The sequence below is a fragment of the Methylobacterium litchii genome (assembly GCF_038442315.1).
GTDB lineage: Bacteria > Pseudomonadota > Alphaproteobacteria > Rhizobiales > Beijerinckiaceae > Methylobacterium > Methylobacterium litchii.
The window spans coordinates 1-57,671 of record NZ_JBBXMY010000010.1 but is presented as its reverse complement, the minus strand read 5'-3'; the positions used below and the strand labels follow the sequence as shown (position 1 = coordinate 57,671).

Genomic DNA, 57,671 nt, shown 5'->3' with positions numbered 1-57,671 from the left:
GGGCAGGCGCTCGTAGGACATGCGCACCGGCAGGCCGCGCGGGTTCTTGCCGATCCAGACGCCCTTCGCGCCCACGCGCTCCGCGAAGCCCGCGATCGTCTGGCCGTAGACCGGCGGGTCGCCCTCGGTCCGGGCGATGACCCGCCCCTGGCGGTCCGCGAGGCTCGCGAGCTGCTGGGGGCCGAGGCCGCTGCGCCGCAGGACTTCGGCGAAGACCGTGGCGTCCACCTCCGCCTCCAGGACGAAGCGCACCGCGTCCCCGTGCATCACCGGCACGGACAGCACGACGTAGCCGCCGCTGCCCCGCCGGATCAGGTCCGAGAACGAGGCCTCGCTGCGCCCGGCCTTCAGGCCCAGGCCGGTACCACCGTCCGGCTTTGCGCCGGTTCGGAACAGCACGTGCCCCGCGCCGTCGCGGAGGGCGACCTCGATCCGCTCCGGGGCGAAGAGTTGGCGGATCTGGTCGCGCAGGCGGGCGAAGTCGTTCGTGTCGAGGGCGGGGGAGGTGCCGAGCGCCTTGAGCAGCGCGAGGTGACCCGAAAGATACTGATCGACCTCGTCCGCCGCCCGCGCGACCTGCGCGGCGACGGACCCCGTGAGGCGGTCCTGCTCGGACGAGACCCAGGCGCGGCCGAGGAGGCCGCAGAGCAGGACGGAGGGCACGATGAACGCGGCGAACAGGCCGAGCGTGAACCGCACCGAATGGCGGCGCGTGCTCGCCGGATCGGTGGCGGGGACGGGCGTCACCGCCGCCGGGAGCCTCCGGCGCAGGATGTCGGTTCGCGACAGGAGACCCCTGCCGTTACGATCGGCCGTGATCATAATTTGACACGCTCGTCGAAGTTCTCGGAGGTGAAGGGCGTGATGAACTGGACGGCGATGCCGTTATCGAGCAGCCGCACCACCGTGGCGAAGCGCTCGCCGACGCGGACGCGGGCGCCGACGAAGGGGCCGTCCCGGGTGCCGAGGCGGATTGCCGCGCCCGACATCGAGATGTTGAGAACCGTGCCGGCCAGGACGATCTGCTCGCCGAGCCGCACCTCGACATCCTTGTGCAGGGGGACGATCCGGGGCGCGCGGCGCAGCTCCGTCGCCTCGTTGCGGGTCTTCGCCCACCATTCGAGTTGCGCCGTGATCCGGTCCCGGCGCGTCGGTTTGATCTGGAATGCGACGACGAACCCGGTCGATGTCGTAGCAATGGCCCGTCCCGGTAGAATTCCGACCTGATCGAAATAGCAAACGACGACTTGGCCCGTGCTGATCGTCGAGGCGACAGTCAGTTCGGCGGATTGAATGCTGACGTTGCGGGCGATGCAGGAATATTCATCGCCGTTCGACAGCAGGACCCGGCCGGTCAGGACGTCCTCGGCCTGGGCCGAGCGCGCAATCTCAAGTTTTCGACGTTCGAGTGTTGCTGCTTCTAGTTTAGGCATCGCGTCGGTTCAAGTCGTTTCGGGGAGTGAGGTCCCCTTGATTGCCTGACACTGCAGAGACAGCCGCATCTGATCCGAGGAACAATTCGGCTCTCACTGCTTCCGCGATACTATGGGAGTGCTCGTTAAAAAATGCCTATAGCGCAAATCTAGTCGGAGTAATGGAAGTTTTTATACAATCTCTTTGAAGTATGGCCGTACCAGTAGGTCGACCGATGACTTTGGTTTTTGAATGCCAAATTCAGAGGGCCCCGGCGAGGGGCCCCCGCCCTCAATAGGTCGCGCGGCCGCCCGAGACGTCGAACACCGCCCCCGTGGAGAACGAGGCTTCCTCGCTCGCGAGCCAGCAGATCAGCGCGCAGACTTCGTCGATCCCGCCGAACCGGCCGAGTGGGATCTTCGAGAGCATGAAATCGATGTGCTCCTGCGTCATTTGGTCGAAGATCGCCGTGCGCACCGCCGCCGGAGTGACGCAGTTCACGCGGATCTCGGTCTTGGCGAGTTCCTTGCCGAGCGACTTGGTGAGGCCGATCACGGCCGCCTTCGAGGCCGAATAGGCGGAGGCGTTGGGGTTGCCCTCCTTGCCGGCGATGGAGGCAACGTTGACGATCCGCCCGTAGCCGTTCCGCTCCAGGGCGGGCACGGCCGCCTGATTGCAGTAGAACAGACCGTTCAGGTTCACGTCGATGACCCGGCGCCATGCCTCCGCCGGGTAATCCTTGACGGTGGTGTTCGGCCCGGTGATGCCGGCACTGCAGACCAGCACGTCGAGGCCGCCCAGCGCCGCGAGGCTCCCCGCCATGGCCCGCGCCACCGCGTCGGGATCGGCGATGTCGAGGGCCTGCACGTCGGCGGCCCCGGTCGCCTCCTTCGCCGTGGCCAGGGCCTCGGCGTTGAGGTCCCACAGGCTCACCTGCGCCCCCTCCGCATGCAGGCGCGCGGCGACGGCGAGGCCGATGCCGGAGGCGCCTCCGGTGACGACGGCCCGGCGGCCCTGGAAGCGGTTCGCGAAGGTCATGGTTCAGCCCTCCCGCCGCTGCCAGGCGAGCACGTCCTGGCGCTGCTGCCCGAGTTTCTCGATGCCGAGGGTCATCACGTCGCCGGGCTTCAGGAAGACCGGGTTGGGCTTGATGCCCATGCCGACGCCGGGGGGCGTGCCGGTGGTGATCACGTCGCCCGGCATCAGCGTCATGAAGCGGCTGACGTAGCTGACGATGTGCGCGCAGGTGAAGATCATCGTCCGGGTGTTCCCGGTCTGCATCCGCTGGCCGTTAAGGTCGAGCCAGATGTCGAGCGCCTGCGGGTCGCCCACCTCGTCGGCGGTGACGAGCCAGGGGCCGACCGGCCCGAACGTGTCGCAGCCCTTGCCCTTGTCCCAAGTACCGCCGCGCTCGATCTGATATTCGCGCTCGCTCACGTCGTTGACGAGGCAATAGCCGGCAACATGTTCCAGCGCCTCCGCCTCGGAGACGTAAGCCGCGCGCCGGCCGATGACGATGCCGAGTTCGACCTCCCAATCGCCCTTCACCGCATCCTTGGGCAGCATCACCGGGTCGTTCGGCCCGTTGAGGGACGAGATCGCCTTGGTGAAGATCACCGGCTCTGAGGGAATCGGCAGGTTCGATTCGGCGGCGTGGTCGGCGTAGTTCAGGCCGATGGCGATGAACTTGCCGATGCCCGCCACTGGCACGCCGAGGCGCGGCTCGCCCGCGACCACGGGAAGGCTCTCCGGCGCCAGGGCGGCGAGCTTGGCGAGCCCGTCCGGCCCGAGGCTGCGCCCGTCGATGTCGGCGACATGGCCCGAGAGGTCGCGGATGCGACCCTCGCCGTCGAGCAGGCCGGGCTTCTCCTGGCCCACCGGGCCGTAGCGCAGAAGCTTCATGGTGCGTCTCTCCCTCGCCCTTGCTAAATCCCATATTGTGGGATAGAGTTTTCCTATATGGGACGTTAACGGCGGGAGAGGAGCGGCGTCAATGTCCAAGCCCGTATCGGGCAGCCAGACCCTGCTGCGCGGGCTCGACGTGCTGGACGCGGTGGCGGCGGGGGCGAGCGACCTGCCGTCCCTGTCGGCGGCGCTCGGCACGACGCGCTCGACTACGCACCGTCTGGCGGCGGCCCTGGTGGAGCGGCGCTTCCTCACCTTCGTCCCGCGCGAGGGCTACCGGCTCGGGCCGAAGCTGATGGAGCTCGGCTTCCGCGCGCAGGCGACGATGGCGGTGGCGCAGGTGGCCCGGCCGCATCTGGAGCGCCTGTCGGAGACCTGCGAGGACACGATCCATCTCGGCGTCCTCGACGGCGAGTGGGCGCTCTACCTCGACAAGATCCCCGGGCGGCGGCGGGTCGAGATCAGCTCGCGGGTGGGCGAGCGCCAGCCGGTCTGGTCCACGGGGCTGGGGAAGGCGCTGATCCTCGACCTCGGCGAGGCGCGCTGGCGCGACTTCTACCGGGTCGGCGAGGCGCGCGGCGCGCATCCGCCGCGCGACCTCGAGACGTGGCTGACGCGGATGCGCGACTACGCGGAACGGGGCATCGCCTTCGACCACGAGGAGAACGAGCCGGAGGTGCGCTGCGTCGCGGCGCCGATCCGCGACGCCTCGGGCGCCATCGTCGCCGGGCTCAGCGTGTCGAGCACGGCGCAATACATGGATGCCGGGCGGATGGAGCACCTGACCGGCGAAGTGCGTGCCACCGCCCGGACGATCAGCCGGGCGCTCGGCTGGTCCGGGTAGGGATCTAGCGCCCGGCGGGCTCGTGGATCGGGCAGCCGTTGAAGCGCTCGCGGAACTGCGCGGAGTGCTTGTAGGGCGCGTTGCGGGCGCGGTTGATGTTGCCGAGGGGCCGGTGGGCGTCGAGCCCGGTCCAGATGCTGAAGCGCATCTCTTCGTCCACCGCCTGGACCCGCGCCGGGTCCCAGCTGTCCTGCGGGCCGACGGTGATCGTGGCGACCGTCTGGAACGGCGCCTCCTCCTCGTCCCACTGCACGGTCGGATCCTCGACCGGCTGGCGCTCCAGGTCGCGGCAGAGCTGCACGCGGAACTCCCAGACGCCCTGGATGCCGCGCATCTCGGATTGCACCGTCTCGCGGATGGCGTTCGGGCGGCCGGAGGCGTCGATCTCGGTGCCGGTGAGGGCGGTGAGCGCCGGGGCGACGGGGCGCACCGAGAACTTGGCGATGTAGTCGCCGTAGCGGAACGGCGTGACGCTGTAATAGGTCTCGCCGAGGGGATCGACGTTGGGCGCGCCGCCGAGGGAGGCCAAGGTCGTGCTTTCGACGCCCACCGCCTGCAGCGCCTTGTTGACCCCGCGCAGCACGGTGGAGCCGAACACCTTCAGGCCCTCGGCCCGGTCGGTGGTGGCGGCAAGCAGCTTCAGGCTGCCGAGGAACTTGTCGGCGCTCGGCGCCTGGAAGACCGGCCCGTTGACCATGATGAAGTTCTGCGTGGTCCCCTCCGCGTCCGGCAGGCGGGCGCCGGGCGCATCGAGCACCTTCAGGGCGAGGCCGCGCGGCAGGGAGACCGAATCCGGCAGGATGTCGCCCGCATTGGTGGACATCCGCAGGTAGACCCTGTGCTCGCCGGGGGTGGCGAACAGGCCCTGCGCGAGTTCCGGCGGCAGGCCGGCCTCGACGCGCATCGTCCCTTCAAGGATGCCGTGCGACTTGGCATGGACCGAGCGGACGGCATGGCCGGAATCGTCGGCGACCCGCTGGAGGATCGTGTCGAAGGTCTGGCACAGACCCTCGATGGTCTTGTCTTCGTCGGGCTTCACCGTCTCGACGTCCGGGCTATAGCGAACGGGTGCTTGCAAGGTGCGTCTCCAGCATATGCGCGGAGAGAGAACGACTTGAGGAACGGCCCCGTTCCGGGTTGTGCGGCATTCAATCGCCCGTGTGCTGTTTGCCGGGAACGGGGCCGCATCGGCGGGTTTATCGGCGAAAGCGACCCGTCCGTCCCCGTGAGGTCCCATGAGCTACCTGCGCTACGCACCCGACATCGAGACGCCCGCCCCGGACGAGCAAGACTCCATCGACGGCATCATCCAGGGGATGACGCAGCAATCGCAGGTCGTGGAAAAGCGCGAGCATCATGCGGTGCGGGCGAGCCACGCCAAGAGCACGGCCTGCGTCACGGGGGAGCTGATCGTTCCCGAGGGCCTGCCGGCCGAGCTGGCGCAGGGCCTGTTCGCCAAGCCCGGCCGGCATCCGGTGGCGGTGCGCTTCGCGCAGGGGCCGGGGGAAACCCTGGGCGACCGGGTCTCGACCCATCGCGGCCTGTCGCTCAAGGTGTTCGACGTGCCCGGCGAGAAGCTGCCGGGCCATGCCGCCGAGACGCAGGATTTCGTGCTGGCCACCGGCACGACCTTCCCCTCCGGCACGGCGGCGGGGTTCCTGCGCGACGGCACGGTGATCGGCAAGGCGACCGGCCTGCCCGAGGGGGTGAAGAGCGCGGTGGCCGCCACCGCCCGCAACCTCAACCGGGTGCTGCACGCCTTCGGCACGGAGAGCGCGCGGGCCGGCTTCTTCGGCTACCCGTTCAGCCACCCGATTGCCGACAGCTATTTCAGTCAGGCGCCGATGCGCTTCGGCGATTACGTCGCCAAGCTCGGGGTGGTGCCGGTGGGCGAGGCGCAGCGCGTCCTCTCGGACTGGCGCCTCGATCCGCACGCGGACGAGGACGGCTTCCGCCATGCCGCCACGGCGTTCTTCCGCGAGCACGAGGCGGTGTTCGAACTCAAGGCGCAGCTCTGGGCGGATGCGGAGCGCCAGCCCATCGAGGATTCCTCCGTCGACTGGCCGGTGGAGATCAGCCCGTACCGCACCGTCGCGACGATCCGCCTGCCGCGCCAGGACGCCTATTCCGCCGAGCGCGTCCGTTACTTCGATGAGGTGATGACCTTCCGGCCGGCACACAGCCTCGCCCTGCACCAACCCCTCGGGTCGATCATGCGGGCGCGGCTTCAGGTCTACCGGGCGCTCAGCGATTTCCGGCACCGGGAGAACGGCATCCAGGCCGAGGACACGGCCGCCATCGACCGCATCCCAGCCTGAGGCGCCTACCGGTAATCCGTGGGCACGAGGCCGTAGCGGGCGATCTTGTCGTAGAGCGTCTTGCGCGGGGCGCCCAGCGCCTCGGCGGCAAGGCGCACGTCGCCGCCCGCGACGATCAGCTCGTCGCGGATCAGGTCGCGCTCGAACCGCTCGACGCGCTCGGCCAGCGTCGGGGTCGGCGCGGCCTCGGCCGCCTTGTCCTCCGGCGCGAAGCCCAGCGCGCAGCGCTCCGCGAAATGCCCGAGCTCGCGCACGTTGCCGGGCCAGGGGTGGCGCTGGAGATGGTCGCGCACCGCCCGCGTCACCGGGGGCGGCTCGCGGCCGAAGCGGGTCGCGGCCTTCGCCAGGAAGTGCTGGAACAGCAGCATCACGTCTTCCCGCCGGTCGCGCAAAGGCGGGATGGCGATCGTGATGACGTTCAGCCGGTGGTAGAGGTCATCGCGAAACGTGCCCTGGGCGGCCTCCAGGCCGAGATCGACCTTGGTCGCGGCCACGACCCGCATGTCGATGGGGCGGATTTCGTTGGTGCCCAGCGGTTCCACCGTCCGCTCCTGCAGCACCCGCAGGAACTTCACCTGAAGCGGCAGCGGCATGCTCTCGATCTCGTCGAGGAACAGCGTGCCGCCCTGCGCGTGCTCGATCCGTCCGATCCGGCGCTTGAGGGCCCCGGTGAAGGCGCCGGCCTCGTGGCCGAAGAGTTCGCTCTCCACCACGCTGTCGGGTAGGGCGCCGCAATTCATGGCGACGAAGTTGCGCTCGGCCCGGCGGCTCCAGCGGTGCAGGGCGCTCGCCACCACCTCCTTGCCGGAGCCGGTCTCCCCCAGGACCAGCACGTCCACATCCGCCGCCGCCACGTCGCGCACGAGGCGGCGCAGGCGCACGATCTCCGGCGAGAGGCCGAGGAAGGCGGGGTCCTCGTCGAGGGCCGCGTCGAGGCTCGCCCGCAGGCGGCGGTTCTCCACTACGAGCCGCCGCCGTTCCAGCGCCCGGCGCACCGAGGCGACGAGGGCGTCGGCCGGGTAGGGCTTGGCGAGGAAATCCACCGCCCCGCCCCGCAGGGCCGCCACCGCCATGGAGATGTCGCCGTGGCCGGTGATGAGGATCACCGGCAGGTCGGGGTCGATCCGGTGCAGCCGTTCGAGGAGGGCGCGCCCGTCCGCCCCGGGCAGGCGCACATCGCTCACCACCACGCCCGGCGCCTCCGCGAGGATCGCGGCGAGCGCCGATTCGGCATCCCCGAAGGTCTCGACGGCGAACCCGTCGAGTTCCAGGCTCTGCCGGTTGGCGCGGCGCACATCCTCCTCGTCGTCGATGAAGACGACGCGCTCCGCTCCGTCCCCGCTCATGCGCTCGCCTCCGTTTCCTCGGCGCGGCTCTCGGCCGGCGCCGCGCGCACCAGTTCCACCCGGAACACCGTCCCGCCGCCGGGGGCGTCTCGCACGCTCAGCGCGCCGCCGCACTCCTCGACGATGCCGCGGCTGATGGCGAGGCCGAGCCCCAGCCCATCCGCCTTGGTGGTGAAGAACGGCTCGAAGATCTGCCCCCGCGCCGCCTCCGGGATGCCCGGCCCGTCGTCGCGGACCTCGATGCCGACGCGCTCGCCCTCCGCCGCGACCGACACCGCGACCCGCCGGGACGGCCGCGCCGCCACGGCGTCGAGGGCGTTCTGCAGGAGATTCACGAGCACCTGTTCCAAGCGGGATGCGTCTCCGATCACCGCGAGGTCGGGCACGGCCTCGACGGTGAGCGGCGTGCCGTCGGCCTCGGCCCGCGCCGCCGCCACCTCGAGGGCGCCGCGCAGGAGCGCGTCCACCGGCACCGGCTCGCGGCGGCCGGAGGCGCGGCGGGCGAAGCCCTTCAATTGGCGGGTCAGGCCGCCGATCCGGTCGGTGAGCCGCCCGATCGCCGCGACGTTCTCCACCGCGTCCTGCACGCGGCCGCGCTCCATCAGCTTGCCGGTGTTGTCGGCATAGGAGCGGATCGCGGCAAGCGGCTGGTTGATCTCGTGCGCCATGCTCGCGGCGAACTGGCCCAGCGCGGCGAGGCGCCCCGCCTGGGCGAGTTCGCGGCCCAGCCGCTCGCGCTCGGCCATCTCCTCGCGCAGGCGCCCGTTGGCGGCGCTGAGGGCGCGGGTCCGCTCGGCCACCCGCGCCTCCAACTCGGCCCCCCGCGCCGCCGCCTCGGCGAGGCGGGTGCGGGTGCGGGCGCGGCGGGCGAGCCAGACGGTGAGGCCGAACCCGGCGAGGCCCGTCGCCAGCACGGCGATCAGTTGCGCCTGCGCCCGTTCCCGCGCCACCGCCTTCGGGATCGGCGTGAGGCTGTGGATGCGCCAGGGCGTGTCGCCCACGGGGGCATCGCGCAGCAGGGCGAGCGCGGCGGGCTGCGCCCCCCGGCCGACCCGCACGAGGCCGTCCTGCGCCGGGAAGAGCGGCAGGAGGCTCAGCGGCGCGTCGCCGAAATCCTGCGCCGCGCGGATCTCGGCCTCCGCCTCGGCGTCGAGGGGGCGCAGGCTGCGCAGGCGCCAGGCCGTGTCGCTCGCCATCAGCACGATCCCGCGCGGATCGGTGACGAACACCGCCTCGGACGCCGCGCGCCACGCGGCCTCCACCCCGTCGAACTCGATCTTCACCACCACCACGCCGAGCCGGTCCCCGACGCGCCGCGAGAGGTAGAAGCCCGCCCGCCCGCTCACCGTGCCCAGCGCGAATTGCGAGCCGGAGCCGTGGGCCATGGCATCGCGGAAATACGGGCGGAACGCATAGTTGCGGCCCACGAAGCCCCGCTCCTCGGTGGCGTTGCTCGCCGCGACCGTCAGGCCATCGGGGCGGATCACGTAGATCACCGCCGCCCCCGTCGCCGCCGCGATGGTCGCGAGGCGGGCGCTCACCCGCTCCGCGACGCCGGGGGCCGCGCCCTCGCGCAGGGCGTCGGCAATCTCGGGATCGGAGGCAAGGGCGAGGGGCAGGGCGGTCTGGCGCTGCATCTCCGCGTGCAGCGCCCCGGATTGGAGCGTCAGCGTCGCGCGGGCCTGCCGGGCGAGGTCGGCGAGGGCCGAGCGCTCGGCCGCCCGGCCCGCGAGCCACGCCGCCAGGACCATCGCCACGAAGCCGAGGACGAGGGCGAGGACACGCCCCGTTCCGGTGTTCGGCGCGGCACTCACGGGAAAGTTCCCGGTGCGAAACCCCGGAAAGGTTTCGGGCCGCGCGTGCGGGATCCCGGAACGGGGGTTTCCGGCATCTCGGCCATTCGTCCAGAAAACGCTGCCATCACAATGGTTTACAAATTCCTTCTGCCCGTCCGGCGACTGGCACAGCGGTTGCCATTCCCCGGATGTAACGCAGTCCTGCCATCCACGCATGACTGCCGCCCCTGGGGCCAAAAGCAAGTGCGACGGACGCCGCGGCATTCGGCCGGGGCCCACCGGAGCGTCCCGATTCTCGTTCTGGAGGAAATGCCTCGATGGTTGCCGTCCCGTCCCCGCTCACCGCGCCGCATCCGCCGGCCAAGCCGAAACCGTTCTACCGCACGCTGTACTTCCAGGTGCTGGTGGCCGTCGCGCTCGGCATCCTCACCGGCCATTTCTACCCACAGCTCGGCGCGGACCTGAAGCCGCTCGGCGACGCCTTCATCAAGCTCGTGAAGATGATCATCGCCCCGGTGATCTTCCTCACCGTGGTCTCCGGCATCGCCGGCATGACGAATCTGGAGAAGGTCGGCCGGGTCGGCGGCAAGGCGCTGATCTACTTCATCACCTTCTCGACGCTCGCCCTCATCGTCGGCCTGATCGTCGCGAACGTGCTGCAGCCGGGCAACGGCCTGCACATCGATCCGAAGTCCCTCGATCCGAAGACGATCGCCACCTACGCCGGCAAGGCGAAGGAGCAGAGCATCGTCGAGTTCCTGATGAACATCATCCCCACGACGGCGGTCGGCGCCTTCGCGGGCGGCGAGATCCTTCAGGTGCTGTTCTTCTCGATCCTGTTCGGCTTCGGGCTGGCCTTCCTGGGCGAGCGCGGCAAGCCGGTGCTCGACATCATCAAGGTGCTGTCGGAAGCCATCTTCGGCGTCGTCAACATCATCATGAAGGTCGCTCCGCTGGGCGCCTTCGGCGCGATGGCCTTCACCATCGGCAAGTACGGCATCTCCTCGCTCGCCAACCTCGCCTACCTCGTCGGCGCCTTCTACCTCACCTCCGCGATCTTCGTGTTCCTCGTCCTCGGCGCGGTCGCCCGGTACAACGGCTTCTCGATCATCCGCCTCATCCGCTACATCAAGGAAGAGCTGCTCCTCGTCCTCGGCACGTCCTCGTCCGAGTCGGCGCTGCCCTCCCTGCTGGAGAAGATGGAGCGGGCCGGCTGCTCGAAGCCCGTCGTCGGCCTCGTGGTCCCGACTGGCTACTCGTTCAACCTCGACGGCACCAACATCTACATGACGATGGCCGCCCTGTTCATCGCCCAGGCGACGGACACCCCGCTGTCGCTGGGCGAGCAGGCGCTGCTCCTCCTCGTGGCGATGCTCTCCTCGAAGGGCGCGGCCGGCGTCACCGGCTCGGGCTTCATCACGCTCGCCGCGACGCTCGCGGTGGTGCCCTCGGTGCCGGTGGTCGGCATGGCGCTCATCCTCGGCATCGACCGATTCATGTCCGAGTGCCGCGCGCTGACGAACTTCATCGGCAACGCGGTCGCCTGCATCGTCGTCGCCCGCTGGGAGGGCGAGGTCGACGAGGCCAAGCTCGCCGCGACGCTGGGCAACAAGCCGGTTCCGGCCACCGCCTCGGTCATGCACGCGGCGGAGTAAACCCCACCCGCCAGGACCCGCGTGACCCGATCCGCCCCGGCCCCCGCCGGGGCGGATTTCGTTCGGGCTCAGGCCACGTCGATCAGGTTGATGAGGCCGAGGAGGCCCGGAATCGTCGCCATGGCGGCCTGCGCCTCGCTCTTCTGGGACGGCCCCGCCACCGTGCCGGTGAGCGTGATCCAGCCCTCCCGCGCCTTCACGCGGATCGCGTCCGGCGGCAGCGTCATGGTCCAGCGGAGGATCAGGTCGGCCCGGCGGGCGAGGTCTTCGTCGCGGGGGCGCTGCGCGGCCGGGAGGCGCACCGCCACCTGAACCACCACGCCGCGCACGCCGCAGACCCTGCGGGCGGCGGCCTCGGCGGCCTCCCGCGCGGCGTAGCGCGCCACGTGGCCGGTGAGGGTGACGATGCCGTCATCCACGGCGACGCCGACCTGGGGGGCGTCGATGCGCGGGTCGGACGCGAGCGCGTCGATCACCGCCTGCCTGACGGCGCGGTCGGTCATGGATCCACTCCCTGCGGGGCCAAAGCCCAGGCTTGCCCGGCTGCGGGAGGGAGCGCCTTGATCCAGCGCAAAACGCGCTGGCGATGTTCAGGAGACCAGCAGAGCCGCCGATTCCATCATCCGCCGCACCACCGCCTCGCGGCGGGCCTGGGCGAGGACGAGCCGGGCCGCCTTGCGCGCGTTCGCCGCCCGCTGCGCGGCGCCGGGGCAGCCGTCCCGCAGGGCGCGGACGGCCAGCTTGCGAAACCAGTTCGCGTTGGCGCGGGCGATCGCGCGGCGTTCGGCAAAGCCGTTCGCCCTGGACGGCGCTGCCTCAGCGAGGCTCGACATGACGGTGACTCCCCATACGCTTCCCGTGCGGTGCTTGCCTGCCGCCGTCCGACTCACGGGAATACGCTATACGAACCATCTACCCCATGATCTTGCGGATTCAAAGCAGCAAAATCGAACTCAGTAATCAGCATGTACGCATAGGTTCAGCATTGGGTTCCGTGAGCGCGCACGGCCACGACTTGGTTGACGGGCATGGTGAACGAGACTTCACCGGATTAACGCCGAAACGGCGGTATTCATCCCTGCGGCATAAGGTTTCTGCCCCGTCCCCGCCTTGCGGGAACCTCGGAATCACTTGCGTCACGCTGAGGTATGACGGGGCTTCGGCCGAAGGAGAGGGCGCGGCAAACCCCGGCCTCACCTCTGCGTTGTCGAGCGTGAGCGTGTCCGATAGCCTCGCCGGTCCCATCAGAAGGAGAACGCCATGCACGTCACCATCGACCAGGCCCTCACGGCCATCCGGGCCGCCGAGGCGAAGGCGAAGGACCTCGGGACGCAGATGTGCATCGCTGTGGTGGATTCGGGCGGCAACCTGAAGGCCTTCCACCGGATGGACGATGCCTGGGTCGGCTCCATCGACATCGCGCAGAAGAAGGCCAAGACCTCGGTCTTCTTCGGCATGATGACCGGCCAGATCGGACAGCTCTCGCAGCCCGGCGGCCCGCTCTACGGCATCGAGCATTCGAACGACGGGCTCATCACCTTCCCCGGCGGTATCCCGATCGTCGATTCGGAGGGCGTGATGTCCGGGGCGATCGGCGTCAGCGGCTCGACCGTCGAGAACGACCACGCCGTCGCGGAGGCCGGCGCCCGCTCCATCGGGCAGACCGAACTGCCGGCCCATCCCTGGCGCACCTGACCGGGATTCGGTCCCCCCTCCTCGTGATCCTGGGGGAGGGGGGCGCCGTCCTCGAAAAGCCTTACCGCGCGGGCCTGATGCGCGGCAGGAACGCCGCCAGCAGGCCGATGGCCGGCAGGAAGGCGCAGAGGCGATAGACGAAATCGATGCTCGTGTGGTCGGCGACCTCGCCCAGCACCGCCGCCCCGAGCCCGCCCATCCCGAAGGACAGGCCAAAGAACAGGCCGCCCACCAGCCCGACGCGGCCGGGCAGCAATTCCTGCGCGTAGACGAGGATCGCGGGCATGGCCGAGGCCAGGATCATCCCGATCGGCACCGTCAGGGCCACGGTCGCCCAGAACCCGGCATAGGGCAGGGCCAGGGTGAAGGGCAGGACGCCGAGGATCGAGCCCCAGATCACCGCCTTGCGGCCGATCCGGTCGCCCACCGGGCCACCGACCAGGGTGCCCGTCGCCACCGAGCCGAGGAACACGAACAGGCAGAGCTGCGAGGTCTGCACCGAGACGTGGAAGCGGTCGATTAGGTAGAACGTGTAGTACGAGTTGAAGCTCGCCATGTAGAAGAATTTGGAGAAGATCAGCACGATCAGGATCCCGATCGTCCCGACGATCTTGCCCCGGCCGAGGGTCTGCAGGGCCGCGCCGGCCTTGGCGCCGCGCTTGCCCGCCGCGAGCCGCGCCCGGTACCAGCGCCCGACCCAGGCCAGCACGCCGATGCCGGCCAGGGCCGCGAGGGAAAACCAGATCACGCTGTGCTGGCCGTTCGGCACCACGATGAAGGCGGCGAGCAGCGGCCCGAGGGCCTGCCCCGTGTTGCCGCCGACCTGGAACACCGATTGCGCCAGCCCGTAGCGCCCGCCGGAGGCCGCCCGCGCCATGCGCGAGGATTCGGGGTGGAACACCGACGAGCCCATGCCGACGAGCCCGGCGGCGACCAGCAGCGCGCCGTAGGACCACGCGCTCGCGAGCAGCACGATACCCAGCAGCGAGCAGGCCATCCCCACCGTGAGGGAGAACGGGCTCGGGCGCTTGTCGGTGTAGTAGCCGACCACCGGCTGGAGCAGCGACGAGGTCAGCTGGAAGGTGAGGGTGATGAGCCCGATCTGCCCGAAATCCAGCGCGAAGCTGTTTTTCAGGAGCGGGTACATCGCCGGCACGAGGGATTGAATCAGGTCGTTCAGCAGGTGCGAGAGGCTGAGCGCGGCGAGGATGCCGTAGGTCGTCGTCTCGGCGCGGACCGGGCTTGGCGGCGACACCGCCGGCGAGGCTCCGTCGATCGCCGCCACCGGCCCCGCAGCCGCCAGCGCGTCCTCGACCCTGTGCGCGTCCATCTCGCGAACGTCCTTCTTGCGTCCAACCCCCGTGCGCGCGGTTTATGCGCCGGTTGTTTCCGCCCCGATACACCCGACGGCGCAGGGCGGGTTTGCTCTCCATTCCTGTTGCGGCGCACACAATCCTTGCCGCACCGCCGTTCAAATTTTTCAAAGCGGACACCAAATATTTTGCCGCTCTACAATCGAACATCTGCCGCACTGGCATATTGTATCGTTTATTTACTGCTTTAGAACCTTGGCCCTTAGCATTCAGGTTGCATAGGAGCCTGCCTTACATGGCCATGCCCGCCGCAGATCCAGCGCAGGGTTCTTCTGCCCTCGCCCCCGCCGGGGTGCGCGCGCCCGCCCTCGGGCGCTGGGGCCAGCTCGCCCTCGGCGTCCTGTGCATGTCGATGATCGCGAACATGCAGTACGGCTGGACGCTGTTCGTGAACCCGATCAACGACAAGTACCAGTGGGGCAAGGCGGCGATCCAGGTCGCGTTCACGGTCTTCGTCGTCACCGAGACCTGGCTGGTGCCGATCGAAGGCTGGTTCGTGGATCGCTACGGCCCGCGGATCGTGACGCTGATCGGCGGCGCCTTCTGCGCCATCGGCTGGACGATGAACGCCTATGCCGATTCCCTCGCGATGCTCTACGCCGCGGCGGCGGTGGGCGGCATCGGCGCGGGCGCGGTCTACGGCACCTGCGTCGGCAATGCCCTCAAGTGGTTCCCCGACCGGCGCGGGCTGGCCGCCGGCCTCACCGCCGCCGGGTTCGGCGCGGGCTCGGCGCTGACCGTCGTGCCGATCGCGGCGATGATCCGCGACAGCGGCTACGAGCACACCTTCCTCGTCTTCGGCCTCGGCCAGGGCATCGTGGTGATGATCGCCGCGCAGCTCCTCGCCGCCCCCGATGCGGGCTACAAGGACCGGATGCTCGCCGGGCGCACCGTCGCCAACGCCGTCACGCGGCGGCAGTACAGCCCGTCCGAGATGGTGCGCACGCCGGTCTTCTGGCTGATGTACCTGATGTTCGTGCTGATGGCCGCCGGCGGCCTGATGGCGACCGCCTCCCTCGCCCCCATCGCCAAGGACTTCCAGGTCGATGGCGTGCCGGTCTCGATCCTCGGCCTGACCCTGCCGGCCCTGACCTTCGCGCTCACCATCGACCGGATCCTGAACGGCGTCACGCGGCCGTTCTTCGGCTGGGTCTCGGACCGGATCGGGCGCGAGAACACGATGGTCATCGCCTTCGCCATCGAGGGCGTGGGCATCCTGGCCTTGGGCATGCTGGCGCACCACCCCCTCGCGTTCGTGCTGCTCACCGGCCTCGTGTTCTTCGCCTGGGGCGAGATCTACTCGCTGTTCCCCTCGACCTGCGCGGACACCTACGGCGACCGGCAGGCCACGGCCAATGCGGGCCTGCTCTACACCGCCAAGGGCACGGCCTCCCTGCTGCTGCCCGCCTTCCTGCTGATCCAGACGCAGACCGGCAGCTGGCAGATGGTGTTCTACGTCGCCTCGGGCATGGCGTTCTTCGCGGCGTTCCTCGCGATGTTCGTCCTGAAGCCCATGCGGGCGCGGTTCGTGGCCCGGAGCCATTGAGGACGAGAGCGCCGTCCCCCCTGGCAAGCGGGGCGGCGCTCCCCTACCGTACCCTCTAAACCTCCCGTAGAAATCCACGAGTGCTGAGCGAAGAGTCATGAGCATCGCGATCGTCGGCGCCGGGGCCATCGGCGGCTATCTCGGCGTCAAGCTGGCGGAAGCCGGCGAGGACGTCACCTTCATCGCCCGCTCGAATGCGGAGGCCATCGCCCGCGACGGCCTCAAGCTCATCGAGGAGGACGGGAGCGAGGTTCACGCCCGCAACGTGAAGGCCACCCGCTCGATGCAGGAGGCCGGGCCGCACGACCTCGTGCTGCTCACGGTGAAGGCGCATCAGGTCGGCCCCATCGCCGCCGACCTCAAGCACCTGATCGGCCCCGAGACCAGCGTCGTGACGATGCAGAACGGGATCCCGTGGTGGTACTTCACCGGGGGCCATGGCGGACAATACGAAGGCACGCAGCTGGAGACCGCCGATCCCGGCGGGCTGATCGCGCAGCATCTCGACCCCCGCCGGGTCATCGGCTCGGTGGTCTACCCGGCGGCGGTCCTCACCGATCCCGGCACGGTGAAGGTGATCGAGGGCAACCGCTTCGGCCTCGGCGAGCTCGACGGCTCCAAGTCCGAGCGCGTGCTCGACATCTCGCAGCGCCTCACCAAGGCCGGGTTCAAGGCCCCCGTGACCGGCGACATCCGGGCCGAGATCTGGCTGAAGCTCTGGGGCAACCTCAGCTTCAACCCGATTTCCGCGCTGACCCACGCAACCCTCGAGGACATCTGCCGCTTCCCCGACACGCGGGCGCTCGCCACGGCGATGATGAAGGAGGCCGAGCAGATCGCGAACACGCTCGGCATCACCTTCCGGGTCGGGATCGACCGCCGGATCGCCGGGGCCGAGAAGGTCGGCGCGCACAAGACCTCGATGCTGCAGGACGTGGAGGCCGGTCGCCCGATCGAACTCGAAGCCCTGGTCGGCTCGGTGATCGAACTCGGCCGCCTCGTCGGGGTGGCGACGCCCCATATCGACAGCGTCTACGCGCTGATGCGCCTTCTGGCGCAGAGCCTGGAGCGGGCGAACGGTCGCCTCTCCATCGTCTCTGCCTGATTATCCGAGGATTCCGACGTGTCCGCTTCCGCAACCACCCTTCGTGATCTCATCGGCGCGGGCGCGGACGAGGCGCCCGCCCTCACGAGCCCCGGCGGCGTGCCGCTGACCTTCGGGCATCTGCGCGCCCTGACCGACCGCACCGTCGCCGACCTCAACGCCCGGGGCATCGGCCGGGGCGAGCGCGTCGCCATCGTGCTGCCGAACGGGCCGGAGATGGCCGCCGCCTTCATCGCGGTGGCGGCGGGCACTACCTCGGCCCCGTTGAACCCGGCCTACAAGGCGGACGAGTTCGAGTTCTACCTCACCGACCTGCGCGCCAAGCTGCTGGTCGTGGCCGAGGGCAGCGAGTCTCCGGCCGTCGCCGTCGCGGAAAAGCTCGGCATGGGCGTGGCCCGGCTGAAGCCCACCCCCGAGCAGGGCGCGGGCAGCTTCACCCTGTCCTTCTCCGGGGAGGCCGGGGCGCCCCCCGCCCAGGGCGGCCTTGCCGAGGAGGGCGACATCGCCCTCGTGCTGCACACCTCCGGCACCACCTCGCGCCCGAAGATCGTGCCCCTCAGCCAGGGCAACGTCTGCGCCTCGGCCCGGCACATCCGCACGAGCCTCGCCTTCACGGCGGAGGATCGCGGCCTCAACATCATGCCCCTGTTCCACATCCACGGGCTGATCGCGGGCACCCTGGCGCCGCTCTCGGCCGGCGGGCAGATCTGCTGCACGCCCGGCTTCAACGCCCTGAAGTTTTTCTCCTGGATGGAGGAGGCCAAGCCCACTTGGTACACGGGCGTGCCGACGATGCACCAGGCGATCCTCGGCCGCGCGGGGCGCAACCGCGAGATCATCTCCGCGACGCCCCTGCGCTTCATCCGCTCCTCGTCCGCCTCGCTGCCGCCGCAGGTGCTGCGCGAGTTGGAGGAGACCTTCGGCGCCCCGGTGATCGAAGCCTACGGCATGACCGAGGCCGCCCACCAGATGGCCTCGAACCCCCTGCCGCCGCGGAAGAACCGCCCCGGCGCGGTCGGCCTCGCGGCGGGCCCGGAAATCGCGGTGGTGGGCCTGGACGGCGAGCCCCTGCCGTCCGGCGAGACCGGCGAGATCGTCATCCGCGGCCCCAACGTGATGGCGGGCTACGAGAACAACGACAAGGCCAATGCCGAGGCCTTCACCCGCCAGGGCTGGTTCCGCACCGGCGACCAGGGCACCCTCTCGGAGGACGGCTTCCTGACGATCACCGGCCGCCTCAAGGAGATCATCAACCGGGGCGGCGAGAAGATCAGCCCCCGTGAGGTCGATGAGATCCTCCTCGACCACCCGGCCGTGCTGCAATGCGTGACCTTCGCCCTGCCGCACGACAAGCTCGGAGAGGAGGTGGCCGCCGCCATCGTCCTGCGCGAGGGCATCTCCGCCGAGGAGAAGGAGATCCGAGGCTTCGCCTCCGAGCGGCTGGCGCCGTTCAAGGTGCCGGCGAAGATCGTCATCCTGCCGGAAATCCCGCGCGGCGCCACCGGCAAGCTCCAGCGGATCGGCCTCGCCCAGAAGCTCGGCCTCGCCTGACTTTTGCGTGACACCGGGGAGCGCGTAAGAAACAATTATGAGTTGCGCCTGACCCATCGGTGGCCCGGCACGCTATGACGGTCGGCCTCCGGTGTGGTGAGATCGAAGCCCTTGGACCGAGCGGTATCCGTCCCGCCTTTCGCCCTGAGTGAAGGCGTTGCGCTCCTCGATTCCGCCTGTGTCGTCGCCAGGGCGATGCTCGGCGCGCCGGCCTGTTTCGCCGTCCTCGACGGGGCGGAGGGGCTTCGGATCGCCGGGCTCAGCGGGCTCGATCGCGCCCGCGCCGAGGCGATCCTCGCCGGCAGGGCGTTCCGCGACGGACTCGGGCTCGGGCGCGGCGCGGAACCCATGATCCTGCGCGAGTGGGCGGAGGAGGTCGGCTTCTGCGCCTGCCTGCCCCTGCGTGCCGCCGATGGCGGCTGGGCCGGCGCCCTGTGCGTGATCGACGAAGCCGGCCGCGCCGACCCCGACGCGGCGACGTGGGCGCGCCTCGCGGAGGCCGCGCGGCTCGCGGCGGGGGCGTTGCGCGCGGAGGTGGCCGAGCGGCACCTCGCCTGCAGCGAAAGCCGCCACGCCCAGGCCCAGGCGGCCCGGCGGGTCGCGGAGCAGACCGCCTCGTGCGGGCATTGGCGGCTCGACGTGGCCACGCGCAAGCTGGCGTGGTCGGCGGGCATCGCGGCGATCTTCGGCCGCAACACCCTCCTCGAACAGGTCCCTCTCGAGACCCATTGCAGCTACTACCACCCGGACGACCGGGGGGAGGTGGAGCGCCGCATCCTGAACGCCCTCGACGGGCGCGGGCGCCTGCCGCGCGGGGGCTACGAGCACCGGTCGCGCATCGTGCGGCCCAACGGCGAGATCCGCCATGTCAGCGTGCGCGGCATCGACGAGCGCGATCCGGCGGGACGGCTCGTCGCCATCCACGGCATCTGCCTCGACGTCACCGAGTTCACCCAGACGGTACAGGCGGCGGAGGAGGCGGGGGCGCTGCTGCGCGCCACCCTCGACGCCCTCGACCTCGGCATCGTCGTCACCGACCGCCACGAGAAGGTCCGCGCCGTCAATTGCCGCGCGGCGGGCCTGCTCGGAGTGCCCGAGGACGCGCTCCGTCTTGGCGAGGCCTTCCTGCCCCCCGTCGGCGCGGCGGCGCTGATCCGCCGAAGCGTCCTCGCCGGGGGCGGGGCGGTGCATGTCGTGGCGGAGGCGGGTGCGCTGCCCCCGGCCGAGGGCCGCTACCGGCTCATCACCGAGCATTCCAGCGACATCATCGTCTTCAGCGACCTCGACACGACCCGGCGCTACGTCTCGCACGCGGTGACGCCGATCCTCGGCTACGACCCGGCGGAACTCGTCGGCACGCGTCCGCGCGACTTCGTCCACCCGGAGGACATGCCGGCCTTCACCCGCTCCCTCGACGCGGTGCTGAGCGGGCTTCAGGACACCGCGCTCACGGCGGCGCGCTACCGCCACCGGGACGGGCATTGGGTGTGGCTCGAACTGGCCTTCGCCCTGGTCCACGATGCCGAGAGCGGCGCGCCGGAGGGCTTCGTCTCGACCCTGCGCGACATCAGCGCCCGCATGGCGGCGGAGGCCGAGGCGCGCACCGGCGAGGCGCGGAACTGGGCGGCGGCCGAGGAGCGGCTGCGGGTCATGCAGGCGCACACGGACTTCACCACGGCAGCGAGCGCGGCGATCCTCGCGCAGCTGGCGGAGGGGGTGATCGTCACCGACGCGACCGGGCGGATCACCCTGGTCAACGTGGCGGCGGCGGCGATCCACGGGGTCTCGCGCCTCGACGTCGAGCCCGACGCCTACAGCGAGACCTACCACCTCTTCACCGAGGACGGCGAACCCTACCCGCCCCACGACCTGCCCCTGGCGCGGGCCGTGCGGGGCGAGACCGTGCGGGAGGCCCGCTGGCGCATCAGGCGGCCGGACGGCGCGGAGGTGATCGCGGTGGGCAGCGCGCAGCCCCTGCGCGGCCACGACGACGGCGCCATCGGCGCGGTGCTGACCCTGCGCGACGACACCGCGCGCCTGGCCGCCGAGGGGGCGCTGCGCACGCTCAACGCCACCCTGGCCGAGCGCGTCGCGGAGCGCACCCGCGAGGCCGAGGCGGCGCGGGAACTGGCGGAGGCGGGCAGCCGCGCCAAGTCGGAATTCCTGGCCTCCATGAGCCACGAGATCCGCACGCCCCTCAACGGCATCATCGGCTATGCCGACCTGCTCCTGGACGAGGGCGGCATCGGCCTGCGCATCCGCCAGTACGGCGAGCGCATCCGCTCGGCGGGGGCGGCCCTGCTCACCGTCGTCAACGACGTGCTCGACGTGTCGAAGATCGAGGCCGGGCAGGTCGAGATCGCCCGGCGGCCCTTCGCCTTCGCCACCCTCGTGGACAACGCCCTCTCGATCGTGCGCGGCCTCGCCGAGGCGAAGGGCCTCGCCATGGGCGTCTCCCTCGATCCCGCCCTGCCCGCATGGTTCAGCGGCGACGAGGACCGGCTGCGGCAGGTGCTGCTCAACCTCCTCAACAACGCCATCAAGTTCACGCGCTCGGGCCGGGTGGACCTGACCGTCGCGGTGACGGGCACGCGCGGCGATATCGTGGACCTCGACATCCGGGTCAGCGACACCGGCATCGGCATTCCCGCCGACAAGCAGGATCGGCTGTTCCGGCGCTTCAGCCAGGTGGACGGCTCCTACCGCCGGGCCCATGACGGCGCCGGGCTCGGCCTGTCGATCTGCAAGAGCCTCGTGGAGCTGATGGGCGGCGCGGTGCGCGTCGTCAGCGTGGAAGGGGAGGGCTCGACCTTCTCCTTCACGGTCGGCCTGCCCCGCGCCACCGCCCCGGCGGCCGCCGCGCGGTGCCCCGGCGACCGGCGGGCGCGCACGCCCCGCCGCCTGCTGCTCGCCGAGGACGTCCCCCTCAACCAGGACCTCGCCCGCGCGATCCTGGAGGCCGAGGGCCACACGGTCGAGGTCGTGCCGGACGGCGCGGCGGCGGTCCGGGCGGTCGAGGCCGGCGATTACGACGTGGTGCTCATGGACGTGCAGATGCCGGTGATGGACGGCGTGAGCGCGACGAAGCTGATCCGCGCCCTCGCGGGGCCGAAGGCCGCCGTGCCGATCATCGCCCTCACCGCCAACGTCCTGCCCCAGCAGATCGCCGAGTTCCGCGAGGCCGGGATGGGCGGGCATGTCGGCAAGCCCTTTGTGCGCGCCGACCTGCTCGACGCCATCGACCGCTGCGCGGACAAGGCCAAGGCCGGCGTGCCGGACCGTCCCGTGCCGGAGCCCGCCGCCCTCGATGCCATCGCCGCCGTGGTCGGGCAGGATCGCGTCCACGGGCTGCTCGTGGCGCTGGCCGCCGAACTCGACTCGCGCTTCGGCGCGGGCGTCGGCCCGCAGCCGCGCGACGGCGTCGCCCAGAACGCCCATGCCATGATCGCCGCCGCCGCGATGCTCGGCTTCACCGACCTCGCCCGCCTGTGCCGGGATGTCGAGACGGCCTGCCGCGAGGGGCTCGATTACGACCCGGTGCTCGCCGACCTCCGGCGCTACAGTGCGGCGGTCGTCACCGAGATCGGCCTCATGCGCGCGGCGTGAGGCGGCTTGCCTTGCGCTCGCCCGCGCCTGCGGCTTAGGTCGCGGTTCGGGGGTCGGAGCGCGGAGGGGGCGGTGGAACGCGGGGGCGGCGGCGAGCGCGTGGGACTTCCCCCCGCCACGGCCGGACAGCGGATCCACGGCTCGGTGGCCCGCACCCTGGGCATCGCGATCCTCGCCGGCCGCCACGCGCCGGGGGAGGTCCTGCCGGGGGAGATCGAGTTCTCCGAGCAGCTCGGCATCTCCCGCACCGCCTACCGAGAGGCCATGCGCATCCTGAGCGCGAAGGGCCTCGTGGAGAGCAAGCCGAAGACCGGCACCCGGGTCAGCGCCCGCAGCCGCTGGAACCTCCTCGACCCCGACGTCCTGGCGTGGGCCTTCGAATCGGAGCCGAGCGAATCCTTCATCCGCGACCTGTTCGAGCTGCGCCAGATCGTGGAGCCCGCCGCCGCCGCCCTCGCGGCGGAGCGCCGGACGGAGGCCGACCTCGCGCGGATGGGCCGGGCGCTGGACGACATGGCCCGGCACGGCCTCGCCACCCCGGAGGGCCGCGCCGCCGACCGCGCCTTCCACCACGCGGTGCTGGAGGCGACGCGCAACGCGCCGCTCCTGTCCCTGTCGAGCTCCATCGCGGCGGCGGTCTCGTGGACGACACTCTACAAGCAGCGCCGCCGCGCCCTGCCGCGCAACCCGATGCCGGAGCACCGCGCCCTCCACGCGGCGATCGCGGGGGGCGATCCCGGGGAGGCGCGGGAGGCGATGTCCGAACTGATCCGCCTCGCCCTCGCCGACACCGAGATGTCGATGAAGGCCTGAGACCAGGCCTTCAGTGGTTGTCGCGCGGCAGGCCCTTGGTCTGGGCGATGCGCTGGAACGCCTCCGCGCCCTCCAGGATGGCGCCAGTGTGCATCTGGCCGACCACGGCCCGCTGCATCGCCTGCCAGGGGGTCTGCGACGCCGGATAGGCGTAGCCCCCCGCCGCCTCCAGGGCCTTGCGCCGTTCGGCGATCTCGGTTTCCGGCAAGAGCATGTCGGCCGTGCCCCGGCGCAGGTCGATCCGCACCCGGTCGCCCGTGCGCAGCAGTGCGAGGCCGCCGCCCGCCGCCGCCTCGGGGGAGGCGTTGAGGATCGAGGGCGAGGCCGAGGTACCCGATTGCCGCCCGTCTCCGAGGCAGGGCAGCGCGAAGACGCCCGCCTTGATGAGGTTGGCGGGGGGCCGCATGTTCACCACCTCGGCGGCGCCGGGATAGCCCACCGGCCCGGCCCCGCGCATCACGAGGAGCGTGTCCTGCGTGATGTCGAGGGCCGGGTCGTCGATGCGGTGGTGGTAATCCTCCGGCCCGTCGAACACGACGACGCGGCCCTCGAAGGCCTCCGGGTCGTCCGGGTTCGAGAGGTAGCGGGCACGGAACTCCTCGCCGATCACGCTGGTCTTCATGATCGCCGCGTCGAACAGGTTGCCCTTCAGCACGAGGAAGCCCGCCGCCGCCTTGAGCGGCCGGTCGAACGGGCGGATCACGTCCTCGTCCTCGATGGTCGCGCCCAGGCAATTCTCGCCGATGCTGCGGCCGTTGACGGTCAGCGCGCCCTCGCGGATCAGGCCTTGGCCCATCAGCTGCGCCACCACCGCCGGCAGGCTGCCCGCGCGGTAGTAATCCTCGCCGAGATAGGCGCCGGCCGGCTGCAGGTTCACAAGCAGCGGCACGTCGAGGCCGTAGGTCTGCCAGTCGGTGACGTCGAGTTCGACGCCCATGTGCCGGGCGATGGCCGCGAGATGGATCGGCGCGTTGGTGGAGCCGCCGATGGCCGAGTTCACCACGATGGCGTTGAGGAACGCGTCGCGGGTGAGGATCTCGGAGGGCTTCAGGTCCTCCGCCACCATCTCCACGATGCGCTTGCCGGTGCGGTAGGCGGCCTCCTGCCGGTCCCGGTACGGGGCGGGGATGGCGGCGCTGCCCGGCAGCATCATCCCCAGCGCCTCGGCCAGGGTGTTCATGGTCGTGGCCGTGCCCATCGTGTTGCAGAACCCGGTGGAGGGCGCCGACGAGGTCACGAGCTTGATGAAGCCCTCGTGGTCGATCTCACCCGCCGCCATCATCTCGCGGGCGCGCCAGACGATGGTGCCCGAACCCGTGCGCTGGCCCTTGAACCAGCCGTTGAGCATCGGCCCGACCGAGAGGGCGATGGCCGGGATGTTCACGGTCGCCGCCGCCATGAGGCAGGCGGGGGTGGTCTTGTCGCAACCGGTGGTGAGCACCACCCCGTCGAGCGGGTAGCCGTGCAGCAATTCCACGAGGCCGAGATAGGCGAGGTTGCGGTCGAGCCCCGCCGTCGGGCGCTTGCCGGTCTCCTGGATCGGGTGGACCGGGAATTCGAGGACGATGCCCCCCGCCTCGCGGATGCCCTCACGGATGCGCTCGGCCAGCACGAGGTGGTGCCGGTTGCAGGGCGACAGGTCGGAGCCGGTCTGCGCGATGCCGATGATCGGCTTGCCAGAGCGCAGCTCCTCCAGGCTGAGGCCGAAATTCAGGTAGCGCTCCAGATAGAGCGCCGTCATGTCGATGTTGTCCGGGTTGTCGAACCACGCGCGGGAACGGAGCTTGCGGGGAGCGTCGGTCATCGGCCGGTCCGATCGGGGCTGGAGGGGAGCGGGAAGCGGTAGGTGATCACGTTGCGGAACGTGCCGCCGGGATCGAGCCGGGCCGAGCCGAAGCCCGGCTGGTTCGGCGTGTCGGGGAACAGTTCCGGCTCGATGGCGAAGGCGTCCGACTGCCGGTAGGCGAGGCCGGATTTCCCGGCGCTCGTCGCGTCGAGCATGTTGCCCGAATAGAGCTGCACCCCCGGCGCGGTGCTCGCCACCTCGAGCACGCGGCCGGATGCGGGATCCTCCACGCGGGCGACGAGGCGCGGTTCGTCCGCCGGGCTCTCGGAGATCACGTAGTTGTGGTCGTAGCCGTGCCCGCGCAGCAACTGGACTTCGTTTCCGTCGCGGATGCGTGCGCCGAGGCTCCGCGGCTGGCGGAAATCGAACGGCGTGCCCGCGACCGGCGCGAACTCCCCGGTTGGGATCTGCGTCGCGTCGACGGGCGTGTAGCGCTCCGCCGGGATCGTGACGACGTGGTCGAGGACCGGTCGGCCGGACGCCTCGCCCGCGAGGTTGAAGTAGCTGTGGTTCGTCAGGTTGACGATGGTCGGCCTGTCGGTCGTCGCGCTGTAGGCGATCCGCAACGTGTCGGGCGCCGCGAGCGTGTAGGTGACGCTCGCCGTCAGCGTGCCGGGGAAGCCGCCCTCGCCGTCGGGACTGACGTAGCGCAGCGTGACGGAGGGCGTGGTCCCGCCCTCCACGGACTCGACCTGCCAGAGCCGCCGGTCGAACCCATCCGGCCCGCCATGGAGGGTGTTCGGCCCGTCATTGGTGGGCAGCGTGTAGTCGCGCCCGTCGAGGGAGAAGCGTCCGCCCCGGATGCGGTTGGCGTAACGCCCGACGCTTGCCCCGAAATATTGCGGATGGTCGAGATAGGCGCCCAGGTCGGCATAGCCGAGGAGCACGTCCGCCGGGTGTCCGTCGCGATCCGGCACGTCGAGGCAGCGGAGCGCCGCGCCCCAGGTGATGATCCGCGCGGTGAGGGTGCCGTTGGAGAGGGTCACCTCCTCCACCACCCGGCCGTCGGGCAGGGTGCCGAAGGGGGTCCGCGCGGTCTCCCCCGCCACGACCGCGACGTCCTGGATCGCCGGCGTCCCGTCCACCATTCCGTGTCCTCCCCGGCCTCGCCTTCGCCGGATGGACCCGTTTTATACTCAGACAAATATGCTGACAATCGCGGCGAAGTGGCCGCTCACCGAACACGAAAAAGGGCACGGAGGAGACCTCCGTGCCCTGGTTCCGGCCAGTCCCGACGAGTCGGAACCGGCGCGGTGATGGTCGATCCTAGTAGGTGCCGAACTTGTAGTTCACACCAGCGCGGATCACGGCGAATTCCGTGTCGCGGCGGTTGTTGGCCGGGCCGGCAACCACGGTCACGCCCGGGGAGGTGGTGGTGACCAGCTGGCCGAGGTTGTTGGTGGCGAAGGCGCCGGCAGCGTTACGGTTGCGGTCCAGGTTCACGTACAGGCCTTCCACCTTCACCGTCACGGCGGAGGAGCGGAAGAAGTTCAGGAACGAGTCCGTCGGGAGAGCGTACTCGATACCGCCGCCGACCGCGTAGCCGGTCTGGAAGTCGTCGGAGCTGACGCCGGAGCCGAACTGACGGCCGCCGCCGGCGCCGTAGGCGAAGCCGCCGGTGGCGTAGAACAGGGTGCGGTCGAAGGCGTAGCCGAGGCGGCCGCGCACGGTGCCGAAGTAGTCGAGACCCGACAGGCCGTTCGGGTTGAAGATCAGCGTGCCCGGGACGATGGCCGAGCCGTTGGCGCCGATGGCGGAGAAGCGGTTCCGCTGGCGGCCGAAGTCGGCGTACTGGGCGTCAGCTTCGATACCGACGACCACACCCGAACCCGGGGTGAACTGGTAGTTGTAGCCGATCTGACCACCGCCGACGAAGCCTTCGTTGCCGGAGGTGTTCGAGAAGGCGAGGACGCCGGTCTGCAGGGCGTTGCCGGTCGCGAAGATGCGGTTGGCCGGCGAGACGCCGACGACCGTGGTGGCCGAGTTCGACGAGGCGTCGAAGCCGTAACCGGCGTTGAAACCGGCGTAGAAGCCCGTCCAGGTGAAGACCGGAACCGGGGTGAACACCGGCGGCGGAGCGCGACGCGGAAGGTCGGCGGCGGTGGCGGCGGCGGTGAGAGCCGTGAACATCGCCAGGGAGGTGACGAGTCTCTTCATAATTGTGCGAACCCCAGAAGTCTGTCCCGATCGAGATGACTTTTAGCGGAAAGCGCCCCTGAAGACTGTGTCGGCAAGGTTACACCGACCCCCGAACTGCGGCGAGACGGTGGCCGAAAGGGTGTCGGCCAAGCGGGTCGAGGTCAAAAAACTCGTTTTTCCACAGCGCGTTATCCGCTCATGCAATCGTGGCGGGAAATGGGACGCGCGGCCTCGCTTGTGTCTAGGGAGCCCCGTCCGCCGGGCGGATTCGCGCCTGCGTGAAGGGCCTGACCAGTACCCTGCGGCCCTCTCCGTCGTGGACGTCGACGATCCAGCGCGTCCAGTCGGCCTCACCCGATTCCATCAGGGCGAGGGCCACCCGGTCGGCCTGGGCGCGGACCTGCGCCAGGGTCGGCAGCCGCCGGCCGCGCAGGTCGAAGGCGGCCTCGCCGTGGGGGCCGACGCAGTGGAACCGGTAAAGCCGTGTCGGCACAGCCGTTTTTCCCCACCATCCACAGAGGTCCACCGCGATTCCGGCCATCGTCCGCCGGGGGCTTGAACCGAATCGGCTGCCGCGCTTTGTTCGCTATATGTTCTAGTGGAGGTTGAGCGGGATGCGAGGGCTGTCGAGCGAATCGCCTGCGCCGGTCTGGACGCCCACCGAGGCGGAGACCATTGCGCTGGCCTATTACCGGGCGCACCAGCGGGACGGCTGGGCCGCCCTGGTCCACGCGATCGAGGACGCGCTGGACGACCTCGCCGCCGCCGACTCGGCGATCCGTGAGCGCGGGCGGCAGATCTCGCACGGCTACGTGCGCGGCCAGCCGAAGGAGTGAGCGGTCCGCCGAAGTCCTTCGCAGCGTGCCGCATCTTTCGCCGCTCCACGCCCGACATTTAAGCGCGCTTCGTCTTGCTGGCCAAAATAGCCGGGCGCACTCTTCCAAGAGATCGCCCCTAGATCATCATGCGATGACGGATCTTTGCCTTCGGCGGTCGACCGGGAGGTATGGGATGAACGGAAGCGTGCTGATCTCTCCGTCCGAATGCGAGGCAATGCTGGCGGCCGGCGGCGTCGTGCTGATCGATACGCGGGCGCCCGCTGCCTACGCGGCGGGGCACATCGCGGGGGCGGTCAACATCCACGACGTCTTCACCTACCTCGCCACCACGACGCCGGAGGGCGTCGTGGAGATGAAGGACAAGTTCGCCGAGACCTTCGGCGCGGCGGGCCTCGGCGGCGAGGAGACCGCCGTGATCTACGAAGCCTCCATGGATACGGGCTTCGGCCAATCCTGCCGCGGTTGGACGCTGCTCACCTATCTCGGCTACCCGAAGGTGAAGATCCTGCACGGCGGCTTCTCGGCCTGGACGGCCGAGGGCAAGCCGGTGACGGACGAGGCGACCGTGCCGAGCCCCAAGACCTTCCCGGTCGATCCGGCGGCGGCGTCGCTCTTCGTGGACCTCGACGGCATGAAGGCGGCGGTGGCGGACGAGGCGGTCGTCAAGCTCGACACCCGTGACGTGGACGAGTGGGTCGGCACCTCCTCCTCGCCCTACGGCAAGGACTTTTGCCCCCGGAAGGGCCGCATCCCCGGCGCCCGCTGGATCGAGTGGTACCGGATGATGAAGCCGACCTCCGCCGGCAAGGTGCTGAAGGCGAAGGAGGAAATCCTCGCCGAATGCGCCACGGTCGGCATCGACGCGGACACGCCGGTCGTCCTCTACTGCTTCAAGGGCGCGCGCGCCTCGAACACGCTGGTGGCCCTGAAGGAAGCCGGCATCAAGGACGTGAAGCTCTATTTTGGATCGTGGAACGAGTGGTCCCGCGATCCGAGCCTGCCCATCGAGGAGGGCTTCCCCGGCACGAAGGCGCCGCCGATGCCGATGGCGGCGGAATAGGCGCCCCCGTCACTCCGGCAGTTCGAACACGGTGAGCTGGCCGCCCGTCGCGGTGTACTGCGACAGGGCGGCGTAGCCGCCGACCGCGCCCGACCCGTCCGCCGGGTCGGTCAGCCCCGCCGCGAGGCCGATTCCCGCCCAGCCGCCGATGCCGGAGAGCACGGCCACGTATTGCCGGCCGTCCGCCATGTAGGTCGTGACGTTGCCGACGATGCCGGAGGGCGTCTTGAAGCGGTAGAGTTCGCGCCCGTCCCGGGCATCGACGGCCTTCAGATAGCCTTCGAGCGTCCCGTAGAAGACGACGCTCCCTGCCGTCGCCAGCGCCCCGGACCAGACCGAGAAGGGCTCGGGCTTCGACCACACGATGCGTCCCTTCGCGCCGTCCCAGGCGATGAACGCGCCGGTATGGCTGTCGCCCTCCGGCGGGTGCAGGGTCAGCGTCGCGCCGACATAGGGCTGGCCGGGGGTGTAGGTGACGCGGAACGGCTCGTAATCCATGCACATGTGGTTGGTGGGCACGTAGAACAGGCCGGTCTGCGGCGAGTAGGCGGCGGGCTGCTGATTCTTGGCGCCGAGCGCGCCGGGGCAGATGCCCTTCGTGACCTCCTCCTCGCCGGCCTCCTCGGGGGCGAACCGCTTGGCGAGGATGGGGCGCCCGTAATCGGGCCGGGCGGGGTCCTGCTCGATCTTTGTCGCCCAGTTGACGCTGGGGTCGAACTTCTCCGCCACGAGGAGCGCGCCGGTCGCCCGGTCGAGGGTGTAGCCGAAGCCGTTGCGGTCGAAATGGGTCAGCACCTTGCGGCGCGTCCCGCCGATCTCCTGCTCGGTCAGGATCATCTCGTTGACGCCGTCGAAGTCCCACTGGTCGTGGGGCGTCATCTGGTAGACCCAGCGGGCGACCCCCGTGTCGGCGTCGCGGGCGATGATCGCCTCGGCCCACCGGTTGTCGCCGGGGCGCTGGGCCGGGTTCCAGGTCGAGGGGTTGCTCGTGCCGTAATAGACGAGGTTCAGGGCCGCGTCGTAGGAGAACCACCCCCAGGCGCAGCCGCCGCCGATCCGCCACTGGTCGCCCTCCCAGGTCGTCAGTGAGGAATCCGGGCCGACCGGCTTGCCCAGCGATGTGGTCTTGGCGGGATCGAACAGGATGTCGGCATCCGGCCCCACCGCGTAGGCGCGCCAGCGCAGCTTGCCCGTCGCCTGATCGTAGGCGGTGACGGGGCAGCGGGCGCCGTATTCGCCCCCCGACAGGCCGACGATCACCTCGTCACCCACCGGCAGGACGGTGGCGGTGTTGGTCTCGCCCCGGCCGGGATCGCCGTTCTTCACGGACCAGAGAACGTTGCCGGTGGCCGGATCGAGGGCGACGAGGGTCGTGTCCGCCTGCTGCAGGAAGAGGCGTCCGTTCGCGTAACTGAGCCCGCGATGGACCGTGTCGCAGCACATCACCGCGATCACGGTCGGGTCCTGACGCGGGCTGTAGCGCCAGAGGATCTTCCCCTCGTGGGCGAGGTCGAGGGCGTAGACGATGTTCGGGAACGGGGTGTGCACGTACATCACCGTGCCGACGACGATGGGGGCGCCCTCGTGGCCGCGTAGCACGCCCGTCGAGAAGGTCCAGGCGACCTTCAGCCGGGCGACGTTGCCCGCGTCGATCTGCGTGAGGGGCGAATAGCGGGTGTTGGCCGCGTCCATCGTCTGAAGCACCGTCTCGGCGCGGGCGGCCGGGGCAGCGACGAGCGCCAGGGCGGCGAGCAGGCCGAGGGAGCGAAGGAAAAGGGTCACGGAGGATCCTCGCGCGATGAGCGGGGCGTCATGCAGCTCCGGCGTCTGTCCCGCGTTTCCCGTGCCGAGAGCAAGGGACCCTCACATGCAGCCTTTCACACTAAGCTGGGATGCGGACCGCCTCGCGTGGCTGCGGGAGCGGGTGGGCGCCTACCGGATGCCGCGTCTGCCCGAGGGCGCCGGCTGGCGCTACGGCTGCGATCCGGATGTCCTGCGCGATCTCTGCGCCTATTGGCTCGATGGGTTCGACCACGAGGCGGCGGCGGCCGATCTGAACCGCTTCCCGCAGTTCCTCGCGCGGATCGAGGATCTCGATATCCATGTCGTCCACGTGGTGGGCGAGGCGCAGGGTAAGCGCCCGCTGCTCCTCACCCATGGCTGGCCGGGCTCGGTCTACGAGTTCTGGCAGGTGATCGAGCCCCTGGCCTACCCGTCGCGCTTCGGGGGCCGGGCGGAGGATGCGTTCGACGTGGTGGTGCCCGCGCTGCCGGGCTTCGGCTTTTCCGGCAAGCCGAGGGCGCCGATCGGGCCGCGCACCACGGCGCGGCTGTTCGACAGGCTGATGCGCGAGGAACTGGGCTACGCGCGCTACCACGCGCAGGGTGGCGATTGGGGGGCGGGCGTCACCGCGTGGCTCGCCCTCGACCATGCGGCGAGCCTCAAGGCGATCCACCTCAACTACCTGCTGGTCCAGCCCGCTGCCGAGGCATCGACCGAGGCGGAGACGCGATGGCGCAAGGGCGCCCAGGACGCCCAGGCCCGGCTCGGCGCCTATGCGGATCTGCAGGGCACGAAGCCGCTCTCGCTGAACTACGCGATGGCCGACGAGCCGGTGGCGCAGCTGGCGTGGCTGGTGGAGCGCTTCCACGATTGGGCGGATCTGCGCGAGCGCCCGTTCGAGGCGGTGTTCTCGCAAGACACGCTGCTCACCAACGCCCTTTTCTACCTCGCCACCGACAGCTTCGGGACGGCGACGTGGTACTATGCCGGGGCGCGCGCCGAGAGCGCCCGCCGGATGCCGGAGGGCACCCGCGTCACGGTGCCCACCGCCTTCGCCGCCTATCCCGATCCGCGCACCCTCGCCCCGCCGCAGGAATGGGTGGAGCGCGGCTACGCCGTCACCCGCTGGCGGGACATGCCGCGCGGCGGGCATTTCGCGGCGATGGAGGTCCCCGACCTGTTCGTCGCGGACCTCCGGGAGTGGGCGCGGGGCTAGGCGTCGAGCAGCCCGGCGAGCTTCATCGCCACCCCTTGCGAGCCCTGCACCTTCAGCCGGCCGGTGGAGAAGGCCATCATCGGGCTCAGCTTGCCGCTCACCAGCTTGAGCAGGTTGTCGGAGCTGAGCTTCATCACCGTGTCGGCCTCTCCGCCCTCGGCGGTGGAGACGTCGACCTTGCCGCCGGTGGCATCCAAAAGGATGCTGCCGCCGTCGGTGAGGTCGAACCGCACCTTGTAGCCGAGGGTGCTCAGCGCCTCCGCGCGCTCCTCGATGGATTCGACCAGGGTTCCGATATCCGCCATCACGCCACTCCGTTTCTCAGAACATCGCCTCGTCCAGCGCCATCATCGCGCCCTTGCCCGATTTCACCGCCGCCAGCAGGCCCGCCACCTGGGGCAGGATGCGCTCCATGTAGAAGCGCGCCGTGGTGAGCTTCGCCTCGTAGAAGTCGCGCTCGTCGGTGCCGGCCTTGAGCGCCGTGTGGGCGACCTTGGCCGAGCGCAGCCAGACGTATCCCAGCGCCACCAGCCCGAAGAGGCGCAGGTACTCGGTGGCGGCGGCGCCTGCCTCCTCCGGGTCCTTCATCCCCTTCTGGGCGATGTGGGCGGTGGCAAGTTGCAGCGCGCCGAAGGATTTGGCGAGCGGCTGGGCCAGCGGCGCCAGATCGTCGTCCTCGATGGCCTCATCGAGGAAGGCGAGGACGGGGTGGAAGAAGCTGCGCAGATAGCGCCCGGCATGGGCCGGCAGCTTGCGGCCGATAAGGTCGAGGGCCTGGATGCCGTTGGTGCCCTCGTAGATCATCGAGATCCGGGCATCGCGGACATATTGCTCCATGCCGTGGTCGCGGATGAAGCCGTGGCCGCCATACACCTGCATGCCGAGGCTCGCCGATTCGAAGCCGAGATCGGTGAACAGCGCCTTCACCACCGGGGTCATCAGCGCGGAGAAATCCTCCGCCCGGCGCCGCTCGGCCGGGTCGGGATGGTGCTCCATCACGTCGAGGCTGCGGGCGACCCAGGCGCCGAGGGCCCGGCAGCCCTCGTTAGTGGCGCGGATCGTCATCAGCATCCGCCGCACGTCCGGGTGGACGAGGATCGGGTCGGCGGGCAGGTCCGGCCGCTTGGTCCCGACGAGGGACCGGCCCTGAAGCCGCTCCTTGGCGTAGGCGACGGCGCCCTGGTAGGCGGCCTCGCCCGCGCCGAGGCCCTGGATGCCGACCGACAGGCGCTCGCTGTTCATCATCGTGAACATCGCGCGCATACCCTTGTGCGGCTCACCCACGAGCCAGCCCTTGGCGTCGTCGAAGGACATCTGGCAGGTGGCCGAGGCCTTGATGCCCATCTTGTGTTCGAGCGCGGAGCAGGTGACGCCGTTGCGCTCGCCGGGCGTGCCGTCCGGCCTGGGCAGGAACTTCGGCACGAGGAACAGGCTGATGCCCTTCACGCCCTTCGGCGCGTCGGGGAGCTTGGCCAGAACGAGGTGGACGATGTTCTCGGTGAGGTCGTGGTCGCCCGCCGAGATGAAGATCTTAGAGCCGGTGATGGCATAGGAGCCGTCGCCCTGCGGCACGGCCTTGGTCCGCAGGAGGCCGAGATCGGTGCCGCAATGGGCTTCCGTCAGGCACATCGTGCCTGTCCATGTGCCGTCCACGAGCTTGGGCAGGTAGGCCGCCTTCAGCTCCTCCGAGGCGTGGCCTTCGATCGCCTGATAGGCGCCGTGGCTCAAGCCCGGATAGAGGCCGAAGGACAGGTTGGTCGAGCAGATCATCTCCTCGACCAGCTTGTTGATGCCCGCCGGCAGGCCCTGGCCGCCATAGGCCGGGTCCGCACCCATGGCGGTCCAGCCGCCTTCCCGGAACGCCTTGTAGGCTTCGGGAAAGCCCTTCGGCGTGCGCACCACGCCGTTCTCCAGGCGGCAGCCCTCCTCGTCGCCGGAGGCGTTCAACGGCAGCAGCCGCTCGGTGCAGAATTTGCCCGCCTCTTCCAGGATGGCGTCGGCGATGTCGGGGGTGAAGTCCTCGTGGCCCGGCAGGGCCTCGGCACTGCCGTGCAGTTCGTTCAGCACGAAGCGCATGTCGCGCAGGGGAGCCTTGTAGGTCTGCATTGCGTCAGTTCCTCACCGGGCGGCCGGTCTCGATCACGCTCTCGAACCGGTCGAGGGTCGCCTCCGTCCGCACGAGGCGCATGAAGCTGTCGCGTTCGAGATCGAGGACAGCCTCCTCGTCCAGGGTATCGAGGGTGTCCGCCTCGCCGCCGGACAGGACGCGGGCGAGTTCCCCGGCGACCACGAGGTCGTGCTGGGTGGCGATGCCCCGTCTCGCAAAACCCTCGGCCGCCATGCGCATGGCGAGGCCGCCGGCCGGGCCGGGCAGGGTCAGCGTCACGGGCTTGGGCGGTGCGTAGCCCTCCACCAGGGACAGGGCCTTGGCCTTGGCGTCGGCGAGCAGCCGGTCGCGGTTCATGGTGATGCCGTCGCTCTCGCGCAGGAACAGCAGATCCCGCGCCTCCTCCGCCGACTTGGCGACGGTGGCGGTCGAGATCGTCTCGAACACCTTGGCGGCGGCGGGCATCGGCCCGCGTGGCATCTTCGGCGCCGATTGCCAGCGGGCCAGCATTTCCTTGCAGCCGCCCCAGGCCGGCACGAGGCCGACGCCGGCTTCCACGAGGCCGATATAGGTCTCGGCATGGGCCTGCACCGCGTCCGAGTGGAGCAGGATCTCGCAGCCGCCGCCGAGCGCCATCCCGGCGGGGGCGCTGACCACGGGGAAGGGGGCATACTTGAGTTGCCCGTAGGTCTGCTGGCCGACCGAGACCAGCTTCTCGATCTCGCCCCATGCGGCGATGTTGGCGGCGAACAGGGCGAGCCCGAGATTCGCGCCGACCGAGAAGTTCGAGCCCTCGTTGTAGACGACGAGCGCCTTGTACTGCGACTTGACGAGCTTGATGGTCTTGCCGAGCAGGACCATGATCTGTTCATCCAGCGCGTTCGCCTGCGAGGTGAACTCAAAGCACACCACGCCGTCGCCGATGTCCCACAGGGCGGCCGAGCCGTTCTTGAGCAGCGGCTTGGCAGAAAGCTTGATGTCTTCCAGCCGCAGCACACCCTCGGGGCGCACGATTGTTTTGTATGTGCCCTCGGCCGTCAGGACCTGCCGCTCGCCGTTCTCGACGCGGTAGAACGTCTTGCCATCCAGCCCGGCGAGGATCGGCGGGACGGGGTGCCCGTCCCTGGCCAGCCGCTCGGCCACGGTGGCGCCGCCGATCTTGTCGATCAGCTCGAACGGACCCCACTTCCAGTTGTAGCCGAGGCGCATGGCCTCATCGATGGCGGCGATCTCGTCGCTCGCCTCGCCCACGAGCCCGGCGGCATAGGCCAGCGTCGGGCCGATGACCCTCCAGGCGTAGGCGCCGACGCGGCCCGGCAGGTCGAGCACCGCACGGGGGCCCTTGGCCTCCTTCAACTCGGGCAGGTCCGCCTTCGCGGAGGGCCGGTAGGCGCCGGTCTTGAGGTCGATTGCCTCCTTGGTCTTCTGCCCATTCGTGCGGTTCAGGCGGTAGAAGCCGCCCTTGCCCTTGCGGCCGGTATAGCCCTCCGCGATCAGCGTCGTGACCAGCGGCATCTCGCGGTAGGTGGCGTGGAACGCGTCCTCCGCCGGCAGGGCCGCCCGCAGGCTCTTGGTGGTGTGCGGGATCAGGTCGAGGCCGACGAGATCCACGAGGCCGAACACGCCGGTCTTCGGGATGCCGAAGGGGCGGCCCATGATGGCGTCCGCCTCCTCCACCGGCACGCCGAGGTCGTCGGCCGCCGCGATGGCGTTCTGGATCCAGAAGATGCCGAGCCGGTTGGCGATGAAGCCCGGCCTGTCCTTGCAGGCGACGACGCTCTTGCCGAGCTTGCGGTCGGCGAAATCCGTCACCGTCGCGGAGAGCGCGGGATCGGTCTTCGGGCCGGTGACGACTTCGAGCAGCCGCATGTAGCGCGGCGGGTTGAAGAAGTGGGTGATCAGGAAGTCCTTCGCGAAGGCGTCCGGCATCCCCTCGATCAGCGCGGCGAGCGGAATGGTCGAGGTGTTGGACGAGACAGCCGTGCCCGGCCGGCGCACCGCGTCGATGCGGCGGTAGAGGGCCTGCTTCGCGTCGAGGCGCTCGATCACCACCTCGACGATCCAGTCGACGTCCGCCAAGCGGTCGAGATGGTCCTCGATGTTGCACGCCTCCACCAGCTTGGCGGCGCGGGGCGACATGAAGGCGGCGGGCTCCGTCTTCAGCATTTTGGCGATGGCGCCCTTGGCGAGCGCGTTCCGGTCGGCGGCGCCCTCGGGGACGATGTCCATCAGGAGCACCGGCACGCCGGCATTGGCGACATGGGCGGCGATGCCGGAGCCCATGACTCCGGCGCCGATGACGGCGACTTTGCGGATCCCGGTCATCAGATGCGCTCCAGAAGGGTGGCGATGCCCTGGCCGCCGCCGATGCACTGGGTGGCCAGCGCGAAGCGACCACCCTCGCGGGCGAGCAGCGAGGCCGCCTTGCCGACGATGCGCGCGCCCGTGGCGCCCAGCGGATGGCCGAGCGCGATGGCGCCGCCATCGATGTTCACAATGGCCTCGTCGAGGCCGAGGTCGCGGATGCAGGCGATCGACTGGGAGGCGAAGGCCTCGTTCAATTCGACTACGCTCAGCGCGGCAGCGGTGATCCCAGCCCGCGCCAGGGCCTTCCGCGAGGCGGCGACGGGGCCGATGCCCATGATCTCCGGCTCGCAGCCCGAGATGGCGACGGCGGCGACCCGCGCGAGGGGCTTCAGCCCGTGGCGGCTGGCGAAGGCCTCGCTGCACACCAGCACCGCCGAGGCGCCGTCGGTGAGGGGCGAGGAGGTGCCGGCCGTGACCGAGCCGTCCTGCTGGAAGGCGGGCTTCAGGCCGGCGAGCCCTTCCGCGCTGGCATCCGCCCGGATGCAGCCGTCGGTCTCGACGGTGCCGCTCTTCGTGGCGATGGGCACGATCTCGGCGGCGAGCCGCCCCTCGGCCTGCGCGGCGGCGGCCTTGCGGTGGCTCGCCACGGCGAAGGCTTCCTGATCCTCGCGGGAAATCTCCCAGCGGCGGGCGACGTTCTCGGCGGTGTCGCCCATGCCGATGTAGGCGCCGGGGCGCTTCTCATGCAGCGCCGGGTTCGGCATCGGGTTGAAGCCCATCATCGGCACGCGGCTCATGCTCTCGACGCCCGCGCAAACGAAGGCCTCGCCGGCACCGAGCGCGATCTGCCCGGCTGCCATGTGGACGGACTGCATGGACGAGCCGCAGAAGCGGTTCACGGTGACGCCGCCGACACTGAGGTCGAGGTCGGCCATCAGCCCGATCAGCCGGGCGACGTTGAAGCCCTGCTCGCCCTCGGGGAAGGCGCAGCCGACAATCAGGTCCTCGATCTCCTTCGAGGGGATCGCCGCCTCGGCCACGAGCCGGCGCACCACCTGCGCGGCGAGGTCGTCCGGGCGGACCCTGGCGAGGGTGCCCTTCTTGGCCGGGGTGAAGGGCGAGCGTGCATAGCCCGCGATAACCACGTTGGTCATGCTGTCCTCTCGGAACGGTCGCGATGGTGGGGGAAGACGCGCAGCCGCCCGCACCCGGCGCGGCGGCCGGTTCGGAGGCGACGGGGGAAAGGGGAGGGGGTGGTCAGCGCGCCCGGCGCGCCGAGCCCCGCTGTTGGGCCGCCAGCGCGGTCTGGGCCTGCTGCTCGATGGCGCGCAACTCGCCAAGCGTCTCGACCAGGGCCTTCTCCTGCTCGATCAGGCTGTCGATGCGGTTCTGCACCCGCTTCAGCAGGGCGCGAAGCTGCTCCTGCCGCGTCGGGTCCGCGTCGTAGAGATCGAGATATTCCTTGATCTCGCGCAGGGTGAAGCCGAGCCGCTTGCCGCGCAGGATGAGGATCAGCCGCGCCCGGTCCCGATGCGTATAGACCCGCGTATTCCCCACCCGCTGAGGGTTGAGGAGACCCTTGTCCTCGTAGAAACGGACAGTTCTCGCCGTCACACTGAGGTCGTTGGCGAGCTGTGTCACGGTATAGAGCGGGTCGGACACAGGTGGCCTTCTCTTGCTTGCAGCCACCGTAGGCACGGCGCGCGCGAAGCGTCAAATCCGGCCGGAGACCCGCCAGCCCCCTCCGTTTTCCTGCGGCGCGCCCAGGGGCGCAAGCCTCGATCATCGTCCCCCCTCCTTCACGCCGCGCGCCCCTCTGAGGGGGTCTTCGATTCGGCCGGTCGTGCCTAACGTATACGTCAACCTATATCCCAATGCGTCATGCCGGTGCAAGAGCGGGGCGCGGCGCGCGCAGGATAGTGCCGGCCGGCACGGGGCCGCAGGCGGCGCTGCCTGACGTTAAAATGTCACAACCGGGGAGATCCGACGCGGGACGCGGACAGCCGGCCGCAAGCGTGGCCATTCCGGCTTGCATTTTTATTCCGCTTTCGGCAGCGTCTTCACGTATAGGGAAGGCCAACGCGCCTTCACATCATCTTGGGCCGACACGTCTTCGCCGCGTGCGGTTACTCAAGATTAACCATCACAGAACAAGCCCGAAAAGGGCGGGATCCAACGAGTTCCTTGGGGAGGAATTGGGATGAGGATGATGCTTGTCGCCCGGGTCGGGTCGGCGGCGCTGCTGGCGACGCTTCTGAGCGGGACCGCTGCCAGCGCGGGTGCGTTCGGGCTGCGGGAGCAGAGCACCCAGGCGCAGGGCATGGCCTTCGCGGGCGCCGCGGCGGGGTCCGGCGGCGTCTCGTCCATGTTCTGGAACCCGGCCGTCATCACGATGCGGCCCGGCTTCGTCACCGAGCAGAACCTCACCTATCTCGGCCCCTCGGCCACGATCAATCCGACCACCGGCACCAACCCGGTCTTCGCCCGGCTCGGCGGCTCGGGCGACATCGGCCAGGGGGCGGTCCTGCCGGCGGGCGCCAGCTCGTACCAGATCAACGACCGCCTCTGGCTCGGCATCGCGACCGGCGCGCCGTTCGGCCTCACCACCAAGCCGAACCAGACGTGGGCCGGCGAGGTCTACGGCCGGTCGTCGCGCATCTTCTCGCTCGCCATCAACCCGGTGATCGGCTTCAAGGTGAACGAGTGGCTCTCCGTCGCGGCGGGCCCGAACATCGAGTATTTTCGCCTGACCCTGCGCCAGGCCCTGCCGATCCCCGGCCTGTCGCCGGCCGCCTATCCGAGCGGGTTCCTGAAGGGCGAATCCTGGGGCGTGGGCTTCACCGCCGGCGCCACCATCACCCCGTGGCAGGGGACGGTGTTCGGCATCGGCTACCGCTCCTCGGTGCACCACGACATTGACGGCTCGATCGGCGTGCCGCTGCTCGCCCTCGCCCCCCTGGCGGGGCAGGTGCGGGCCAACCTCAACACCCCCGACAAGCTCAGCGTCGGCCTGACCCAGGCGGTGAGCCCGGTGGCCCGCGTCTCCCTCGGCTTCGAGTGGGACAACTGGTCGAGGCTCGGCACCGTGGGCGTCGTGTCGAAGACGCTCGGCATCACGGTCAACAACCTGCCGCTCAATTACAAGGACGGGTACTATTACTCGATCGGCGGCGAGTACGACGTGAGCGAGGCGCTGACGGTGCGGGGCGGCTTCGGCTACGAGACCTCGCCCATCGACTTCAGCAACCGCTCGGTGCGCCTGCCCGACGGCGACCGCTACAGCCTGAACGTCGGCGCGAGCTACCGCTGGAACAACCAGCTCACGCTGAACGCGGCCTACTCGCACCTCTTCCTCGACCGGTCGCGGATCCTGGCGGGCCTCGGGCGCGACTACAACGTCGGCAACATCGCCTTCGCGGGCGTGGTCGATTCGAGCGTCGACATCGTCTCGGTCGGCTTCCGCTACGCCTTCGGCGTGCCGCCGGCCCCCGCCCCGGCGCCGCTGGTGCGCAAGTACTGAGGCCGAAAGCCTCCCGTTGAAGAGGGCGGACAGGCGAACTCCCTGTCCGCCCTTCGCTCATCCGAGATGGCGCCCTTCCAGGGCCCCGAACTGCAGGTAGTGCAGAAGCGGGTCGATATGGGCCGCCGCCACGTCCGGGTTGGCGGCGAGATAGGCGTTGGTGCTGAACGCGGCGGAGGGGTCGCGCCCCTCTTTCCAGCCGAACTGGTCGTAATGGGCCAGCGGGTCGATATGGGCGGCGGCCACGTCCGCGTTGTGGGCGACGTAATAGGCCGTGTCGAAGAAGGCGTCCGCTTTCCGGCCTTCCTGCCAGCCGTTGGTCTGGTAGTGCTGATAGGCCAGGGCGATGGTGTCGCCGCCCGTAGCGAGCACCATCTTGGCGACGTCCGGATTGGCCAGCAGGTAATACTCAGCGTCGAAGGAGCCGTGAGTGAAGTCGGCCGGCTTGCCGATGGCGGCGTAGGTCTGGCGTCCCTCGGCCTGCCCGAATTGCTGATAGTGGGTGAAGGGATCGATCCCGGCGGCCTTCACGTCCGGATTGTGGGCGAGATACTGCTGGACATCAAAGCCGGCCGAGGGATCGCGCCCCGCTTTCCAGCCGTACTGCTGATAATGCGTCAGCGGATCCATGCCCGCCTTGGCCACGTCGCCGTTGGCGGCCAGATAGCCGTCGCGGGCGAAGGAGACGGTCTCGGTGATCGGCGTCACGACTGGGGCCGGAGCCCTCGCCGCCGTCGCCCCATAGAGCCCAGGGTCCTGTCCGTCCGGTGCCGAGACGGTCTGCTGCGTGACGGCCGCTGCATTCGGGTCGCTAGAATAAGCCCGAATGTAGTCGATCTTCATCGTCATCGGGACGCCCGCCTCATCGGCGTCGGTCTGCGTCGCGAGGTTGGCGAGAAGGTACATCGGTCCATGCATGTCCGATGGCGTCGGCCTTGATCCCATGAATTGGCCGTCGAAATAGAAGCTGATCGTGTCCTTCTGCCAGTCCATTCCGTAGGTGTGGTAGCCGGTCACCTGCGTCGGGTTGTTGCTGAAGACCTGCAGATCCGAATTGGGGTTCTTGTTCGGCCCGGGATCCGTGGTGTGGATCCAGCGATAGGTGCCTTGGTTATACGCTCCGTAATGCTCAACGACATCGAGCTCCTGCCAGCCCGGCAGGTTGGTGGGGTTGGCCGCCGGTGTCTTGGGGAGCAGCCAGAACGCATCCCACCCGCCCTTGGCGTCGGCGAGATCGGCTCGCATCTCGAAATACCCGTAGGTCTGCGAAAAATTGCCCTGCGTGGTGATCAGCCCCGATTCCCAACTGCCGGGATAGCCGAACTTCGTCCGGTCCGGCACAGCCGTGATGGCGAGCGCGCCGCCCTGCACGGCGAACGGATCGTAGCCGGAGGCGGGATCGACGAAGGAGGAATGACCGAAGCCGATGTCGGAATTGGCGTCGTACCGCCACTGGGATCGGATGTCGGCCCATGTCGTGCCTTGGCCGGTCTGCGAGATGCTACGGGTATTGAATTCGTCGTCGAAGGTGAGACGATAGCCGGTGAGGTCGAGCGATGGCATCACGGAGATCCACGAACATCCAAGACTCCGTGATCTGCGCCGTGAATAATTAAATCTTGCTTTCTCTTGCGTGACTGCCATCGCCGCCGCTACCAGGGCCGGGCGCCGTTGATTCGCGTGGCGGCGGCCCATGCGCCGGGGGAGACTCCCTTCGCAACCCCAAGGCAGGCTCTCAGTAGTCTGCCGCAGGCTGTCCGGTGGCAGTCGGTGGGCGAGGATTATTTCCAAGGCGTGTCGAAGTGGCGGGTGCAGCCGATGGCACACAAAGGGCCGGATCGCCCTACCGAATTCCGATTATTGCAGCGCAACAAGCACCTTGCGCCGGGCGCCAGCCGCGCTTGCAAATGGCCGAGGTTTTAAAGAATTTAGTCCTGAAATTTCGGAATTGCAAAACCGTTCCATAGAAATTTCAAAAAAATGGGTAAAATACCCCAGGCTCGAACTTGAATTGTGCAGCGCAATCTGGCATCCGATGGCTAAGACATCGTAAATGTTGTTACTCCCGGCTGTGCCAGAGAGGGAAGCAGTATGCTGCATCACGATCTGATCCTTGCCGTCAGTCGCTCGAGGGCGATCTCGACCGCGTCGCGGGCGAAGGGCCTCTTCGGTCTCGGCAAAGTTGTCGATCTGGCGCTCAAGCGTGCTTTCGACTTCAGTATCGCCTTCGCGGCCCTCGTTCTTCTCCTGCCGCTGTTCGCTCTCGTCGCTCTGGCGATCTGGGCCGTCGATGGGGCGGCGCCGTTCTACAGTCATCGGCGCCTTGGTCTTAACCAAAAGACGTTCGGCTGCTTGAAGTTCCGCTCCATGCGGATCAACGGTGACGCGATCCTGCAGACGTATCTCACCGAGAACCCGGCCGCGATGGCCGAGTGGACCGAGACGCGGAAGCTGAAGCACGATCCGCGTATCACGGTCATCGGCCATGTGCTGCGGAAGTCCAGCCTGGATGAGCTGCCGCAGCTCATCAACGTGCTGCGCGGGGAGATGAGCCTCGTGGGCCCTCGTCCGATCGTGCAGGCCGAGGTCGAGAAGTACGGCGATGCGGCATCGGCCTATTTCGCCGTGCGGCCCGGTCTGACCGGGGCGTGGCAGGTGAGCGGCCGCTCGGATACGAGCTATGCCGAGCGTGTCCGGCTGGACCGGCACTATGTCGAGTCGCGTAGTTTTGTTAGCGACATAGTTATTATCGCGAAGACAGTTCCGGCAGTGTTCTTGGTCAAAGGCTCCTACTGATTTCGGAGTTAACGATCTTCCAATTTGCTGTTTCATCCGATTGTGTAATATCGGCGGATTGATATAATTTTCAGTGAGAGGTCACGGCGGGTCCTTGGGGCCGTTGCCGTGACTTCGCCTTTTGAACCGTCTCCGCGACGCCCGCCGGCGAATGGCGGGCTCGGCGCGTACGATGCCCCGTCAATCTGGAACCGGAGGACTTCATGCGCGTCGCGATCATCCACTATTGGCTGGTGGGGATGCGGGGCGGTGAGAAGGTCATCGAGGCCCTCGCGCGGATGTACCCCGAGGCGGATATCTTCACCCATGTGGTCGTGCCGGAGATCCTCACCGAGGAACTGCGCAAGCACACGATCAAGACCTCGTTCATCGCCAAGCTTCCGCGCGCGCCGCGGATGTACAAGTCGTACCTGCCGCTGATGCCGCTCGCTCTCGAGCAGCTCGATCTGCGCGGCTACGACCTGATCATCAGCAGTGAATCCGGCCCGGCCAAGGGCATCGTCCCGCCGGAGGGGGCGGTGCATGTCTGCTATTGCCATTCCCCGATGCGGTACATCTGGAACATGTATCACGATTACCGGGAGGGCGCGGGGCGATTGGCCAAGCTGTCGATGCCCCTGCTGACCCATTACCTGCGCCTCTGGGACGAAAGCTCGGCCGCGCGGGTCGATCGGTTCGTGGCCAATTCCAGCACCGTGGCCTCGCGCATCCGCCGGTATTACCGCCGCGAGTCGGGCGTGGTGCATCCGCCGGTGGACATCGACGCCTTCGCGCCGGTCGCGCCGGAAGAGGTCGGCGATTATTACCTGATGGTGGGCGAGCTCGTCCGCTACAAGCGGCCGGACATTGCCGTGCGCGCCTTCAACCGGACGGGGCGGCGCCTCGTGGTGATCGGCGGCGGCGAGATGCTGGCCGAGCTGCGGCAGATCGCGGGGCCGACCGTGGAGATGCTGGGCTCGCAGCCCTTCGCGCAATTGCGCCATCATTATGCCCGCGCCCGCGGCCTGATCTTCCCCGGCGAGGAGGATTTCGGGATCGTGCCGGTGGAGGCGATGGCGAGCGGTCGCCCGGTCGTCGCCTTCGGCCGTGGCGGCGCCACCGAGACGGTGGTGGACGGGCGCACCGGCGTGTTCTTCGACGAGCAGAGCGAGGACGCCCTGATCGACGCGATCGCTCGCTTGGAGCAACTGCCCCTCGATCCGGCCGACATCGTCCTCCACGCCCGCCAGTTCAATCCGGCCCGGTTCGAGCACCAGATGCGCGAGGCCATCGCCGAGGCCTGGACGCAGGTCCACGGTCAGCCGATGCCGGCGACCGGCCCGGCGGCGGGAGAGGGCGGGGCGGTTCTGTCGAGCCGCAGGAAGCCCGCCTATGCGTAGGGCATCGCAGGGCTCGGAGCCGTCGATCTGGGTGGGCGCCCGCTCGCTTCCGGAGGCCTCCGCCACCATCGGCGCGATGCTGGCGCTGGTGCGCCGGAAGCTGCCCTTCCTGGCGCTTTGGATCGCGGGCTTCGTCGTGTGCGGCGTGGTCTATTCCAAGATCGTGCGGCAGGACTTCATCGCCACCACGCAGATCCTCCTGCAGCCTCGGGTCATCATCAACGACGGCCCGGAGGACCTGCGGCACTTTCACCAGTTCATGATCGACGGTGAACAGTGCGAGACGGAGCTTCGCGTCCTCCGCTCCGAACAGTTGCTCTACCGGGTGTTTAAGGCCCTCGACATCGTCAAATCTCCCGAGATTCGCAACGGGCCGGACGGGTTCTGGTCGTATCTCGGCTCGCGGATCGACAAGGTCGAGAACTTGGTCGCGCCGGGCCATGAGACTCTCCAGGCCTTCTACGCCTTCGCCGGGCGCGTGCGCTCGCGCCGGCTGGGTCTATCTTACGTGATCGAGATCTCGTATCGGGCTCAGAGCGCGGACCAGGCGGTGCGCGTCGTCAACTCCATCGCCTCCGCCTACGCCGTGTACCGGCTGCGGGGCGCCCTGGCCCGCATCCAGCGGCAGGGCGTCTATCTGGAAGGGCGGCTGGCGAAGCTGCAGGAGCAAATGATGATCGCCGATGCGGGCATGCGCTTCGGCACCATCCCGGACGTGACCCTGCCCGACGCCGAGGTGCGTCTGCTCGGACCGGCCGGTTTCCCGCTCCGCAGCATCTACCCCAAGATGACGCCTATCTTGATGCTGTCCGTCCTGTTCGGCGGCGTGAGCGGGCTCCTGATCGTCCTGATGCCCTACGCAGGGACCTCGGCGCGCATACCGAGGCCATCGACCTTCCCGACTGTCCCCGAACATATGAGGATTGCATGAGCACGTCCCATCGCATCCGCTGGGCCGTGGCCGCCGTGCTTCTGGCCAGCGCCGGCACCGCCCGGGCGGAGACGCCCTACAAGCTCGGTCCCCAGGACCAGATGCAGGTGAAGGTCTCCGACCTGCGCGCCGGCACCGGCGAAGCCTACCAGTGGCAGGCCTTCACCGGCGAGTTCACCGTGGCCGCCTCCGGCAAAGTGTCCCTCCCGGTCGTCGGCGAGATCGAGGCGAGCGGGCGCACCACCTCCGAGATCGCCTCCGACATCGCCGACCGCCTGAAGGCCAAGGCGGGTCTCGCGACGAGGCCCGACGCCTCGGTCCAGATCGTGAAGTATCGCCCGTATTACGTGATGGGCAGCGTCGAGAAGCCCGGCGAGTACGAGTACCGGCCGCAGCTCAGCGTGCTCCAGGCCGTGAGCATGGCCGGCGGCCTCCAGCGGGTTCCGACCGACATCCTGCTGCAATTCGTCCGCGATGCCGTGCGCGCCCGGGGCGACATCCAGGAATTCGCGACGCAACGCCTCGCTCTGCTCGCCCGTCAGGCCCGCCTCGACGCCGAACTGAAGGACAAGCCGCTGGCCTTCCCGCCGGAGGTCGAAGCGCGCGCCAAGGACCCGCTCGTCGCGCGGATCATGAGCGAGGAGCGTCTCGCCCTCGATACGCGTCGCACGGCCCTCGATGCGCAGATCACCAACCTGAAGAAGTCGAAGGACTTCCTCACCGAGCAGATCACCTCCCTGTCCGCCAAGGACACGACCACGGGTGAGCAGCTCGACATCATGAAAACGGAGCTGGCGCGCATCTCCGGGCTGGTGAGCAAGGGCCTTTCGGCGATGCCCCGCCAGATCGAGACCTCGCAGACCATCGCGACCCTCGAATCCAACCGGCTCGACGTGCAGATCGCCGTGATCCGGGCTCGCCAGGACATCTCCAAGGCGGACCGGGACATCCTCGACCTGAAGGATCAGCGCCGCAACGCCGCGCTTCAGGAGGCCGCCGAGACGCGGATCAGCCTGAACCAGGCGACGGCCCGCCTGGAGGAAGCGAAGAACCTCCTGTACCAATCGCAGGTCCGGTCCCCCGCGACGGTGGTGGCCAATTCCGAGGCCTATTCGAAGCCGGAATATTACATCCTGCGCCGGGTTGGCGGGAAGGCCGAGACGATCTCCGCCGAGGAGGACGACCTCCTCCAGCCCGGCGACGTCGTGCGAGTGCGGCCGCGGATCGTCGATCCGAACAATCCCGTCGCGGCCGATACGTCCAGCGTCGCCGGCAAGGCCGCGCGGGCCGCGAACAGTTCCCTGAGCGACTTCTGAGGGCAACGTGAGCTGGCCCGCCGTCCTCCTCTGGCTCGCCATAATGGCTGCGGCTGCCTCCCGCGGCCCGGCCCTCCTCTATCTCGTGTTGATCACAGGCTCGATCGGCTCCATGCAGATGCTGCCGGGTAGTGGGGGCGGGGCCAACCTGCTGCCGCAATCGGCCTGCGCCGCCCTGCTCATCGGCAAGGTGCTGATCCAGCGTGGAAACATTACCCGTGGTACCGAGGCGGCCCTCGACCCCCAGCGCCTCGCCCTGTTCTCGGCCTTCCTGATCTACGCCGTCCTCGGCGCGCTCGTACTGCCTCGGGTCTTCGCAGGAATGTTCGAGGTTGTGCCGGTTTCGGCGTTCCGTTTTGGCACGGACATCCTAAAACCGAGCACGGGCAACATCACCCAATCCTGCTACATGGCGCTGTCCTACGCCACGACGCTGTGCTTCACGATCATCGGCCAGACCGATGAGATGCGCGACCACTTCCGCACCGCGCTCATCTGCGGCGCCTACGCCCTCATTGGCACTGGTATCCTCGATTTCATCACCTACACGCTTCACATCTCGGCCGTGCTGGACCCGTTCCGGACCGCGACCTACGCTCTCCTGACCGACGTGGAGGCGGAGGGCGCGAAGCGCGTCGTCGGCCTGATGCCCGAGGCGTCCAGCTACGGCTCCGCCTGCGTCGGCATGCTGTCGCTGATCCTCTTCATGCGGCCCTTCTATCGCCAGGGCTTGGAGCAGGTGCTCGCCGTCGTGGCCATCGCCCTGCTCATGGTGATGACGATGCTCTCCACGTCGTCCACCGCCATTGTCGGGCTCGGCGTTATGGGCGGCGTGTACGGCCTCGACTTGATGGTGCGGATGCTCGATCCGCGCAATCCGCGACGCGATCAGCTGAATATCGAAATCAGTCTGATCATCCTCATCGTCTTCACGATCTTCGTCAGTTTCGTGGTGAAGCCGGATCTGTTCGATCCGCTCGTCAACCTCGTCAACAAAATGGTCTTCCAGAAGGCCAGCTCGGCCTCTTATGTCGAGCGCAGCCTCTGGAATCGCATTGGCTGGCATGCCTTTCTGGATTCCGGTGGTCTCGGGGCGGGCCTCGGGTCGATCCGCGTATCGAACTGGGGAATCTCGATCCTCGGCAGTACCGGCCTCTTCGGCGCCGTACTGATGTTCGGCTTCATCGTGCAGCAACTTCTGGCCGTGCCGCGGACGGCGCCGGCCCACGTGAAGCAGTTCGCCGCGGTGTCAAAGCTCGGTCTCCTCCCGACCCTGATCATGTATCAGCTGGCCGGCACCATCCCGGACATCGGCATTCTAGCGGCGGCGGTGCTCGGCATGGTCGCGGCCACTCATGCGGTGCGTCCCGCGTCCTCGCCGGACCTAGTCCCGGCCGTGCGGCCCGATCCCTACGCCACGCCGAGGCCGCAACTGTCGTGATGGCGGGCGGGCTTCCCATGCGTTCGGTAGCTGACCGGGCAGGCGCCCTTCGTGCGGGGGAGCGCCTGGGCCACTACCATTTTACCGGTATAAAATTGCCAGGGGCGGTATTCTGCGCGAATAGGCAGGGGGCTGTCCGGTCTTCTATGCATGAGGGCGTGATCCAAAAGGGTCGGATCGTCGCTCAACGCATGAACGGTGAGATTTCTCTTTGGAACGCGATCCGACGTTCGAAAGTTGAAAGCGATATGTTCGACGCATGCGGTAGGTTAGCGTGCGGAAAGTTAACCCGTGCACTGTTCCCAGGCAGAATCGGCGCTTGGGCTTCACACGGATGTGTTTACGATGCCTCTCGAAAACCCAGTGATAATGCTGGATTTTTGACTGACTTTGGCGGCAAAAAGCAGGATAGAAATAATTCAGTTGGGCGGATTCAAATTGGTCCCTGTCCAGTCTCGTTCATCCGGTGGGGAGCCAATGTATCACGACACGATGCATCGCTACGCCGGAACGCCGGTGGGAAGTACAGCCCTCACCGTCCCGGCGCCCCTGGCCTTTGCGATCAATGGTCGCTTTTTGGCCCAGTCGGTGACGGGCGTTCAGCGGTATGCCCGACAGGTCCTCGGCGAGATGGACGGGATTTTGGGTCGGCAGTTAAAGCGAGCCCAATTGCTCGTGCCGGCGGGGGTCGAGCCATTACCGGCCCTCGCTTCGATCGAGACGTTCAACAGCTCCAGGGCGGTGGGGCATTACTGGGAGCAGGTCGTCCTGCCGTTCCAGGCCGACCTGCCCCTGCTCAACCTCTGCAATACGGCGCCCTTGGCTTTGCGACGCCAGGTCGTGTGCATGCACGACACAAACGTGTTCGATGCGCCGGAAAGCTACAGCCGCGCCTTTCGGACCTCCTACCGGATGCTGCTGCCGGCCCTGGCCCGGCGCGGGGCGACGATCACCTCGGTGTCGCGCTACTCGGCACAGCGACTGGCCTGCCACATCGGGATCGACCCGAAGTTGGTCGAGGTCTTGCACAACGGGCACGAGCACGTCTTCAACTGGAACGCGGCGGCCTCGACACTGGGCGAGCGGCTAACAGGCCTGCGCCCGTTCGTGCTGCTTCTCGGCAGCCGAGCCCGGCACAAGAACGCCGCCTTCATCCTGGAACAGGCGAGGGCGTTCGATGCCATGGGCATCGATCTCGTGGTGGCGGGCGGCACCGCTCAGATCTTCTCACGGATCGCGACGGTCGACGCCCCCAACATCCATTACCTGGGCTTCGTCACGGACGACGACCTAGCCTGGCTCTATGCCCGTGCGCTGTGTCTCGCCTTCCCCTCGCGCTCCGAGGGCTTCGGCCTGCCATTGGTCGAGGCGATGGCGCTCGGCTGCCCGATCATCGCCTCGAACCAATCCTGCATTCCGGAGATCTGCGGGGACGCCGCGCTGCTGGAAGATCCGGACGACGCGGCGGCGTGGCAGGCCCAGGTCCGCAATCTCGCGACGTCTCAGGCGCTTCGTGCGGACCTGAGAGGGCGGGGCCTGCAGCGCGTGAAGTTATTCTCGTGGCGCGCTTCCGCGCAGGGCTATATCGACCTGCTCGCCCGACTGTAACATTTCTGAAATGTCAAATTGTCAAGGCGTTTAAGCACAATACGCGCCGTGCTGGAGCGCGCATTGCTTGCGCATTGGGCATGGTCCATCATGCCTAACTTCCGCTCCCGAATTGGAAGGTCAATCGACATGACTTCTGGCTTGGCCAGCAACGAGCGGCCGCGCGTGTGCGTCGGGATCGCCACGAAGGGCCGTCCCGACCAACTTGCAGCCATGCTTGAAAATCTTGCCAAGCAGACAATGAAACCGGACAGTATTGTCGTGTGCTGTACCGAACCTGAGGATATCGGTGAGCTTCCGGCTGGGCAAGGGGTGAAGATCGTCTACGATTCGCCAGGCTCATCCAGGCAGCGCAACGGCATCCTGAATGCCCTACCCGACGGAACCGACCTGATCGTCTTCTTCGATGACGACTTCTATCCCGATCCGCGCTGGCTGGAGACGGTCTCGGAGGCGTTCCGGCGCGACACGGCCATCGCCTGCATCACGGGCTACGTAGTCGCCGACGGGATCCTCGGCGCCGGCCTGTCCAAGGAAGAGGCCCTGGCGAGCGTGGCCGCCCACGACCCCGCCACGACGGATTGGGTGATCGAGGGGTTCAGTCCCTACGGGTGCAACATGGCCTTCCGCTGCTCGGCCATCGCGGGCCTGCGCTTCGACGAGAAGCTCGTCCTCTACGGATGGCTGGAGGACCGGGATTTCGGCTCGGAGGTCGCCAAGCGCGGCGGTCGCGTCATCAAGCTGGGCAAGGCGTTCGGTGCGCATCTCGGTGTCAAGCGCGGCCGCGTCTCGGGCCTGAAGTTCGGGTATTCGCAGGTGATGAATCCGGTCTATATGCATCGGAAGAACACGATGACGACGGTGGAGGTCGTCAGGCAGATCGGTCGCAACGTCACGGCCAATCTCGTCAAGTCGCTGCGGCCCGAACCTTACGTGGACCGGCGTGGCCGGCTTCTCGGCAATCTGATCGCCACACTCGATCTCCTGCGCTTGCGTCTGACCCCGGAACGGGCCGCCTCCCTATGAACTACAACTCGCCTTCGCTCGCTCGGGTGGACGAGCCGCGCCACGGCGCGCTCCCCAGCCTCGAGCATATCGACATGCGCCAAGCGGGGAGCGACCCCGGTGGAACGCTGATCGGCGACCTCATCGGCGCCATCCGCCGCCGGGCGATTCCCCTCGGCATCTGGATCCTGCTCTGCCTCGCCGCCGGCATCGGCTACGTGGCCGTGGCTCAGCAGGAGTTCCTGGCGAACGCGCAGATCGCCCTGGAGCCGCGCGTACGCCTGCCGCCGGGCGCCGACGCGGCGGCGGCGGCCTCGGCGGCAGCCCCGATCCTCGACAGCGCCCAGGCCGAGAGCCAGCTGCAGGTCATCAAGTCGGTGCGCAACCTGCGGTACGTGTTCGACACCCTGAACCTCGATGCCGACCCGGCCTATGCCGACAAGGGGCCCGGTCTCATCGGCCGGTTCATCGGCGGCATCCTCCGCCTCGTCCTCGCGGCTCCCCCACCGATCTCGCCGGAGGAAGCGGCGATGCGGGCGCGGGAGATGGCCTTCCAGAACTTCTCCGACCGCGTTCAGGTCAAGCGGCTCGGGCAATCCTACGTGCTCGAAGTATCGTTCCGGGGCCTGACCCCGGCCGACACCGCCCGCCTCACCAACTCGATCGCCGCCTCCTACATCCGCGACCAAGTGCTGGTTCACGCCGTCTCGGAGCAGCGCGGCACGGAGTTCCTCCAGGGCCGCATCAGCCTGATCCAGGCCGAGAAGAAGGCCGCCGACGAGGCCGTGGCCACGGGCGTGATCACCGATTTCCAGTTCCCGGATTCGGATGCACGCATCGTCGGCGCCGCCTTGACGCCGCTCGCCGCCTCCTACCCACAGACCAAGCTGATCGTGCTGCTCGGCCTCGTGTTCGGCCTCGTCAGCGGCGTCGCGGCCATCGCGGTCCTGCACAATTTCGACCGCACCATTCGCTCGCCGGGCCAGATCCGGCGCCTGCTCGGGGTCGATTGCCTCGTCTCCGTGCCGCGCTTCAAGACCGGTCGCCTCACCGACACGACGGCCGTGACGCAGCCGGACACGGAGTTCGCCCTGGCCATGCGTCTGCTCCGCACGGTGCTGTTCGCGGCCGGGGCCAAGTCGCATCAGGTCTCGATCGGCCTCGTCGGCTGCCAGGAGGGCGAGGGCTGCAGCACGCTCAGCGCCAACCTCGCGCACCTCATGGCGGCCTCCGGCTCCCCCCTGGCCCTGGTGGACGCCAATCTGGGGCAGCCCGACCTGACCCGTCGCATCGCCCCCCGGGCGACGGCGGGGCTCGACGGCCTCGTCCTCTCGGCATCGACCGGCGCCGACCTCCCGGAGGCGATGCTCACGCCGTCCCTGAGCTTCGTGCCCGCCGTGGCGGGGGTGGTGACCGGCCGGAAGGCCGATCCGAACGCCTTCCTCGGCACGCAGGCGATGCGCTCCGCCCTGAGCCGGCTCAGCGCGCGGCGGGACGTCATCCTCGACCTGCCCGCCCTCGACGCGTCCCCCGACGCGCAGGCCATCGGCGCCGTGCTGACCGGGGTGGTGCTCGTCGCCACCCTCAACCGCACGAAGCTCGATCAACTCTCCGAAGCGATCCGCGCGCTTCACTCGGCCGATACCCGGGTGCTCGGCATCGTCCTCAACGACCCCATGCGCTTCCGAAAAGCGAGGAGACTGGCACGTGCCACAGCATCGGCTGGAATGCAGAACCAGTCCCAACCAGCCGCGACGTCCTGATTCGATGCGCGTCGGAGTCTTCAACGTCAAATACAGCCCCAATCTCGGGGATGGCCTTCTGTCCGAATGCCTGGAGGCGGAACTCGTCCGGGCCGTCCCCGGTCTGAGCATCGCGTCGTTCGACCTCGCCGGCCGCACGGATTACGGCGTGGGCGGCCGCTTCCGGGGGGCGGCGCTGAGCTTGCTCCAGAGCAGCCCGACCCCCGTGCGCCAGAGGGTCGCCAGCCTGATGCTCGGCCGCGCCATGCAGCGGCTCGCCCCCACGTGGCGGGAACGGTTGGCCGACGTGAACGTGGCGGTGACCGGCGGCGGCAACCTGTTCAGCGATGCCGACCTCAACTTTCCCCTGAAGATCGATGCGGCCTGCAAGCTGCTGCGCGAGGCCGACATCCCGGTCGCCGTGTTCGCCGTCGGCGTGTCGGACAACTGGACCGAGAAGGGCGAGGCCCTGTTCCAGCGGGCGCTGGCCGGATCCCGCGTCCTTGACGCCTCCGTTCGCGATGCGCGCTCCGCGACGGTCTGGGACCGCCGGCTCGGCCATACCGGCGTGCCGCGCGCCCGGATCGTGCGCGATCCCGGCCTCCTGGTCTCCTTCCACGTGGAACGGGCTCGCCGGGCGGGGACGGCGAAGCGGATCGGCCTCGGGCTCACGCACCCCACGACCCTGCGCTACCATTCCGACGAGACGGCGGTAGGCGAGGCCGAGTTGACCGGGTGGTACACCGAACTGGTGCGCGGCTGCCTCGCCCGCGGCTGGGAGGTGTGCGTCTTCACGAACGGGAGTTCGGAGGACGAGGCCTATCTGCGCAAGATGCGGCCTCTCCTGGCGCCCCTCGGAACGGGGATCAGCTTCGCCCCCCGTTTCACGCGTCCGGCCGAGCTCGCCGCCTACGTCTCCGGGCTCGATCTGCTGATGGCGCACCGGCTCCACGCGAACATCGCGGCCTATTCCTACGGCGTGCCGCAGATCGGCTTCACCTGGGACGCGAAGCTCAAGAGCTTCTTCGATCTGGTCGGTCGCGGGGATTGCATCTGCACGGCGGGCCGCGAGAGCCCGGCGGCGGTGTTGAACCTCGCGGAGCGCTGCCTCGCCGAGGGAATCGATCCCGAGCGGCACCGCCGCGTCCTCGCGGCGGCGCGGGACGACGTCGTCAGCCTCGCCTCTGCGCTGGTGGCGGGCGTCGAAGCGGGCCGGATGCGCGTCCCCGCCAGGGCGATCTCGTGAGCGGTCCGATCGGGGCGGAGGCGACGGCGTCGCCTCATCCGAGCCGGGTCGTCGTCCTCAACGACCGCTCCCTCGCGTTCGGCGGGGCCACCGGGCTCGCCCTGCTCAGCGCGCGCCTCCTGCGCCAGAGAGGCATCGCCGTCACGCTGCTCGCCGGCGATGCCGGGGCCAATCCCGCCCTCGCGGCGGAGGGGATCTCCGTCCACGCCCTCGGCGGCGCCACCCTGCTCGAAGCGGGCGCGGCGAGCTTGCGCCGGGGCCTCTACAATGCCGCGACCCTCGATCTCGTCGGCGACTACATCCGCCGCCACGACGATCCCGGCACGGTCTATCACATCCACACCTGGGCGCAGATCCTGTCGCCGTCCCTGTTCAAGGCCCTGGAGCCGGTGAGGGACAGGGTGTTCGTGAGCGCCCACGATTTCTTCCTCACCTGTCCCAACGGCGCCTACGCCCTGTTCCGACAGGGTCGGGTTTGCCCGCACGTGCCGCTGAGCCTCGCCTGCGTGACCACGCATTGCGACCGGCGCAGCTACGCGCACAAGCTGTGGCGAGTGGCCCGTCAGGCCGTCCAGGCCCGGACCCTCCACTACGTGGGCGGGACGCCGCGCGTGCTCGCCATCCATGCGGCCATGCACCCCTTGCTGGTGCGCGGCGGCGTGCCCGATGCGGCCATCACGACGCTGCCCAACCCCATCCAGCCCTGGAGCCGGACCCGGATCCCGGCCGAGCGGAACCGGAACTTCGTCTTCGTCGGGCGGCTCCACGAGGAGAAGGGGCCGGACCTCGCCGCGCGGGCGGCGCGGGAGGCGGGTGTGCCCCTCGTCGTCATCGGCGATGGCCCCATGCTCGAGACGCTGAAGCAGACCTATCCCGAAGTGACCTTCGCGGGCCGGCAGCCCGCCGAGGCCGTGGCGCAGCTCGTCCGCGACGCGCGGGCGCTGGTGATGCCCTCCCGCTATCCCGAACCCTACGGGCTCGTCGCGGGCGAGGCCCTGTGGAGCGGGATCCCGGTGATCCTGACCGATCAGGCGCTGCTCGCCGCCGACATCGCCGCCCGCGAGGCCGGCATCGCCTGCGACCTGCACCGGGACGCGAGCCTGTCCGAGGCCATGAAGCGCTTGGCTCAGGACGATGCCCTGGCCGAGCGGATGAGCCGCAACGCCTTCGACAACACCCGCGACCTCGGCCACGACACGGGCGGCTGGATCGACGCCATGCTCGGAGCTTACGCGGCCGCCCTGCCGCGCCGCGCTGCCTAAGACCCAGGCAGTGCGACGGGGTGTTCATAATTACCAGACATTAATCAATAAGAATGAGTAAGAAACACACTCATTAATCGACGCAATACCATCCGATACTAACCAGCGCTTAGCCTTCCGAGTACGCAATTGGTGCGGGGCAGCGCGAATTAATATGTCGTTATTTGGGGCACGGCTTAATCGCATCAAGATTTTGCTTGATGGGGCTTCAGCCATGACGGCGCCGGCAGGTTACGTTCAGGTCTTCTCTGACGACTTCAATACGCTCAGCGTGTCCGCGAACAAGACGGCCAACGCGAACTGGTACAGCGGACAGGCCTGGGGCGGCGGCTTCAGCGATGCGAAGTTCGTGTCGGCGGCCTCGCCGAACTCGCCCTTCTCCATCGTGCAGCAGGGCGGCGAGTCGGCCTTGCGCATCCACATGACCCGGGATGCGAACGGGCAGCTCCAGAGCGGGCTGATCTCAAACACCTTCCCGGACGGGACCAGCACGACGGTGCGCGACGGCAACCCCTACGGTTATTACGAAGCCCGGATGTGGCTTCCCACCGGGCAGGGCATCTGGCCGGGCTTCTGGTCCCTCGAATCGGAGCGCCTGTCCCCGACCCGCGATCACGTCATCGAAGTCGACGTGATGGAAAACTACGGCACGGCGATCCCCACGCAATATTCCAGCGTGGTGCATGACTGGGACTGGAACGGAAAGACCCTCGAAGGTCACTCCTCTCAGTATGCGCGGGCCACGCCCGGCGCCGGAGTGGTGTCCTCGGGCTGGCATACCTACGGGGTCCAGATCACCCCGGAGAAGATGACCTTCTACTTCGACGACAAGGCGTACTGGTCGATCCCGACGCCGGCCGGTCTCAACACGGACCCGATGTTCATGATCGACCTCGCCGCCGGAGCCGGCTGGCCGATCGATCCGAACCTGAAGGACGTCTCGCTCTACGTCGATTACTTCCGGTCCTATGAGCTGCAGGCGACCAAGCCGGCCCCCGCCGCCCCGCCGAGCCTGACCGTGACGAGCGTCGGCGCCGTGACCGCCAAGGCGCTTCAGGTCGTCTCAGGGACGACGGACGCGGCCCTCGCCGGCAAGACCGTGTCGATCCTCGACGGCACGGCCGTCATCGGCACCGCCAAGGTCGGCGCGGACGGCAGCTTCAGCCTGAAGGTAACCCTCGGCGGCGACGGCCAACATGCCCTTGTGGCGAGCGTCACGGACGGCCAGGGCGTCACCGGCACGAGCAAGGCCGTGGCGTATGTCCTCGACACGGTGGCCCCCGTGGCCCCGGGCCTCGATCTCACGGGCTTCGCCGGCAAGGCGATGAAGGCCCCGCTCCTGACGGGTGTCGCCGAGGCCGGCGCCACCGTCGCCCTCTACGACGGCAAGGCCGTCATCGCGACCGTCACGGCGGATGCGGCGACGGGGGCGTTCAGCTTCGGAACCCTGTCCGATCTCTCGGCAGGCAACCACACCCTCGTGGCGCGGGCCACCGATGCGGCCGGCAACCTCAGCAAGGCATCTCTGGCGCAGACGGTGACGGTGGGCGCGGACGGGTCCACGACCGCCATGACGGCGGTGCAGGCCGATGGCACGAAGGACATCTACCGCCTCGCCGTCACCGGCAAGGATTATGCGACCGAGCACAACGCCTACAATGCCAAGGGCGCGCTGACGGACACGACCCGCTACTACTCCGACGGGACGCTCGCCTATCACTACAACCTCGACGGCGCGACGGGCACGAAGACGACCGACACCTTCGACACCGCGGGCAAGCTCATCGGCCACGCCGTCGCGCTGGTGGACGGCAGCTTGGACACGATCATCTACGGCCCCGGCACCCTCGTCACGGAGACGAACCAGCACGCCGACCGGTCGAAGGACGTCTACCGGAGCGGGATCACCGACCAGAGCTACATCGCCGAGCATTATTTCGTCGGCACGAACGGCGCCATCGTCTACTCCGACCAGACCAACATCGACCTTTCGCACACGCAGACCGCCAGGAAGAGCGGCGTGACCCTGACTTCGACCGAGGGGGTGAGCGACCTGTTCAAGAGCGCCGGCGGGGATTCCTTCGTCTTCGCCTCCGGCTTCGGCAAGGACACGGTGTCGGGCTTCCGCGCCGACAGCGGCCCGCTGCACGATGTCCTCGTCCTCGATGCGTCCCAGGTTGGCAGCTTCGCCGAGCTTCAGGCGCACCACATGATCAGCGCCGTGGGCAAGGATGCGCTGATCACCCTGAGCTCCACGGACTTCATCCTGCTGAAGAACGTCGCGGTTGCCCAGCTGACGGCGGACGATTTCAAGTTCCAAGATCACGGTCTTTTCCACGCCTGATCCGCCATCCTGGTTGGCACCAGAATCGTGCCCCGGTACGTTGCGCTGAGGCACGATGTATTGCGTGCCTGATAACGCGCACGGCATTCCCGCTCCTCATGCGACGCACTGACAGATACTTAAAAACTTTGAGATAACCGCGCCAAGATCTGCGAAATATAGCAAATGAATGAGTTAAAATTAATAAATTTATATTGATCGCGCGTGCTTTCCGGAGATAAATTTTCAGGTTGGTTGGCAAAGTCAAAGTTTTTCAACATGAGATTTATTGAACATGAAGATATTGATAAAAAGAATATAATTTATTTTAATTGATACCCGGAAATAAGGGTGTCTAACTAACCGGGGTTTAGCGCGTTGAGAGGAGATGGCGAGATCGCTCCTTCCCGATAGCCTGTGAGCCGAGATCGCGCCGCTGATTTTGCCTGAACGGGCCAAGCCGAAGGGCGGTCGGCCTCGAACCTCCAACGGCGCGGCGCTGACGGGGATCCTGTTCGTGCTAGGCTCGGGCACGCCGTGGGAGTTGCTGCCCCGGGAGATGGGCTGCGGTTCGGGCATGACCTACTGGCGGCGTCTGCAGAATTGGCAAAGGGTCGGAGTTCGAGACGCGCCGCTCGACCGGCTCGGCCACCAGAACGGCATCGACTTCAGTCGAGCTTCCCTCCACAGCGCCTCGGTCCTCTGCCAAAACGTATGGTCGCCCCGTCTGCAAGTGGCTCTGGATCCGCTGGTCTGAGCAGTCTGCATAAACGTATCCGGCCCTCTGGCGAGCCGTGAGTAAAGATGGAGATCCGCGCGTCCTGGGCCTTATAAAGGGGT

Annotated in this window: 45 protein-coding genes and 1 pseudogene (1 of these 46 running past the window's edge); 25 read left to right on the top strand and 21 right to left on the bottom strand. The window is 68.6% G+C overall.

Annotation, left to right across the window (positions count from 1 at the left end):
* The 4 genes from AAHF99_RS17930 to AAHF99_RS17915 form a co-directional block, all read right to left on the bottom strand.
* Window positions 1-822: the 5' end (the start) of a bifunctional diguanylate cyclase/phosphodiesterase gene (locus tag AAHF99_RS17930; RefSeq protein WP_342165869.1), read on the bottom strand. The gene continues 1,863 nt to the left of window position 1, outside the view; only the first 822 of its 2,685 coding nucleotides appear in the window; the start codon lies at window positions 820-822; its stop codon lies off the left edge, out of view.
* Window positions 819-1,433, bottom strand: a complete 615-nt coding sequence (locus AAHF99_RS17925) for a PilZ domain-containing protein (protein ID WP_342165868.1) — start codon at window positions 1,431-1,433, stop codon at window positions 819-821. The genes AAHF99_RS17930 and AAHF99_RS17925 overlap by 4 nt, the downstream gene beginning before the upstream one ends.
* 271 nt (window positions 1,434-1,704) lie before the next feature.
* The gene (locus AAHF99_RS17920; RefSeq protein ID WP_342165867.1) at window positions 1,705-2,451 is read right to left on the bottom strand and encodes an SDR family NAD(P)-dependent oxidoreductase; all 747 of its coding nucleotides are present in this window, start codon (window positions 2,449-2,451) and stop codon (window positions 1,705-1,707) included.
* Between the two features lie 3 nt (window positions 2,452-2,454).
* Entirely contained in the window at window positions 2,455-3,315 is an 861-nt protein-coding gene (locus AAHF99_RS17915; protein WP_342165866.1) for a fumarylacetoacetate hydrolase family protein, read from the bottom strand.
* A gap of 91 nt (window positions 3,316-3,406) precedes the next feature.
* On the opposite strand from AAHF99_RS17915, the gene AAHF99_RS17910 reads away from it, so the two are divergent.
* Window positions 3,407-4,162, top strand: coding sequence for an IclR family transcriptional regulator (locus AAHF99_RS17910; RefSeq protein ID WP_342165865.1), 756 nt, complete (start codon window positions 3,407-3,409; stop codon window positions 4,160-4,162).
* 4 nt (window positions 4,163-4,166) lie between these two features.
* Here AAHF99_RS17910 and AAHF99_RS17905 read toward each other — a convergent pair whose 3' ends face one another.
* A complete protein-coding gene (locus AAHF99_RS17905) occupies window positions 4,167-5,240 on the bottom strand; it encodes a catalase family protein (protein WP_342165864.1) in 1,074 nt (357 codons plus the stop codon).
* 157 nt (window positions 5,241-5,397) lie between these two features.
* Here AAHF99_RS17905 and AAHF99_RS17900 point away from each other — a divergent pair, with 157 nt between their 5' ends.
* Complete coding sequence (locus AAHF99_RS17900) at window positions 5,398-6,480, top strand: catalase family protein (RefSeq protein ID WP_342165863.1); 1,083 nt, start codon at window positions 5,398-5,400, stop codon at window positions 6,478-6,480.
* 5 nt (window positions 6,481-6,485) lie between these two features.
* Here the strand turns inward: AAHF99_RS17900 and AAHF99_RS17895 are convergent, their stop codons facing one another.
* Complete coding sequence (locus AAHF99_RS17895; protein ID WP_342165862.1) at window positions 6,486-7,826, bottom strand: sigma-54-dependent transcriptional regulator; 1,341 nt, start codon at window positions 7,824-7,826, stop codon at window positions 6,486-6,488.
* Complete coding sequence (locus AAHF99_RS17890) at window positions 7,823-9,640, bottom strand: sensor histidine kinase (protein ID WP_342165861.1); 1,818 nt, start codon at window positions 9,638-9,640, stop codon at window positions 7,823-7,825. The genes AAHF99_RS17895 and AAHF99_RS17890 overlap by 4 nt, the downstream gene beginning before the upstream one ends.
* A gap of 299 nt (window positions 9,641-9,939) precedes the next feature.
* Here AAHF99_RS17890 and AAHF99_RS17885 point away from each other — a divergent pair, with 299 nt between their 5' ends.
* Window positions 9,940-11,277, top strand: a complete 1,338-nt coding sequence (locus AAHF99_RS17885; protein WP_342165860.1) for a dicarboxylate/amino acid:cation symporter — start codon at window positions 9,940-9,942, stop codon at window positions 11,275-11,277.
* 68 nt (window positions 11,278-11,345) lie between these two features.
* On the opposite strand, the gene AAHF99_RS17880 is transcribed toward AAHF99_RS17885, so the two are convergent.
* Both AAHF99_RS17880 and AAHF99_RS17875 read right to left on the bottom strand, forming a co-directional pair.
* Window positions 11,346-11,780, bottom strand: a complete 435-nt coding sequence (locus tag AAHF99_RS17880) for a BON domain-containing protein (RefSeq protein ID WP_342165859.1) — start codon at window positions 11,778-11,780, stop codon at window positions 11,346-11,348.
* An 87-nt stretch (window positions 11,781-11,867) separates the two neighbouring features.
* Window positions 11,868-12,110, bottom strand: a complete 243-nt coding sequence (locus tag AAHF99_RS17875; RefSeq protein WP_243956666.1) for a hypothetical protein — start codon at window positions 12,108-12,110, stop codon at window positions 11,868-11,870.
* A gap of 427 nt (window positions 12,111-12,537) precedes the next feature.
* Here AAHF99_RS17875 and AAHF99_RS17870 point away from each other — a divergent pair, with 427 nt between their 5' ends.
* A complete protein-coding gene (locus AAHF99_RS17870) occupies window positions 12,538-12,972 on the top strand; it encodes a GlcG/HbpS family heme-binding protein (protein WP_243956668.1) in 435 nt (144 codons plus the stop codon).
* 61 nt (window positions 12,973-13,033) lie between these two features.
* Here the strand turns inward: AAHF99_RS17870 and AAHF99_RS17865 are convergent, their stop codons facing one another.
* Window positions 13,034-14,302 carry an MFS transporter gene (locus AAHF99_RS17865; protein WP_342165858.1) on the bottom strand — a complete coding sequence of 423 codons (1,269 nt, stop codon included), beginning with the start codon at window positions 14,300-14,302 and terminating at the stop codon, window positions 13,034-13,036.
* A 278-nt stretch (window positions 14,303-14,580) separates the two neighbouring features.
* Here AAHF99_RS17865 and oxlT point away from each other — a divergent pair, with 278 nt between their 5' ends.
* The 5 genes from oxlT (at window position 14,581) to AAHF99_RS17840 (ending at window position 22,966) form a co-directional block, all read left to right on the top strand.
* Window positions 14,581-15,891, top strand: coding sequence for an oxalate/formate MFS antiporter (oxlT, locus tag AAHF99_RS17860; protein ID WP_342165857.1), 1,311 nt, complete (start codon window positions 14,581-14,583; stop codon window positions 15,889-15,891).
* 97 nt (window positions 15,892-15,988) lie between these two features.
* Window positions 15,989-16,996, top strand: a complete 1,008-nt coding sequence (locus tag AAHF99_RS17855) for a 2-dehydropantoate 2-reductase (RefSeq protein WP_342165856.1) — start codon at window positions 15,989-15,991, stop codon at window positions 16,994-16,996.
* A gap of 18 nt (window positions 16,997-17,014) precedes the next feature.
* A complete protein-coding gene (locus AAHF99_RS17850) occupies window positions 17,015-18,547 on the top strand; it encodes an acyl--CoA ligase (protein ID WP_342165855.1) in 1,533 nt (510 codons plus the stop codon).
* Window positions 18,548-18,658: 111 nt separating this feature from the next.
* Entirely contained in the window at window positions 18,659-22,153 is a 3,495-nt protein-coding gene (locus AAHF99_RS17845; RefSeq protein WP_342165854.1) for a PAS domain-containing hybrid sensor histidine kinase/response regulator, read from the top strand.
* A gap of 72 nt (window positions 22,154-22,225) precedes the next feature.
* The gene (locus AAHF99_RS17840; RefSeq protein ID WP_342165853.1) at window positions 22,226-22,966 is read left to right on the top strand and encodes a FadR/GntR family transcriptional regulator; all 741 of its coding nucleotides are present in this window, start codon (window positions 22,226-22,228) and stop codon (window positions 22,964-22,966) included.
* A gap of 10 nt (window positions 22,967-22,976) precedes the next feature.
* Here AAHF99_RS17840 and AAHF99_RS17835 read toward each other — a convergent pair whose 3' ends face one another.
* The 4 genes from AAHF99_RS17835 to AAHF99_RS17820 all read right to left on the bottom strand — a co-directional run bounded on the left by AAHF99_RS17835 (window position 22,977) and on the right by AAHF99_RS17820 (window position 27,444).
* Window positions 22,977-24,770: an IlvD/Edd family dehydratase gene (locus AAHF99_RS17835; RefSeq protein ID WP_342165852.1), complete on the bottom strand. Its 1,794-nt coding sequence runs from the start codon at window positions 24,768-24,770 to the stop codon at window positions 22,977-22,979.
* Entirely contained in the window at window positions 24,767-25,900 is a 1,134-nt protein-coding gene (locus AAHF99_RS17830) for an aldose epimerase family protein (protein WP_342165851.1), read from the bottom strand. Before AAHF99_RS17830 ends, AAHF99_RS17835 begins: the two co-directional genes overlap by 4 nt.
* A gap of 178 nt (window positions 25,901-26,078) precedes the next feature.
* Window positions 26,079-26,969: an outer membrane protein gene (locus tag AAHF99_RS17825; protein ID WP_342165850.1), complete on the bottom strand. Its 891-nt coding sequence runs from the start codon at window positions 26,967-26,969 to the stop codon at window positions 26,079-26,081.
* A 223-nt stretch (window positions 26,970-27,192) separates the two neighbouring features.
* The gene (locus AAHF99_RS17820; RefSeq protein WP_243952169.1) at window positions 27,193-27,444 is read right to left on the bottom strand and encodes a DUF6894 family protein; all 252 of its coding nucleotides are present in this window, start codon (window positions 27,442-27,444) and stop codon (window positions 27,193-27,195) included.
* 121 nt (window positions 27,445-27,565) lie between these two features.
* On the opposite strand from AAHF99_RS17820, the gene AAHF99_RS17815 reads away from it, so the two are divergent.
* Window positions 27,566-27,787, top strand: coding sequence for a hypothetical protein (locus AAHF99_RS17815; protein WP_342165849.1), 222 nt, complete (start codon window positions 27,566-27,568; stop codon window positions 27,785-27,787).
* Between the two features lie 175 nt (window positions 27,788-27,962).
* Window positions 27,963-28,850, top strand: coding sequence for a sulfurtransferase (locus tag AAHF99_RS17810; protein WP_412759909.1), 888 nt, complete (start codon window positions 27,963-27,965; stop codon window positions 28,848-28,850).
* A 9-nt stretch (window positions 28,851-28,859) separates the two neighbouring features.
* Here the strand turns inward: AAHF99_RS17810 and AAHF99_RS17805 are convergent, their stop codons facing one another.
* Window positions 28,860-30,632 (bottom strand): methanol/ethanol family PQQ-dependent dehydrogenase, encoded by a 1,773-nt coding sequence (locus AAHF99_RS17805; protein ID WP_412759908.1) that lies wholly within the window; start codon window positions 30,630-30,632, stop codon window positions 28,860-28,862.
* 85 nt (window positions 30,633-30,717) lie between these two features.
* Here AAHF99_RS17805 and AAHF99_RS17800 point away from each other — a divergent pair, with 85 nt between their 5' ends.
* Window positions 30,718-31,848 carry an epoxide hydrolase family protein gene (locus AAHF99_RS17800; protein ID WP_342165848.1) on the top strand — a complete coding sequence of 377 codons (1,131 nt, stop codon included), beginning with the start codon at window positions 30,718-30,720 and terminating at the stop codon, window positions 31,846-31,848.
* On the opposite strand, the gene AAHF99_RS17795 is transcribed toward AAHF99_RS17800, so the two are convergent.
* The 5 genes from AAHF99_RS17795 to AAHF99_RS17775 all read right to left on the bottom strand — a co-directional run bounded on the left by AAHF99_RS17795 (window position 31,845) and on the right by AAHF99_RS17775 (window position 37,924).
* Window positions 31,845-32,153: an SCP2 sterol-binding domain-containing protein gene (locus tag AAHF99_RS17795; protein ID WP_342165847.1), complete on the bottom strand. Its 309-nt coding sequence runs from the start codon at window positions 32,151-32,153 to the stop codon at window positions 31,845-31,847. The genes AAHF99_RS17800 and AAHF99_RS17795 overlap by 4 nt on opposite strands.
* Before the next feature lie 16 nt (window positions 32,154-32,169).
* Window positions 32,170-33,954, bottom strand: a complete 1,785-nt coding sequence (locus AAHF99_RS17790; protein ID WP_342165846.1) for an acyl-CoA dehydrogenase C-terminal domain-containing protein — start codon at window positions 33,952-33,954, stop codon at window positions 32,170-32,172.
* A 4-nt stretch (window positions 33,955-33,958) separates the two neighbouring features.
* Window positions 33,959-36,280, bottom strand: coding sequence for a 3-hydroxyacyl-CoA dehydrogenase/enoyl-CoA hydratase family protein (locus AAHF99_RS17785; RefSeq protein WP_342165845.1), 2,322 nt, complete (start codon window positions 36,278-36,280; stop codon window positions 33,959-33,961).
* The gene (locus tag AAHF99_RS17780) at window positions 36,280-37,416 is read right to left on the bottom strand and encodes a thiolase family protein (protein WP_342165844.1); all 1,137 of its coding nucleotides are present in this window, start codon (window positions 37,414-37,416) and stop codon (window positions 36,280-36,282) included. The genes AAHF99_RS17785 and AAHF99_RS17780 overlap by 1 nt, the downstream gene beginning before the upstream one ends.
* 103 nt (window positions 37,417-37,519) lie before the next feature.
* Complete coding sequence (locus tag AAHF99_RS17775) at window positions 37,520-37,924, bottom strand: MerR family transcriptional regulator (RefSeq protein WP_243952162.1); 405 nt, start codon at window positions 37,922-37,924, stop codon at window positions 37,520-37,522.
* Window positions 37,925-38,471: 547 nt separating this feature from the next.
* On the opposite strand from AAHF99_RS17775, the gene AAHF99_RS17770 reads away from it, so the two are divergent.
* On the top strand, window positions 38,472-39,782 hold the full coding sequence (locus tag AAHF99_RS17770) for an OmpP1/FadL family transporter (RefSeq protein ID WP_412759913.1): 1,311 nt from the start codon (window positions 38,472-38,474) through the stop codon (window positions 39,780-39,782).
* A gap of 57 nt (window positions 39,783-39,839) precedes the next feature.
* Here the strand turns inward: AAHF99_RS17770 and AAHF99_RS17765 are convergent, their stop codons facing one another.
* Window positions 39,840-41,345, bottom strand: coding sequence for a glycoside hydrolase family 16 protein (locus AAHF99_RS17765; RefSeq protein ID WP_342165842.1), 1,506 nt, complete (start codon window positions 41,343-41,345; stop codon window positions 39,840-39,842).
* Window positions 41,346-41,873: 528 nt separating this feature from the next.
* Between AAHF99_RS17765 and AAHF99_RS17760 the strand changes: the two genes are divergently transcribed.
* From AAHF99_RS17760 to AAHF99_RS17705, 12 genes and pseudogenes are all read left to right on the top strand, one after another.
* Window positions 41,874-42,578, top strand: a complete 705-nt coding sequence (locus tag AAHF99_RS17760; protein ID WP_342165841.1) for a sugar transferase — start codon at window positions 41,874-41,876, stop codon at window positions 42,576-42,578.
* A 203-nt stretch (window positions 42,579-42,781) separates the two neighbouring features.
* Window positions 42,782-43,957, top strand: coding sequence for a glycosyltransferase (locus tag AAHF99_RS17755; RefSeq protein ID WP_342165840.1), 1,176 nt, complete (start codon window positions 42,782-42,784; stop codon window positions 43,955-43,957).
* Window positions 43,950-44,888: a GumC domain-containing protein gene (locus AAHF99_RS17750; RefSeq protein WP_342165839.1), complete on the top strand. Its 939-nt coding sequence runs from the start codon at window positions 43,950-43,952 to the stop codon at window positions 44,886-44,888. Before AAHF99_RS17755 ends, AAHF99_RS17750 begins: the two co-directional genes overlap by 8 nt.
* Window positions 44,885-46,204, top strand: coding sequence for a polysaccharide biosynthesis/export family protein (locus AAHF99_RS17745; RefSeq protein WP_342165838.1), 1,320 nt, complete (start codon window positions 44,885-44,887; stop codon window positions 46,202-46,204). The genes AAHF99_RS17750 and AAHF99_RS17745 overlap by 4 nt, the downstream gene beginning before the upstream one ends.
* A 7-nt stretch (window positions 46,205-46,211) precedes the next feature.
* On the top strand, window positions 46,212-47,645 hold the full coding sequence (locus AAHF99_RS17740; protein ID WP_342165837.1) for a hypothetical protein: 1,434 nt from the start codon (window positions 46,212-46,214) through the stop codon (window positions 47,643-47,645).
* A 477-nt stretch (window positions 47,646-48,122) separates the two neighbouring features.
* Window positions 48,123-49,253, top strand: coding sequence for a glycosyltransferase family 4 protein (locus AAHF99_RS17735; RefSeq protein WP_342165836.1), 1,131 nt, complete (start codon window positions 48,123-48,125; stop codon window positions 49,251-49,253).
* Between the two features lie 48 nt (window positions 49,254-49,301).
* Window positions 49,302-50,279, top strand: coding sequence for a glycosyltransferase family 2 protein (locus AAHF99_RS17730; protein WP_342165835.1), 978 nt, complete (start codon window positions 49,302-49,304; stop codon window positions 50,277-50,279).
* Window positions 50,276-52,021 (top strand): tyrosine-protein kinase domain-containing protein, encoded by a 1,746-nt coding sequence (locus tag AAHF99_RS17725; protein WP_342165834.1) that lies wholly within the window; start codon window positions 50,276-50,278, stop codon window positions 52,019-52,021. Before AAHF99_RS17730 ends, AAHF99_RS17725 begins: the two co-directional genes overlap by 4 nt.
* 4 nt (window positions 52,022-52,025) lie before the next feature.
* Window positions 52,026-53,246, top strand: a complete 1,221-nt coding sequence (locus AAHF99_RS17720) for a polysaccharide pyruvyl transferase family protein (RefSeq protein ID WP_342165833.1) — start codon at window positions 52,026-52,028, stop codon at window positions 53,244-53,246.
* Entirely contained in the window at window positions 53,243-54,508 is a 1,266-nt protein-coding gene (locus tag AAHF99_RS17715) for a glycosyltransferase family 4 protein (protein ID WP_342165832.1), read from the top strand. Before AAHF99_RS17720 ends, AAHF99_RS17715 begins: the two co-directional genes overlap by 4 nt.
* 214 nt (window positions 54,509-54,722) lie before the next feature.
* Entirely contained in the window at window positions 54,723-56,852 is a 2,130-nt protein-coding gene (locus tag AAHF99_RS17710; protein ID WP_342165831.1) for an Ig-like domain-containing protein, read from the top strand.
* Window positions 56,853-57,258: 406 nt separating this feature from the next.
* A pseudogene (locus AAHF99_RS17705) lies at window positions 57,259-57,531 on the top strand (transposase); the annotation flags it as partial.
* Window positions 57,532-57,671: the final 140 nt, after the last annotated feature.

Coding starts and splice junctions, on each gene's coding strand:
- AAHF99_RS17745 (WP_342165838.1), top strand. CDS start 44,885: ATGAGCACGTCCCATCGCATCCGCTGGGCCGTGGCCGCCGTGCTTCTG.
- oxlT (WP_342165857.1), top strand. CDS start 14,581: ATGGCCATGCCCGCCGCAGATCCAGCGCAGGGTTCTTCTGCCCTCGCC.
- AAHF99_RS17795 (WP_342165847.1), bottom strand. CDS start 32,153: ATGGCGGATATCGGAACCCTGGTCGAATCCATCGAGGAGCGCGCGGAG.
- AAHF99_RS17885 (WP_342165860.1), top strand. CDS start 9,940: ATGGTTGCCGTCCCGTCCCCGCTCACCGCGCCGCATCCGCCGGCCAAG.
- AAHF99_RS17830 (WP_342165851.1), bottom strand. CDS start 25,900: ATGGTGGACGGGACGCCGGCGATCCAGGACGTCGCGGTCGTGGCGGGG.
- AAHF99_RS17925 (WP_342165868.1), bottom strand. CDS start 1,433: ATGCCTAAACTAGAAGCAGCAACACTCGAACGTCGAAAACTTGAGATT.
- AAHF99_RS17755 (WP_342165840.1), top strand. CDS start 42,782: ATGCGCGTCGCGATCATCCACTATTGGCTGGTGGGGATGCGGGGCGGT.
- AAHF99_RS17765 (WP_342165842.1), bottom strand. CDS start 41,345: ATGCCATCGCTCGACCTCACCGGCTATCGTCTCACCTTCGACGACGAA.
- AAHF99_RS17810 (WP_412759909.1), top strand. CDS start 27,963: ATGAACGGAAGCGTGCTGATCTCTCCGTCCGAATGCGAGGCAATGCTG.
- AAHF99_RS17815 (WP_342165849.1), top strand. CDS start 27,566: ATGCGAGGGCTGTCGAGCGAATCGCCTGCGCCGGTCTGGACGCCCACC.
- AAHF99_RS17710 (WP_342165831.1), top strand. CDS start 54,723: ATGACGGCGCCGGCAGGTTACGTTCAGGTCTTCTCTGACGACTTCAAT.
- AAHF99_RS17895 (WP_342165862.1), bottom strand. CDS start 7,826: ATGAGCGGGGACGGAGCGGAGCGCGTCGTCTTCATCGACGACGAGGAG.
- AAHF99_RS17800 (WP_342165848.1), top strand. CDS start 30,718: ATGCAGCCTTTCACACTAAGCTGGGATGCGGACCGCCTCGCGTGGCTG.
- AAHF99_RS17835 (WP_342165852.1), bottom strand. CDS start 24,770: ATGACCGACGCTCCCCGCAAGCTCCGTTCCCGCGCGTGGTTCGACAAC.
- AAHF99_RS17855 (WP_342165856.1), top strand. CDS start 15,989: ATGAGCATCGCGATCGTCGGCGCCGGGGCCATCGGCGGCTATCTCGGC.
- AAHF99_RS17825 (WP_342165850.1), bottom strand. CDS start 26,969: ATGAAGAGACTCGTCACCTCCCTGGCGATGTTCACGGCTCTCACCGCC.
- AAHF99_RS17900 (WP_342165863.1), top strand. CDS start 5,398: ATGAGCTACCTGCGCTACGCACCCGACATCGAGACGCCCGCCCCGGAC.
- AAHF99_RS17870 (WP_243956668.1), top strand. CDS start 12,538: ATGCACGTCACCATCGACCAGGCCCTCACGGCCATCCGGGCCGCCGAG.
- AAHF99_RS17785 (WP_342165845.1), bottom strand. CDS start 36,280: ATGACCGGGATCCGCAAAGTCGCCGTCATCGGCGCCGGAGTCATGGGC.
- AAHF99_RS17920 (WP_342165867.1), bottom strand. CDS start 2,451: ATGACCTTCGCGAACCGCTTCCAGGGCCGCCGGGCCGTCGTCACCGGA.
- AAHF99_RS17875 (WP_243956666.1), bottom strand. CDS start 12,110: ATGTCGAGCCTCGCTGAGGCAGCGCCGTCCAGGGCGAACGGCTTTGCC.
- AAHF99_RS17865 (WP_342165858.1), bottom strand. CDS start 14,302: ATGGACGCGCACAGGGTCGAGGACGCGCTGGCGGCTGCGGGGCCGGTG.
- AAHF99_RS17735 (WP_342165836.1), top strand. CDS start 48,123: ATGTATCACGACACGATGCATCGCTACGCCGGAACGCCGGTGGGAAGT.
- AAHF99_RS17770 (WP_412759913.1), top strand. CDS start 38,472: ATGCTTGTCGCCCGGGTCGGGTCGGCGGCGCTGCTGGCGACGCTTCTG.
- AAHF99_RS17910 (WP_342165865.1), top strand. CDS start 3,407: ATGTCCAAGCCCGTATCGGGCAGCCAGACCCTGCTGCGCGGGCTCGAC.
- AAHF99_RS17790 (WP_342165846.1), bottom strand. CDS start 33,954: ATGCAGACCTACAAGGCTCCCCTGCGCGACATGCGCTTCGTGCTGAAC.
- AAHF99_RS17780 (WP_342165844.1), bottom strand. CDS start 37,416: ATGACCAACGTGGTTATCGCGGGCTATGCACGCTCGCCCTTCACCCCG.
- AAHF99_RS17915 (WP_342165866.1), bottom strand. CDS start 3,315: ATGAAGCTTCTGCGCTACGGCCCGGTGGGCCAGGAGAAGCCCGGCCTG.
- AAHF99_RS17880 (WP_342165859.1), bottom strand. CDS start 11,780: ATGACCGACCGCGCCGTCAGGCAGGCGGTGATCGACGCGCTCGCGTCC.
- AAHF99_RS17720 (WP_342165833.1), top strand. CDS start 52,026: ATGCGCGTCGGAGTCTTCAACGTCAAATACAGCCCCAATCTCGGGGAT.
- AAHF99_RS17760 (WP_342165841.1), top strand. CDS start 41,874: ATGCTGCATCACGATCTGATCCTTGCCGTCAGTCGCTCGAGGGCGATC.
- AAHF99_RS17750 (WP_342165839.1), top strand. CDS start 43,950: ATGCGTAGGGCATCGCAGGGCTCGGAGCCGTCGATCTGGGTGGGCGCC.
- AAHF99_RS17725 (WP_342165834.1), top strand. CDS start 50,276: ATGAACTACAACTCGCCTTCGCTCGCTCGGGTGGACGAGCCGCGCCAC.